Origin of the sequence: Streptacidiphilus carbonis (assembly GCF_000787775.1) — a bacterium.
Taxonomy (GTDB): domain Bacteria; phylum Actinomycetota; class Actinomycetes; order Streptomycetales; family Streptomycetaceae; genus Streptacidiphilus; species Streptacidiphilus carbonis.
In genome coordinates, this window is the sequence record NZ_BBPM01000030.1 from 46,952 (window position 1) to 92,254 (window position 45,303).

Annotated in this window: 21 protein-coding genes, 1 tRNA gene and 5 pseudogenes; 11 read left to right on the forward strand and 16 right to left on the reverse strand. The window is 70.8% G+C overall.

Features of this window, described 5'->3' with window-relative positions; all coding sequences use genetic code 11:
- Nucleotides 1-80: 80 nt before the first annotated feature.
- The 3 genes from TR46_RS22710 to TR46_RS22720 form a co-directional block, all read right to left on the reverse strand.
- On the reverse strand, nucleotides 81-1,286 hold the full coding sequence (locus TR46_RS22710) for a chitinase (protein ID WP_084718851.1): 1,206 nt from the start codon (nucleotides 1,284-1,286) through the stop codon (nucleotides 81-83).
- 192 nt (nucleotides 1,287-1,478) lie between these two features.
- Entirely contained in the window at nucleotides 1,479-2,348 is an 870-nt protein-coding gene (locus TR46_RS22715; RefSeq protein WP_042404310.1) for a 1-aminocyclopropane-1-carboxylate deaminase/D-cysteine desulfhydrase, read from the reverse strand.
- Nucleotides 2,345-3,406 carry an LLM class flavin-dependent oxidoreductase gene (locus TR46_RS22720; RefSeq protein ID WP_042404375.1) on the reverse strand — a complete coding sequence of 354 codons (1,062 nt, stop codon included), beginning with the start codon at nucleotides 3,404-3,406 and terminating at the stop codon, nucleotides 2,345-2,347. Before TR46_RS22720 ends, TR46_RS22715 begins: the two co-directional genes overlap by 4 nt.
- Before the next feature lie 217 nt (nucleotides 3,407-3,623).
- On the opposite strand from TR46_RS22720, the gene TR46_RS22725 reads away from it, so the two are divergent.
- From TR46_RS22725 to TR46_RS22735, 3 genes are all read left to right on the forward strand, one after another.
- Entirely contained in the window at nucleotides 3,624-4,346 is a 723-nt protein-coding gene (locus tag TR46_RS22725) for a GPP34 family phosphoprotein (protein ID WP_042404312.1), read from the forward strand.
- A gap of 61 nt (nucleotides 4,347-4,407) precedes the next feature.
- Nucleotides 4,408-5,052, forward strand: coding sequence for a GPP34 family phosphoprotein (locus tag TR46_RS22730; RefSeq protein WP_042404314.1), 645 nt, complete (start codon nucleotides 4,408-4,410; stop codon nucleotides 5,050-5,052).
- Nucleotides 5,053-5,149: 97 nt separating this feature from the next.
- Nucleotides 5,150-5,223, forward strand: a tRNA-Lys gene (locus TR46_RS22735).
- Nucleotides 5,224-5,356: 133 nt separating this feature from the next.
- On the opposite strand, the pseudogene TR46_RS45350 reads toward TR46_RS22735, so the two are convergent.
- Nucleotides 5,357-5,887 (reverse strand): annotated as a pseudogene (locus TR46_RS45350) (site-specific integrase); the annotation flags it as partial.
- 213 nt (nucleotides 5,888-6,100) lie between these two features.
- Entirely contained in the window at nucleotides 6,101-10,243 is a 4,143-nt protein-coding gene (locus TR46_RS22745) for a LamG domain-containing protein (protein ID WP_152626613.1), read from the reverse strand.
- Between the two features lie 362 nt (nucleotides 10,244-10,605).
- Here TR46_RS22745 and TR46_RS45250 point away from each other — a divergent pair, with 362 nt between their 5' ends.
- Nucleotides 10,606-17,691 carry a polymorphic toxin-type HINT domain-containing protein gene (locus TR46_RS45250; RefSeq protein ID WP_052433018.1) on the forward strand — a complete coding sequence of 2,362 codons (7,086 nt, stop codon included), beginning with the start codon at nucleotides 10,606-10,608 and terminating at the stop codon, nucleotides 17,689-17,691.
- A 588-nt stretch (nucleotides 17,692-18,279) separates the two neighbouring features.
- Here the strand turns inward: TR46_RS45250 and TR46_RS22755 are convergent.
- The 4 genes and pseudogenes from TR46_RS22755 to TR46_RS22765 all read right to left on the reverse strand — a co-directional run.
- Nucleotides 18,280-19,522 (reverse strand): annotated as a pseudogene (locus tag TR46_RS22755) (tyrosine-type recombinase/integrase); the annotation flags it as partial.
- Nucleotides 19,522-19,667, reverse strand: a pseudogene (locus tag TR46_RS39755) (helix-turn-helix domain-containing protein). The pseudogenes TR46_RS22755 and TR46_RS39755, both read right to left, overlap by 1 nt.
- A 540-nt stretch (nucleotides 19,668-20,207) precedes the next feature.
- A complete protein-coding gene (locus TR46_RS45355; protein WP_084718853.1) occupies nucleotides 20,208-20,666 on the reverse strand; it encodes a tyrosine-type recombinase/integrase in 459 nt (152 codons plus the stop codon).
- A gap of 64 nt (nucleotides 20,667-20,730) precedes the next feature.
- The gene (locus TR46_RS22765; protein WP_042404320.1) at nucleotides 20,731-23,511 is read right to left on the reverse strand and encodes a PKD domain-containing protein; all 2,781 of its coding nucleotides are present in this window, start codon (nucleotides 23,509-23,511) and stop codon (nucleotides 20,731-20,733) included.
- A gap of 349 nt (nucleotides 23,512-23,860) precedes the next feature.
- Here TR46_RS22765 and TR46_RS45580 point away from each other — a divergent pair.
- The 6 genes and pseudogenes from TR46_RS45580 to TR46_RS22800 form a co-directional block, all read left to right on the forward strand.
- Nucleotides 23,861-24,049, forward strand: a pseudogene (locus tag TR46_RS45580) (IS1634 family transposase); the annotation flags it as partial.
- A gap of 134 nt (nucleotides 24,050-24,183) precedes the next feature.
- Complete coding sequence (locus TR46_RS22775) at nucleotides 24,184-25,869, forward strand: TIGR02677 family protein (RefSeq protein ID WP_063770660.1); 1,686 nt, start codon at nucleotides 24,184-24,186, stop codon at nucleotides 25,867-25,869.
- Nucleotides 25,866-27,200 (forward strand): TIGR02678 family protein, encoded by a 1,335-nt coding sequence (locus TR46_RS22780; protein WP_063770661.1) that lies wholly within the window; start codon nucleotides 25,866-25,868, stop codon nucleotides 27,198-27,200. The genes TR46_RS22775 and TR46_RS22780 overlap by 4 nt, the downstream gene beginning before the upstream one ends.
- Nucleotides 27,197-31,399 carry a TIGR02680 family protein gene (locus TR46_RS22785; RefSeq protein ID WP_042404324.1) on the forward strand — a complete coding sequence of 1,401 codons (4,203 nt, stop codon included), beginning with the start codon at nucleotides 27,197-27,199 and terminating at the stop codon, nucleotides 31,397-31,399. The genes TR46_RS22780 and TR46_RS22785 overlap by 4 nt, the downstream gene beginning before the upstream one ends.
- Before the next feature lie 20 nt (nucleotides 31,400-31,419).
- A complete protein-coding gene (locus TR46_RS22790; RefSeq protein WP_236655442.1) occupies nucleotides 31,420-32,685 on the forward strand; it encodes a TIGR02679 family protein in 1,266 nt (421 codons plus the stop codon).
- Nucleotides 32,686-33,317: 632 nt separating this feature from the next.
- Complete coding sequence (locus TR46_RS22800; protein ID WP_042404329.1) at nucleotides 33,318-34,313, forward strand: hypothetical protein; 996 nt, start codon at nucleotides 33,318-33,320, stop codon at nucleotides 34,311-34,313.
- Between the two features lie 340 nt (nucleotides 34,314-34,653).
- Here the strand turns inward: TR46_RS22800 and TR46_RS22805 are convergent, their stop codons facing one another.
- The 7 genes from TR46_RS22805 to TR46_RS22835 all read right to left on the reverse strand — a co-directional run bounded on the left by TR46_RS22805 (nucleotide 34,654) and on the right by TR46_RS22835 (nucleotide 44,424).
- Entirely contained in the window at nucleotides 34,654-35,280 is a 627-nt protein-coding gene (locus tag TR46_RS22805; RefSeq protein WP_152626615.1) for a hypothetical protein, read from the reverse strand.
- A gap of 252 nt (nucleotides 35,281-35,532) precedes the next feature.
- Nucleotides 35,533-36,801, reverse strand: a complete 1,269-nt coding sequence (locus tag TR46_RS22810) for an MFS transporter (protein WP_042404331.1) — start codon at nucleotides 36,799-36,801, stop codon at nucleotides 35,533-35,535.
- 120 nt (nucleotides 36,802-36,921) lie between these two features.
- Nucleotides 36,922-39,705, reverse strand: coding sequence for an NHLP bacteriocin export ABC transporter permease/ATPase subunit (locus TR46_RS22815; RefSeq protein ID WP_042404384.1), 2,784 nt, complete (start codon nucleotides 39,703-39,705; stop codon nucleotides 36,922-36,924).
- Nucleotides 39,706-39,811: 106 nt separating this feature from the next.
- Nucleotides 39,812-41,920, reverse strand: a complete 2,109-nt coding sequence (locus TR46_RS22820; RefSeq protein ID WP_236655445.1) for an NHLP family bacteriocin export ABC transporter peptidase/permease/ATPase subunit — start codon at nucleotides 41,918-41,920, stop codon at nucleotides 39,812-39,814.
- Nucleotides 41,921-42,027: 107 nt separating this feature from the next.
- On the reverse strand, nucleotides 42,028-42,846 hold the full coding sequence (locus tag TR46_RS22825; protein WP_042404334.1) for an HlyD family efflux transporter periplasmic adaptor subunit: 819 nt from the start codon (nucleotides 42,844-42,846) through the stop codon (nucleotides 42,028-42,030).
- Between the two features lie 127 nt (nucleotides 42,847-42,973).
- Complete coding sequence (locus TR46_RS22830; protein WP_042404335.1) at nucleotides 42,974-43,192, reverse strand: hypothetical protein; 219 nt, start codon at nucleotides 43,190-43,192, stop codon at nucleotides 42,974-42,976.
- 365 nt (nucleotides 43,193-43,557) lie between these two features.
- Nucleotides 43,558-44,424 carry an ATP-grasp domain-containing protein gene (locus TR46_RS22835; RefSeq protein ID WP_042404338.1) on the reverse strand — a complete coding sequence of 289 codons (867 nt, stop codon included), beginning with the start codon at nucleotides 44,422-44,424 and terminating at the stop codon, nucleotides 43,558-43,560.
- 262 nt (nucleotides 44,425-44,686) lie between these two features.
- On the opposite strand from TR46_RS22835, the pseudogene TR46_RS22840 reads away from it, so the two are divergent.
- Nucleotides 44,687-45,303: pseudogene (locus TR46_RS22840) on the forward strand (hypothetical protein); the annotation flags it as partial.

Here is a 45,303-nt window from a genome sequence, read left to right on the forward strand (position 1 = left end):
GGCGGGACCCCTCGGGGTCCCGCCCACCGCCATTCTCTCGTCTGTCTCTCCCTTGTCTGGTCGTTCGTCAGTACCTGGTGTCAGCAGGCTCCGTTGTCGGTCCAGACACCGGCGGCGCCGCCCGGGACGTCACCGTAGGTCCACCACTTGGCGGTCCAGGAGTGGCCGTTGTAGCTGACCGTGTTGCCCTGGGTGTAGGTGCCGGTGGCGCTCCAGGCCGCCGCGGTGCAACTGCCGCCGGTCGGAGGGGCGGTGGTGGGCGGTGCCGTGGTCGGCGGAGCGGTCGTCGGCGGCGCCGTGGTGGGCGGGCTGGTGGGAGGAGTCGCGCCCGCGAACGTCACGCTGTACTTGGTGAAGTCCCATGCCCCCTGTGTCACGCTGCTGCAGACGCCGGACGTCTGGCCGTTGTTGTCGGCCGGGGTGCACTGGCGGTCGCGGTTCACCGACCAGTTGGTGTAGCGGGCCAGGCCGTGGCTGGTGGCGAAGTCCAGCACCGACTGGAAGTCGGCCTGGTAGAAGTACTCGCCGCTGTCGCTGCGGCCGTTCATCATCGAGATGCCCTCGTGGGCGTACGCGGTGGCGGAGCTCCAGCCGAAGGTGTTCATGAGCAGCGTGTTGAACGCCTGCAGCGCGGAGATCTGCGAGGCGGCGCCGTTGAAGCCGCCGTCGAACGGCATGATGGAGAAGTTGTTCGGGGTGAAGCCGTCCGTCTTGGCCTGGTCGAGCATCTGCGTCCCGAACCAGCCGGTGCCCGCCGCGGTACCGGGGGTGGTGATCGAGATGTACAGGCCCGGGTTGTTCTGCTGCAGGATCTGCGCGGCACCGACCTCGTTGGCGACGGCGGCCGTGTTCTCGTACTCCGGCTCCTCCAGGTCGAAGTCCATGGCGTGCAGCCCGTACTTGGTGATGACCTGCTGGTACGCGGCGGCGGTCGCGGCCGGGGTGCCGCAGGTCTGGCCGAGCTTGGTGCCGCCGTACCCGCCGATGGAGACGGAGACGTCGCCGCCGGCCGAGCGGATGCTGTTGATCGTCGAGGCGACCGCCGTGTCGGAGGAGACCGCGGCGGTTCCGCCCCAGGTCGGAGTGCAGCCGCCGCCGTTGGGGGCGAGGACGAAGGCGAGCTGGAAGGCCTTCAGGCCGGTCGCGTTCATCACGTCGACCGGGTTCGGCGGGTTGTTGTCCAGTGGCATGAGGTAGGGCGCGGCGGCATACCAGTTGCTACTGAGCGCGGTTGTGGTGGCGGCCGGGCTGACGCTCGCGTGGGCGCTGCCGTTCACGGCGACCATCGCCGTGGCGGCGAGCCCGGCGGCGGCGACCGCGCCGAGGACTCGGGAAGGGGAAGTGCGGAACACCTGGGCTCCTCGTGGGGGAGAGGAAGGGGAGGTCTGTACCAGTGCCCAGGGTGGAGGGGATGACCACCAGTCGTCAATAGGATGGCCTAGACCTAGGACTAGACCAATTCTTCCCTTGAGACCCCCTTAACCAGCGAGGACCACGACTACTGCTGAGCCCCTGCGGTACGCTCCGCCGTCGAGGCCCGCGAAGACCGCATGCAGCGCTTTCGCCTCGTAGCCGAGGTCCAGTGAGATCCCGTGCCTGGCCCGGAAGTCCTCGGCGAAGCCGCGCAGTTCCGGGGTGGTGCGGCCGTATCCGCCGAAGGTGTGCCCGGTGTCGATCCGCCAGTTGCGGGTGCGCCGACCGAAGGCCTCCACTTGCAGCGCCGCGGTCTCGTCCGCCAGCGGCGCATGGCCCAACGCCGCGTATCCGACCGCTCGCTGATGCGGCGCCAGTCCGGCCGCCAGTCCGGCGAGGGTGCCGCCGGTGCCGACGGAGACCACCACCAGTTCCGCGTCGGACTCCGCCAACTCCCGTCCCAGTGCCCGGCATCCGCGTACCCCGGCGGCATTGCTGCCGCCCTCGGGGACGACCAGCGCCGGACCGTGTTCGGCCAGCAGCTTCGCCAGCACCTCGGCCGACATCCGACGGCGCCAGGTGGCCCGGTCCATGAAGTCCAGCCGCATGCCCCAGGCCGCCGCCTGCGCCAGCGACGGGTTGAGCGGCCGGTCGGCCAGCTCGTCCCCGCGCACCACCCCGACCGTCCGCAGACCGGACTCCCGTCCGGCGGCCGCGGTCGCCCTCAGGTGGTTGGAGTAGGCGCCGCCGAAGGTCAGCACGGTGTCAAGGCCGCGTGCCCTCGCCTCGGCGACGTTGGGCAGCAGCTTGCGCCACTTGTTGCCGGGGACGGTGGGGTGCAGCAGGTCGTCGCGCTTCAGCAGCAGCCGCACCCCGGCCGCCGCCGCCCGCTCGTCCACCAGGAGCTGCAGCGGGGAAGCCGCATCCTGGCTCAACCCAGCAGCCCGTACGCCTGCGCGATCAGCTCGTAGGAGCGGTGCCGTGCCTCATGGCCGTGGATGTTGCTGGTGATCATCAGCTCGTCGGCGCCGGTGCGCTTGCGCAGCTCCAGCAGCCCGTCGCGGACCTGGTCGGGGGCGCCCAGCACCACGTTCGACAGCCAGGAGTCGAGGAACTCGCGCTCGGCCGGGGTGTAGGGGTGCGCCTCAGCCTCCTCGGGCGTCGGAACGAGCGCGGGCTGCCCGCGCCGCAGCCGCAGCATGGCCAGCGCCCCGGACCCGGCCAGCCGCCGGGCCAGCTCCTCGCTGTCGGCGGCCACCGCCCCCACGCCGATCAGCGTGTACGGCTCGGCCAGCACCTCCGAGGGCCGGAACGAGTCCCGGTACAGCTCCAGGGCGGGGACGGTGTTCCCGGCGCTGAAGTGGTGCGCGAAGGCGAACGGCAGCCCCAGCCGCCCGGCCAGTTGCGCGCTGAAGCCGGAGGAGCCCAGCAGCCAGATCGGCGGCCGGCCCCCGCCGGGAGCGCTCGCCTCCCCGGGCACCGCCCGCAGCCGCTGGTACGGGTGGCCGGCCGGGAAGTCCGCGTGCAGGAACCGGGTCAGCTCGCTGAGCTGCAGCGGGAACTCGTCGGCCGTCTCGTCCAGCACCCCTCGGCGCAGGGCCCTGGCGGTGGCCGGGTCGGTGCCGGGGGCCCGGCCGAGGCCGAGGTCGATCCGTCCGGGGTGCAGCGCGTGCAGGGTGCCGAACTGCTCGGCGATCACCAGCGGCGCGTGGTTGGGCAGCATCACCCCGCCCGAGCCCAGCCGGATGGTGCTGGTCGCGGCAGCCAGATGGGCCAGCAGCACGGCCGGCGCGGAGCTGGCCACCCCGGGCATACCGTGGTGCTCGGCGACCCAGAACCGGTGGAACCCCCAGCCCTCGGCCTTGCGGGCGAGCTCCGTGGTCGCTGCCAGCGCCTGCGTGGGGGTGTAGCCGGCGCCCACGGTGGCCAGGTCCAGGATCGACAGCGGCGTCTCCGCCCGTCCGCTCGGCACTCCGGGGATCTGGGCAGCCAGCGGTGCGACTGCCCGGTCCGGCTGTTCCGGCGCTTCCGGCTGTTCCGACGACGGCGTTGACTGCTGGCTCACTGCGGTGCTCCCACGGCTACGGACGACTACAGGCTCTCCCCAGGCCCAACCCGCGCCCCACCGGCTCTGTTCCCGTACTGCCCTGTTCCCGTACTGCTACGTTCCCGGATGTTCGGCACCCCGCCGACCGGGGGAGGCAGCCGCCATGGACCAGTCGCCGACATCGCCGACCGGCGTTGCCGAGGACCTGCTGCTGCTCTGTGCTGCGGCCGGGCCGGAGCTGCGTGTCGTCACACCCGCGTACTTCATGCCGGCCCTGGCCGCGGGTGTGGTCGCGGACCTGCTGCGCAGCGGGTACGCCGTCCTGGACGAGGACAGGTTGCGGCTGGTCAGTGCCGCGCCGAGTGGCAACCTGACCACCGATGCCGTCGTCCTGGGGCTCACCCAGGGGGTGGGGGGTCTGTATGCCGGACCGCTCATCGACTGCGTGGAGTGGTTGGCGGCGTGGATCGCCAGGCCGGTCCTGGACTCGATGGTGAACCGCGGGCTGCTGTACACCCAGGAACACCGGCGCAGCTTCGGCCGCGCCACCACCGGGTACCACCTCCGGGACCGGGCCGCGTTCGACCGCTGCAGCGCCGAACTGACCCGTGCCGCCGCGGACCTGAACGCCCCCGGGCGGACCCGGCTTCTCGGCGCCCTGGTCCACGCCGGACGGCTCACCTCGTGCTACTTCGACGCGCAGCAGCCCAAGTCCGGCGGGGAGGCGGCGAGACGGCTCGCCCACCTGATGGACATGGACCAGCTGGCCCGCGCCGCCAACGCGCTGGTCAACCGGCAGCTCGCCGGGGAGGCCGCCATGCACGTCGCCGCCGAGCAGTCGGCCGCGGCCCTGACCGTGCTCCATGCGATGGCAGCCGGGGCATAGCGCCGGTTGCCTCCCGTCCCCGCTCGTCCGGTCATTCGCATCATTCGAAGAGGAACACGCCATGGACCAGTCGTCGACCGGCCTTCCCGAGGACCTGCTTCTGCTCTGCGCCGACCCGGAGACCGGGCGGATCCGGCAGCCCGGCGAGTTCCGCTTCGCGTTGGCCGGTGCGACCGTTGCCGAGCTGGTGGCGGCGGGGGCGGCGGCGCTGGAGGGCGGGCGGCTGGTGCTGCTGCGCGGAGCACCGCTGGGGCACCCCGGCCTCGATGCGGCGGCTGCGGCCTTGGCGGGGCCGGCCGCGCCACCGCGCGGGGCGCGGTTGCGCAGATGTCTGCAGCGGGTGGGTCGGCGGCCGTCCAAGCCCTACCTTGACGTCATGGTCAAGACCGGCCTGGTCGACCGGCGCAGCCGGAGGCTGCTCGGCCTGGTCACGCTCAATGAGTACACGGTCCGCGACCTGAGCGTCATCGCCGCCCGCAGGGCACTGGTCGCGGACGCGGTGGACAACGGCAACGCCCCGGCCCGCTCGCTCCTGCTCGCCGCCCTCGCCCACGCCGGCGAGCTCACCGGCCGGCTCTACCCCGGCCCGATCGCCAACCGCACCGCCCGCCGCCGCCTCGCCGACCTCACCCGCTTCGACCCCATCGCCTCCGCCGCCCACGAAGCCACCCGCGCCGCCCGAAGCGCCCAGTCCTCCGGCGGCTGACCCGGCCCACCCGGGGGTGGTCATGAGCACCCCCGCAGGTCAGGTAGTATTTCCGTCGTGCCCAGGCAACAGCGCAAGCGAAAGCCGCAGGCACTAAGCGCCGCTAGCTCAGTTGGTTAGAGCAGCTGACTCTTAATCAGCGGGTCCGGGGTTCGAGTCCCTGGCGGCGCACCGTCAAAGTAGTACCTGACCTGCGGGTTCATGAGTGATCATGAGCCCGCAGGTCTTTTTTGATCTTGTGGTGGGAGCGTGGTGGGAGCACGGACGCGGACTGGGCGCGCGTGGGGTTTCCCGGCGGTGGGCGTTAGTTGCTGGATGTGCCCCAGGTGCGGGCTCCGGCCTGGTTGAAGGCTCCGGCCAAGGCGGCGGCGGCTTGGTGCTTGAGTTCGTCGACGACGGACTGGTAGGTGTCGCGGGTGAAGCTGGTGGAGGAGTGGCCGAGGGTCTCTTTGACGACGCGGGCGTCGACGCCGGCGGCCAGGGCGTGCGTGGCTGCGCCGTGGCGTAGGTCGTGAAGGCGGATCGGGGGCAGGTCGTGTTCCTCGATGAGTTCCTGGAACGCGGCGGTGACGTGGGCGGGGTGGAGCGGGCCGCCGTCGGCGTCGGTGAAGACCAGGCCGGTGTTCAGCCAGCCGGGGCCGTGGGCCAGGCGGGCCTTGTGCTGGTGGCGGCGGTGGGCGCCCAGGAGGGTGACGGTGTCGGGGTCCAGGGCGATGGCGCGCTCTCCGGCGTCGGATTTGGGGCGGCTGGTCTGGGTGGCCCAGCCGAGTTGGATGATCTGCTGGTTGACGCTGAGGGTGGAGGCGTCGAGGTCGAGATCGGACCAGCGCAGGCCGCAGGCTTCACTGGGCGGCCGGGTCGGCTTCTCTTGGCATGTGCTTGCGGGAGTTGTGTGCGGGCGTAACTGCCTTCTCCAAAGACCCGGTGGTTCATCTCGCGGCCGGGATGATCAGCCCTTCTCGGCAATGATTGTCGCCCCCGTCGCCGGGGTGGCGACGGGGGCGACTGAGCCTGGGGTTTCAGGCGGTGTTCGTGGCTCGGTTGGGTGTCATCCTGTGGGTTTGTTGTAGAGGGTGGTGATTTGCGGTTCGGTCAGGGCGCTGGGGTAGGTGCGTACGTCGGCGATGCTTCCGTTGAAGGAGCCGTTGCTTGCGTTGTTGGCGTTGTCGGTGCCGCCGATGAGGAAGGGGCCGGTTGCGGGCCAGGCGCTGGCGTTGGTGGTGGTGCTGGCGAATTTGCCGTTGACGTACAGGGTCATGGTTTTGCTGGTGGCGTTGAAGACGGCTACCAGGTGGGTCCACTTGCCTGGGGTGGCGGTGACGCCGGGCGCGGTTTTTGCGTAGGACGAGCCTGCGGGCATGGGGTAGGCGTCGACGGAGGGCGCTACCAGGGCCCAGCCGTTTTGGGTGGAGGAGTACTGCAGGTAGATGCCGCAGCGTTTGCCTGCCGTGTCGCGCTGGCACAGGACGGTGGAGTCGCCGCCGGTTGTGCTGGCCAGGTCGGCCCATGCGGACAGGGTGTAGTCCTTGCTGGTGTCGACGGCTGTGGTGCTGGAGGAGAGGTAGTTGGTGCCGTTGAGGGTGGCGGCGCGCTTGGCGCTGGCGGCGTTGTCGGTGACGGTTCCGTAGCCGGGGCCGGCGACGGCGGTGGTCGTGGCGAGGTTGGCGGCGTCCTGGGTGAGGGTGGCGCTGGGGTAGTTGGCGGCGGGCATCAGCCATTGGTTGGCGGCAGCGCTGGTTGTTCCCATGGGGGTGGAAGTGGTGGCCCAGGTGCTGACGGGTTGGTCGTTCTTGCCGTCGGAGGTGCCCGCGGTCCATTCGGCCAGGGCGCCGGTGCTGCTGACGGTCCACAGGTCGGGGATGCCGGTGCTGTCGGTCAGGTCGCCCTCGGAGCCGATGACCGGGTAGGTGGCGGCCGCGAGCGTCTCGTTGAGGGGCGTCGCGGTGCTGATGGCGGTGAGGGTGGCCACGGCCGGCAGCGGGCTTCCGAAGGTGTCGACGGGGGTGTAGCTGCCGAGGGTGAAGGTGTAGCCGCTGACGGCGCCGGTGGTGCGGTTGCGGGTCCACAGGCCGGGCCTGCCGCTGCCGTTCCAGTCTCCGGGGGAGATGAGGTCCAGGTTGGCCCAGTTGGTGGTGGTGTCCAGGAGGACGGGGGTGCCCAGGGTCTGGTCGCTGGCCATGGGGAAGAACCACAGGGCGGCGTTGCCGGTGGTGGTGGTCTCGGTGGTGAGCAGGCCGGTGCGGTTCTGGAAGGTTCCGCTGGTCTGGCTCAGCGCGCTGTGGGCGATGTCGCCCAGGGCCAGGACCTGGGTGGTCTTGGACCAGTCGGTGGCGTAGGTGGCGCAGTGGGTGTCGTTGGTGTTGGCGGGGTCGGTGATGCAGGCGGGCCGGTCCAGGGTGAGGTGGTTGTCGAACAGGCCGTCGATGTGTTCGTCGCCGGGGTTGGTGTAGGCGTAGAGCGTGGGGTCGCCGGGCTTGTGGGCGATGACGTCGTCCACGTTCATGCCGCCGCGCACGCTGCCGCGGTGGGTGATCTGGTAGCTGGACCAGCCCTTGCCGTCGGCGTTGGCGTCGGGGCTCTTGGCGGCGACGGCGGCCAGGCTGGTGGTGGGGGTGGTGGCGGAGGAGTTGGGCAGCGAGTGGGTGTACAGGTTGCCGTCGCTGCCGGGGGTCAGCACGTCGGGGATGGAGTCGCCGGTGGTGTCGCCGAACTTGGGTGCGGGCCCGTTGGCGTTCCAGGGGACGTAGAAGGCGTAGGGGAGGATCTGGCTGAAGTTCTCGGCGTAGTCGTCGGCTTGCAGGTACAGGATGTTGGTGCCCCAGTGCGGGGCGATGATCTGCAGGGTGCTGATGGCGCTGCCGCACACGGTGCTGGTGGTGGTGTCGGTCAGGGTCGGGTCCGGTCCGTATTTCAGGCATTGGACGCCGGAGGTCTGGGCTGCCAGGGTGTCGCCGTTGTAGCCGCTGGGGGCCGGGTCGCTGACCGACACGCCGATGGTGCCGTACTGGCCGGTGTACTTGGTGGGGGTGATCCCGCTGCCCGAGGGCGGGAAGTCACCCGTGTTGGTGATCTTGATGGTGGGGGCTGTGGCGTCCACGCGGAAGTGACAGACCAGGGAGTTCGGCGAGGACGGCACACCGGGCAGGGCGTCGGTGCCGGTGGCCAGCCATCCGTAGGCGTGCCCGTCCTTGATCACGGCACCCGTGCTGGCCTGGGCGCCCACCGGGAGGTGGTCGGAGTGGGCCGCGGTGGCGGTGTTCACCCAGGGCGAGTTGGCCGGGGTGTCGTAGGTGTCCCCGGCCGGTGTGCTGGACGAGTCGTCCCACAGACGGAAGTTGACCCGGTACTGCGACTGCGCCCCTTCCGGGGCGGCGTTCAGCGTGGCACCGCTGGCGTTGACCCAGGGCCAGTTGCTGTCTACACCGGCGGGGGCTGAGGTGCAGTAGTCGAAGGAGTCCCAGGCGGTGGACTTGTAGTAGCCGGCGTCCGTGGTGGACAGGTGGTTGGGCGCAAGCGGGGTGGTGTCGTACTGCACCATCAGCTGCGCGTTGTGATTGAACCGCTTGAAGCCGTACACGTTGGACGGGTCGTCCGCGTGCAGCTTGAACGTCATCTGGGTCTTGCCCTGCTGCTCTTCGGCGGTCTGCAGGGTGGAGGTGACGTTGAAGTTCAGGGCGACGTCGCCGTCGCAGCCGGTCTGGCGGGCGCCGCCGACCGAGTTGGAGGTGATCTGGCTGCTGCCGGGGTGGCTGTTCCAGGTGGTGGGGTTGGTCAGCGAGCCGGACCAGTCCAGGTCGATCGTGTACTTGGTGGTGCAGGACATGTCCGCAGAAGTGTGCTCGGCGGTGTCCAGGGTGGCCTGGTAGACGGTGGTGCCCACCAGCGCGGTGGTGTCGAACTGGTAGTACGTCTCCTCGGTGTCGTTGGGGCTGCAGCTGCCGCCGTTGGGGTAGGTGCCGCAGGTGCCCACGCCGGGGTAGTCGGTGTTGGAGACGTCGTAGTTGTTCTGGTTCGGGTAGGCGGACTGGGTCCAGGCGAAGTGCTCGCCCCAGGGGTTGTCCTGCTGCCAGTTGGGGTCGATGAACACCGGGTACTGGGTACCGGTACCGCTCAGGATGCTCTGACTGGGCGTCAGGCTGATGGTGCTGCCGGACACCGTCGCGGGGATGGTGGCGGTCTGGGCGCCGTCGCCGGGCCCGGTGGCGCTGCTCGTGCCACCGGTGCCGTCGGCCGACGTGGTGCTGGTGTCGGAGGGTGCGGCCTGGGCCAGAGACTTGACGAACAGTGCCTGGGTGGCGCCTGTGGCGGCCGCGGACGCGCTGGGGGTCGCGGTGCTGGGGGCGGCGCTGGCCGAGGGTGTCGCGCTGCTGCTGGCTGTGCTGGAGTCCCACATGAGCGGGGTGGGGGCGCTGAACTGGGTCTGGCCGCTGGTGTCGGTGGCGGCCAGGTTGCCGCCCTGGTCTGCGGTCACGGTCAGGTCGCTGCTGGTGGTGGTGAACTTCAGGTTCTTCACCAGCGGGTTGGCCGCGGCCGCGGCGGATTTGACGACCAGGACGGTCATGGCGCCGCCGGTGGGGTTGGCGGTCACGTCCAGGTCCACGTCGGGGGCCACGTTCGGGTAGACCGCGGTGGTACCCGACCAGGTGGGGGCGGGCAGGGTGAACGGCGCGTTGATCGACAGCTTCTTGCCGTCCGCGCCGGTCATGGTGGCCACCGGGCCGGTGCCGCCCGCAGACAGGATCAGGGCCCCGGACGCGGCCTTGGGCGACAGGGTGCCGTCGGCGTTGGCGGTCAAGGTGGCGTCCAGTGGCACCCAGGTCCCGTCCTTCTGGACCCGCTGGGCCTGCGGGGACTGGGTGAGGGTGAACGAGCCGTCCGGGTTGGCCACCGTGGTGGTGAACGCGTCCGTCAGGGCGTCCACCGGCACGGGCTTGCCGCTGGACTTGGCCTGTGCCTGGGCGGTGGCGCGGGCCTGCTGGTCGGCGCTGAGCGTCGGCGGCGTGCCCGCGGTTTGGGCGGGGGCGTCGGCGATGTGGGCGGCCTCGACGGCTGCCGGGTCCGGGGTGGCAGTGTCGGCCCAGGCGCTGGGAGCGGCCGAGAGCAGCCCTGCGGCCAGGGCGATGACGGCCCCGGCGGCGCTGAACCGCCGACGTCTGACACTGCCGGCGGCGCGTGGGAGAGAGGAGGGCAAGGGCGGCATGCGGGCACTCGTTCCTGCGACTGGGCGGTGGGTAGAGGACAAGCGCACTTTGCGACCGTGAAAACTCACAGGTCAACTGCCATGGTGCGAATGCGCAATGCTGAATCCTGATGTATACGGACATTCCTGGGTGGGTGAGAAGTGTCACCCTGCACAAGAGGGGCACGGGATTCCATAAAGTCTTGACGGGCTCATCACATGGAGGTCACAGTGCGTTCGATCCACGTGCGCTTTCAGGACGTGGGCTCGGTGCGTCTGAGGGGTCTTCAGTGGTCAAGCGGGGCAAGCGGAGTCGGGCCTGGTACTGGTTCCGGGGCGAACACCGCGTGTTGGGTGCCGTGTGCGCATTGGCGGTGGGGGCGACTCTGCTGGGCCCGATCTCCGCGCAGGCGGCCACGGTGGACCCGCACAAGATCTGGTCACCGCCGAACACCGCCCTGCCGCGGACGGCCTCCATCTCCGGCCATGACGTCGGCCTGCCGGCTGCGACCAAGTCCAAGTACCCGGTACCGGGACTGTGGCAGCCCGCGCCGGCGAGCACCACGGTGTCAGGCAGTGCGACGGCGACCCTTCCGGCGCCGACTGCCGCAACTGGCGGCAAGGGAACGGACAGTGCCGCATCGGTGCGTGCGGGCACGCTGCCGGTGTGGCTGGCCGGCCGGAGCGCGGCGGGCCGCTCGGCGGGCGCCGCGGGTGCGGTCACGGCGACGGTCGCCGACACTGCCCACACGCAGGCCGCCGGGGTGCACGGGCTAATCGTGTCGCTGTCGCCGGGCAGTGCGGCAGCGTCCAAGGCCCCCGTGCAGGTGGGCCTGGACCTCAGTTCGCTGGATGCCAGCTACGGCGCAGACGCGGCCGAGCGCTCGCGCCTGGTCGAGCTTCCCGCCTGCGCGCTGACGACCCCACAGGCCAAGGGCTGCCTGGCCGCCACCCCCATCGCCTCGCACTACGACCCGGCCACCAAGCGGCTGGTGGCCGACGTGACCCTGCCCGCTGCGGCCGCTGCCACGGGGCCCGCCTCGGCACTGCGGTCCCCGACGACCGGCGGCCAGGCCCAGCCGCCCGTGGTGCAGGCCTCGGCGATACAGAGCGGGACGGTTGCCGCGAGCGCCGCGCAGATGACCCCGATGGTCCTGGCTGTGCAGACGACATCGAGCGGCGGCGCCGGGACCTACTCCGCCACGAGCCTGCAGGGCAGTTCGGCCTGGGCCTCGGGCAACTCCAGCGGCTCCTTCACCTACAGCTACCCGATCGCGGTGCCGCCCGCGCTGGGGGGCACCGCGCCGCAGGTATCCCTGACCTACGACTCGTCCTCCATCGACGGGAAGACCTCGGCGACCAACGCCCAGGCATCGAACGTGGGCGACGGTTGGGATGTGTCGTCTGGCGGATTCATCGAGCGCTCGTTCAAGTCCTGCGACAAGGACGGCCTCACCGGCTCCGGTGACGAGTGCTGGGGCGGCAACGTCGCCACGTTGTCGCTGGGAAGCCACTCCGGGACCCTGGTGCGCGACGATACGACCGGGGCCTGGCACCTGCAGGGCGACGACGGCACGAAGGTCGAGTTCGTCGACTCTGCGCAGCCGGGCAACGGGGCTACCTTCGGGGAGTACGTCAAGGTCACCGACCCCTCCGGCACGGTGTACTACTTCGGCCTGAACCATCTGCCCGGCGGCGACGGCACCGACCCCTCCACCAACAGCAACTGGACCGTTCCCGTCTACTCGCCCAAGAGCGGCGACCCTTGCTACACCGCAGCCCAGGCCCAGGCGTCCTGGTGCAGCATGCCGTGGCGGATGAACCTGGCCTACGCGGTGGACCCGCACGGCAACCTGACCACCTACACCTACGCCCCCGCCGCTACCAACTATTACAGTCGTGGCGGCGGTCAGAACAACGGCACCGGCACGCTGACCGGCTACACCCCCGGCGGCTCATTGGCCAAGATCAACTACGGCCAGACCCTGGCCGGACAGGTCGCGGCCAAGGGCACGGCCGCTGTCGCGGCTACCGTCAAGTTCAACCTGGCAGCCGAGGGGCGCTGTGACACCAGCGGTGGTTTCACCTGCTCCGGTGCCACGCTGTCCTCCACGAACGCCACGCACTGGCCCGACGTGCCCTACGACCAGTACTGCCCCAGCGCGGGGGCGTGCACCAACTACGGGCCCAGTTTCTGGACCAACCAGCGGCTGGCATCGATCACCACCCAGATCCAGTCCGCCGGCGCCACCCAGCAGGTCGACTCCTACGCGCTGACCCAGTCCTACCGCACGCCCGGAGACGGCACCAAGCCCCCCCTGTGGCTGGACTCGATCCAGCGCACCGGCAAGGACGGCACCACGCCGATCACCCTGCCCGCGGTCAGCTTCACTCCGGTCATGCTGGCCAACCGCGTGGACGGCACCAACCTGGTGCCGGCACCCGCCCCCTACTACCGTCCGCGCATCCAGACCCTGACCACCGAGAGCGGCGAGCGCCTCAACGTCGACTACAACCTGCCGGCCTGCTCACGGGTGAACAACGTCATGCCCGCCTCCGCGGACAGCGACACCATGGCCTGCTTCAACGTGCTGTGGTACCCGCCGGGCTCCACCGCCGGCCAGCCTCCCGCGAGTGACTGGTTCAACCACTACACCGTCGCCTCGGTGACCGCCAACGACACCGTGGCCGGCGCCCCCTCCCGAGTCACGAGCTACAGCTACGGCGCCGCCGCCTGGCACCGCGACGACAGCGAGCTCACCGACCCCGCCACCCGCACCTGGGACCAGTTCCGCGGCTTCGCCTCGGTGGACACCGTGACCGGCACAGGTGGTGACGGACCGCAGGGGCAGACCGTCGCCTACTACATGCAGGGCATGAACGGCGACGTCATGGCCGACGGCAGCACTCGCAGCGCTCAGGCCGGCGCCGGAACGTGGAGCGGCGCGGTCACCGACGACGACTGGCTGTCCGGACAGGTCCTGGAGACCGACACCTACAACCACGCGTACGCCACCGGCAACCCTGGCAGCGTGGTCTCCTACACCTTCACCCGCGCCAGCGGACCGGTCACCACTGCCACCCACGCCCGCGGCGGCTCCCTGCCCGACCTGGTCGCCCGCTTCGCCACCACCAAGACGGTGTCCACCACCGAGTCCTTGAAAGCCGACGGAACCTGGCGCACCTCCACGAGCACCGCCACCTCGGACTCGGCCCACGGCAACCGCCCGCTGACCCAGGACACCACCGCCGACGGCCTGCCCGAGACCTGCGCGCGCACCAGCTACGCCACCAGCACCACGACGCAGATGACCGAGCTCGCCGACGAGACCCTCACCGTTTCCGGGGCCGGTGCCTGCACCGCTGTGGCCACCGCGTCCAACACGGTCTCCGACAGCCGCTCCCTGTACGACGGCCAGCCTTTCGGGCAGGCCCTGGGTGCCGGGGACGTGACCTCCAAGCAGGTCCTGAAGTCCTATGACGGCAGCGGCAACCCGGTGTACACCACCGTGACCGCGTCGACGTTCGACACCTACGGACGCGTCGCCTCCAGCACCGACCCCAACGCCACCGACAGCGCTCACACCGGCGGCGCCACCACCACCCTGACCTTCAAGTCCGCGGCCGCGGGCGAACTGCCCACCGAACTGGACACCGTCGCGCCGGTGCCGGGCAAGACCACCACCTGGCCCAGCAGCCAGAGCTTCGACCCCGCCCGTGGCCTGGTCCTCACTAGCACCGACATCAACGCCAAGGTCACCAAGACCACCTACGACGCCCTCGGGCGCACCACCGCGGTGTGGAAGCCGGGCAACACCACCACCAACGCCGACATCCTGTACACCTACGCCGTCAACGGCACCACCGCCCCCTCCTCTACCACCACCGCCACCTTCGGCCCCAAGGGCACCAACCGCCTGTACAGCATCCAGATCTTCAACGGCTTCGGCGAAGTGGCCCAGACCCAGTCCACACCGGGGATCTCCGCCTACACCGGCCGCATGATCACCGACAGCTACTACGACTCGCAGGGACGCGTCGTCAAGTCCCACGCCGCCTGGTACAACAGCGACACCGGTCCCACCACCACCCTGTACGCCACCAACAACGACACCCAGGCCCCCACCGAGACCACCACCGCCTACGACGGGTTGGGCCGCGCCACCTTGTCGACGTTCCTGTCGCTGGGACATGCCCAGTCCTCGACCAGCACCGTCTACCGCGGCGCGGACGAGACCGATGTGACCCCGCCCGCCGGGTCCACCCCCACCACCACGATCACCGACGCGGCCGGGCGCACCAGCCAGACCTGGCAGTACCGCACCACCACTGCCACCGGCCAGGCCTCGGACGCGGACGTCACCACCACCACCTACAACGCAGCCGGCCAGGTCGCCACTCACACCGACACCACCGGCAAGGACACCTGGACCTACAGCTACGACCTGCAGGGCCGTCAGATCAAGGCCGTGGACCCGGACACCGGCACCACCACCACGACCTACACCGCAGACGGGCAGGCCGCCACCACCACCGACGCCCGCAAGCAGACCCTCGCCTACACCTACGACCTGCTGGGCCGTAAGACCGGCGAGTACAACGGCACCGTCGCGGCGGCCAACGAGCTGGCCTCCTGGACCTACGACAGCGTCACCGGCGGCCTGGGCCAGCCCGCCACCGCGACCCGCTACACCGGCGGCGTCAGCGGCACCGCCTACAGCCAGGCCACGCTGGGCTACGACAACGCCTACCGCTCCACCGGCACCACCACCACGTTGCCCGGCTCCCTGGTCGGCCAGACCGCAGCCCTGACCTACACGACCCACGCCGCCTACGATCCCTACTCCGGCGCACTGACGGCCTCCCAGGACGGCGCAGCCGCAGACCAGCCCGCCGAGACCCTCAATTACGGCTACGACGTCAACGGCCCGCTGCTCACCTACGGCTCCGCGACCACCACCTACGACCTGTCCACCGACTGGGACCCGTGGGGCCGCGCGCTGCGCACCACACTCAACCCGTGGGGCACCGAGGTCGTCTCCACCTACAACTACGACCAGGGCACCGGGCACGTCCTGTCGGACTTCATCGATAAGCAGACCGCCCTGACCGGCTCGGTCGACCAGTACAACTACACCTACAACCAGGCCGGACAGGTCACCTCGGTCCAGGACATCCCGGACAACACCCCGGCCCAGAGCGACCTGCAGTGCTTCAGCTATGACTATCTCGGACGCCTGAGCACCGCCTGGACCGACACCGGAACCACGACCGTCGCCCCCTCCCCGTCCATCGGCGGCATCGGCGGCTGCACCAACACCAGCCCCACCTCCGGCGCCGCAGCGGGCAAGACCACCGTGGGCGGACCGGCGGCCTACTGGACCAGCTACACCTATGACCTGACCGGCAACCGCACAGGCCAGACCCAGCACAACACCGCTGGCACCACCAGCAAGGACGTCACCACCATCCAGACGTTCCCCGCCGTCGGCCAGAACAACACCCCCACGACCGCGCCCAACACCGGCGGCGGCACTGGCGGCCCCCACGCCCTGCTGTCCTCCACCACCACCGGGACCACCGGCAGCACCGCCTACCAGTACGACGCCGACGGCAACACGACCAATATCACCGCGACCGCCGGCACCACTAATTTGACCTGGGACGCTGAAGGTCACCTCGCCTCCGACACGGCCACCGGAGCCACGGGCCCCACTACTTACCTCTACGACGCCGCCGGCAACCTCTTGGTGCGGACCGCCCCGGACAAGACCAACACGATCTACCTCGGCGACGACGTCATTACCTACAAGGCGGGCAACACGCCCGCGGCCCAGGACACCCGCACCTACACCACGCCCAACGGCATCAGCATCATCAAGCACGGCACGAGCGAGAACTTCGAGATCAGCGACGCCCACGGCACCGCCGCCCTGGACATCAACGCCACCACCCTGGCCGAGACCCGCCGCTACCTCGACCCCTTCGGCAACGCGCGCGGTACCACCCCCGCGGCCTGGACCCTGGCCAATGGGTACGGCGACAAGGGCTTCGTCGGAGGCACCCAGGACCCGACCACAGGCCTGACCAACCTAGGCGCCCGCGAGTACCAGCCCGCCACGGGACGCTTCCTCAACGTCGACCCCCTGTTCAACAGCGCCGACCCGCAGTCCTGGAACGGCTACGCCTACAGCAACAACGCCCCCACCAACGGCAGCGACTCCACCGGCATGTACTGCGACGGCTGCCAGCAGGACGCCAGCGAAGGCGCGGCAGGCGCGGCCGCCGCAGCAGCGACAGACGACATCGGCTGCTCCGCAGATGCCAGCGGAAATTGCAGGTCACAGCAGACCGTGGACGCGGAATGGCACCGCGAGGGGTGGGCCCACAAGGCCGGGAACGACCTCCCCCCGATCACCATCGTCAAAAAGTTCCAGCCGAAATATCCCACGATCAACCAGATGGTCAACTTCGGGGAGTTCGACCCGAACCTCACCTTCGAACAAAACGTCGAAATATACTTCCGCGACCGCTGCAGTTTTGACATCACTCAAAACGGCTGCGTAGACCTGCAGCACTTCTACGACCACTGGAGCGCCGTCCAGAGCATCCCCACCAACCCCTGCAACTCCATCTCCCTCTGCAGGTCCGTTCCGGACATGCTGACGGTGCTGCTCTCGGACCCAGAATTCTATGCCAACCCCGAAGATGCGGCATTCGGTGGATGCTTCAATAGCTTTCCGGGCCAGACCCAGGTGCTACGAGCCGACACGCTGACCGAGCCGATCAGCGCCATCAAAATCGGCGACACCGTCCTGGCCACCAACCCGCTAACCGGCCAGACGCAAGCCGAAAAAGTCACCGACGTCATCAAAACGCTGACCGACACCGAATTCACCGACCTCGTCATCAACACCATCACTGGCCCCCAGAAACTCACCTCCACCCAGCACCACCCCTACTGGGACGTCACCGCCCAGCGCTGGACGAACGCCGCGGACCTCCACGCCGGGGATCGCCTCCGTGAACCCGACGGGCGCACCGTTACCATCGCCCGCGTCCGCAACTACGTCGGCCATGTGGTCACCTACAACCTCACCGTCGCCAACCTCCACACGTACTATGTACTGGCCGGTACTACGCCGATCTTGGTCCATAATACGGGGCCGGATTGTCGAATTCCGGTGGGTGGTAAGAATGGTGACGCACTCGGCGACGAGGACTTCCATGGGAGTGACTACTCGCTGGATGAAATCGTGGGGTTTGTAAACGGGCACACCGGCGATGCAAATCCGGCAATGGGACGGCCCACTGAAGCTCAAATTGAGACGACTCTTCGGCAGGCTGGTCCAGTTCAGCTTGCCGGGCAGAATTCATCGAGGTTTGACTACGAGGGCGTGAGGGTGATTGTGAACTGGAATACTCCTTGGAAGAGCACTGCATACTACCCAGGGAAGTAGAGATGACAGACAGTATTGATTCCCGATTGGCGCATTGCTTGAGTGCTGGCGAGCTCTCCATGCTTCGCGCGACTATGATTGAGATGGGCCCTGGTCGGCAGATTGACGTCCCATCTGTCTTGGAGGCGTGGCATAGGCACGTCGAAAAGATGGAGAGGGATCTCAGTCTCCCTGACTCGGATCGAACCGTCTGGGGAGCGCATGACCTCCTGGCGGCACTGTCGATCCGGAATTTCGTGCAGCGTGCCTTGGATTCGCTAGACGATGACTTGGCGGCGAGGGTTAATCCGCTGCTTTTGGCTATCGATGATAAGTTCATCTCATTCACGGAAGAGGATGCATCGGCAGTGATTGGGAAGGTCGACGAGCTTCCCGCTGATTCTGATCATTGGTGGTGGCGGAGAATCCCCACTTTTGGGCCTATTCGCAGAGAATTGGACCAAATCGCACAATCGACCTCATAGCGCTGGATGCGCCCAATCGGTATCACGGCAGAAGCCCCGCCAGATTCATTCTGATGGGGCTTCTGGGGTGTCTGACGGCAGTAGTTGACGGCAACGTCAGCGGACGGGTGCTACGCAAAGGTGGTTCGTCGCCGTCGCCGGGTCGGCTGCTGGTCTTCTTGGGGTCGTGGAGGGCGTTGCCGAGGAGGTCGATGGCGTCGCGTTGGAGGTGGAATCGGACGTGGGCGTACACCGTTGCGGTCACGCCGATGTGGGCGTGGCCCAACAACTCTTTGATGACGACGAGTTCGACGCCATGCCGGAGGTCGTGGAAGCGGATGCGGCGGAGGGTGGCCCGGCGGAGCAGGGTGTTGAAGTGCCGGATCAGGGTGGCTCCTTCGATCGGCTGGCCGTCGGGCCGGGTGAACACGTAGCCGCTGTCCGACCAGCCCTTGCCCGTTGCCTCCCGTTCCCGGCCCTGCTGTTCGCGGTGGTCCCGCACGGAGTGCAGGCACTCGGTGGGCAGGGCGATGCGCCGCTCGGAGCTCTGCGTCTTGGTCGGCAGGGCGGTCAGTCCGCTGCTGTTGGTGCGCTGGAGCGTGCGGCGGATGCTGGCGGTGCCGCCGGTCAGGTCGTTGTCTTCCCAGCGCAGGCAGAGGAGTTCGCCCTTGCGTAGGCCGGTGCGCAGGGCGAGTTCGAACAGCGCCTGGAGCCGGTGGCCGCTGACGACGGTGAGCAGATCGCGGGCCTCTTCCACGGTCAGCGGCTCGAAGCGACGTGCCCTGGGGGTGCCCATGCGGACGTTGCGGGCGACGTTGCGCGGGATCTCCTCCTCGCGCACCGCGGGCTCCAAGGCGGACTTGAGCACGGAGTGGACGTAGGCCAGCGTGAGCGGGGACAGGCGCTTGCGGCAGCAGGTGCTGGCCGCGCAGCACTGGAGCTGGGTGCGGGTGGTGTCAAGGCCGCGTGTGCAGCACTGCAGGTGGTGCGGAGTTGGTCGAGCCAGGTGCGGACGTCCTTGGCGGTGAGTTTGGTGACCTTCTTCTTGCCCAGGCCGGGGATGATGTAGAGCCGCGTGCAGGCGGTGCAGCGGGTGTCGATGTTCTCGCGCAGCCGGTGGACGGCGACGGTCTCCAGCCAGTAGGTCAGGAACGCGGCGACGCTGCCCTGCGCGGAGGGGGCGGGACGCCGCGGTTGCTGGCGGCGGTCTTCTCGGTGAGCTTGGCGAGCGCCTCCTTGCGCGTCGCGCCGTAGACGCGGACGCGTCTGCGGGTGTCGCCTGCGGCCAGGACGTATCCGGCGGCTTCCCAGCGGCCGTCCTTGCATTGGTAGACGCTGCCGTCACCATTCGCGCGGGTGCGGCGGGAGCTGGGGTTCGGGCTGGTCATCAGGTGGCCTCTTCAAGGTGGTGGTGGACAAGGGCGTTGAGGGCGTGAGCAGGGATGCGGCGGAGCGGCCGATGGTGATGGAGGCGAGCTGCCGGGTGCGGATGAGGTCGTAGACGGTGGAGCGGCCGACCTTGAGCCGGGCCATGGCCTTGGGCACGGTGAGGAGTTCGTCGTCAGCCACGCGCCACCCCCGATGCCCCCTGCTCGCCGGGCGGATTGTCGGCACGCACAGGCTGATGGTGGCTCGTGGACTCCAAGCCGAGGACGTACCAGTTGGCTCCGCCCGTCGGCCGGTGAAGCCGACGCCGACAGAGCGGCGACTTGTGCCAGCGGGTGCCGATCGAGGGCGGTGACCCGCGCTGGTGGGAGCGTGGTGGGAGCGGCGTCCCCGGTACGGGACGGCAGCGGTCGGCACCGCCCGGACGGGACAGGGTCGTTGACCCGCAGGAAACGGCACCCATCGCTACTACATGTACCTCCCCGGCACCGCACGCACCCGCGACGAGCGAGCTCTTAATCAGCGGGTCCGGGGTTCGAGTCCCTGGCGGCGCACCGTCAAAGTAGTATCTGACCTGCGGGTTCATGAGTGATCATGAACCCGCAGGTCTTTTTTGATCTTGTGGTGGGAGCGTGGTGGGAGCACGGACGCGGACTGGGCGCGCGTGGGGTTTCCCGGCGGTGGGCGTCAGTTGCTGGATGTGCCCCAGGTGCGGGCTCCGGCCTGGTTGAAGGCTCCGGCCAAGGCGGCGGCGGCTTGGTGTTTGAGTTCGTCGACGACGGACTGGTAGGTGTCGCGGGTGAAGCTGGTGGAGGAGTGGCCGAGGGTCTCTTTGACGACGCGGGCGTCGACGCCGGCGGCCAGGGCGTGGGTGGCCGCGCCGTGGCCTAGGTCGTGCAGGCGGATCGGGGGCAGGTCGTGTTCCTCGATGAGTTGCTGGAACGCCGCGGTGACGTGGGCCGGGTGGAGCGGGCCGCCGTCGGCGTCGGTGAATACCAGGCCGGTGTTCAGCCAGCCGGGGCCGTGGGCCAGGCGGACCTTGCGCTGGCGGCGGCGGTGGGCGCCCAGGAGGGTGACGGTGTCGGGGTCCAGGGCGATGGCGCGCTCTCCGGCGTCGGACTTGAGGCCCTGAATAGCTGGTCCCAGCCGACCCCAGGGCGCGCGCGGGTCGCGCGCGGGCCGCTCGGGGCGGGTTCGCTACGGAAGGCGGTCAGTTGGTCGAGTACGCCTCGATGTCAGCAATGACGTTGACCGACCCGAAGGGGTTGTAGAGAGCGGCGTATCCGTGGGCGATGGGCAGGTAGACCAGGGACGGAGTGATCTGGCCGTGCATGAAGTTGAGCGCCGAGCCACCCGGCTGGGATGTCAGGTCGCCCCAGGCGGTGAGGTAGCCGTTGGCGGTGGAGTCGATGGCGGTCAGGTTCACCAGCACCCCGGTGGCACCGGCCGGGATTCCGTCGACGCCGGCGACCTTGAAGCTCAGGTCGCTGGTGGGCCCCATCGGCGCCTTGTGGGCGCCGACGCCCGAGCGCGTGTCGAGGACCCGGACGGGGGTGACCGGGGTCATGGGCGCGTTGACGGGATCGGTCGTCGGGCCGAAGGGCAGGTAGAAACCCTCCACCGAGGCGAGGAGGTCCACCGAGCCGGACTGGTTGAACAGCGAGACCCGACCCTGTGCGTCCACCGGAGCCACGACCGTCGTCGAACGGGTCTCGCCTGCAACGAAGTTGAGGTCGGACGTGTTCGGCCGACTGGTGCCGGGCTCATAGGCGGTGACGTAACTGCTCGCCGTCGCATTGGTCTCGGTGATGTCCAGGAGCACTGCGGTCGCGCCGTACTCGTAACTGCCCAGGTTCTTGGTCTGCAGAGTCGAGAATGTGACTGACGCGCCCGGTCCGACTTTGCCGAGCTTGGGCAGTCCCTGGTTGCCACGGGTGTCAAGGACCGGTCGGAACTCACCCCAGGTTTTGGCGTCGTTCATCAGAATCGTGCCGTTCGACGAGGGTGTGACGGTGTTGTATCCCTCGACGTCGGCGATCACGTCGAGCGGTCCGGCGGAGTTGTAGAGGTCCACGATGCCGTTGGCCCCGACCGGTACGTCCACCAGGTTGGCGACGGTCTGTCCCGGACGGTAGTTGAGGCCGGAGGCCGTGGGACGTACTCCTCCGTCGGGGTAGGCGGTGACGAAACCGTTGCCTGTGGTGTCGGTGACGGTGAGGTTGAGCAGCACGGACGAGGCGTTGGCAACGCCCGCGGCACCGTTCACCTGCAGCCGGACTACGCCGCCCGCTCCGAGCCGAGCCTTGGGCGCGCCCAGTCCCGCGCGGGTGTCGAGAACGCGCGTGGGGCCGACGGGCACGAATGCGGGACCGACGGTGACCTTGGTGCTCGCGGTGGCGGTGCGTCCGCCGATGTCGGTCAGGGTGCTGCTGATGGTGTAGGTGCCGGGCTTGCTGTAGGTGTGCTCGCCCCCCTCGCAATTGCTGGCCTGGACGACGACTGGCGTCTCGTCACCGAAGTTGAGCTTGCAGGAGGCGAGGTTGAAGGGCGAGCTGGAGCCGTCAGCATGCACTGTCACGCCCAGCGGGGCGTCCGCGTTCTGCTCGTTGGCGCTGATGCGGTCGACGAGCGGGCCGGGCGGGTTGATGGTGACCCAGCGCGTGTAGCTCTGGCCGCCCTCGGCCTCGGTGATGGTGTAGATGGTGCTCTTGCTGTTGGTCAGGGTGGTGTAGGTGTGCTGTACGGAGGGGGCGGTCGTGGTGACGAGGGGGGTTCCGTCGCCGAAGTCGAAGGTGCGGGTGACGGCCGTGCCCCAGGGGTTGCGGTCACCCGAGGTGACGGTCACCGGATAGCCCACGACCGTATCCAGCGGCGTGACGGTGGGGGCGTAGTGCCACAGGGGGTCTTGGAACTCGACCGCCCCACGGTCGTAGTAGCCGCTGCCGGTACCCGTGTTGGGGACAAGCGGGTCGTCCACGCGCGGCCTGCCGTAGATGTCGGTGGCCAGCTCTCCCGGCGCGTCGGCGTCGGCCGAGTCAATGCCGGGGTAGCCCTCGCTGGGCCAAGGTGCGCCGATCCCCAGCCTGGCCACACCGGCGACGATGTCCTGCCTGCCCTGGCCGGTCGCGGTCTGGAATTGCGCCACGGTGGTGTAGCGGGTCCCTGCCCAGGTGTAGAGGTCGGCACCTGACAGCGGAGAGAAGAGGTTGTACCCGGTTGTCGACTGAGCAGCGGAGTCTGCGCTGACCTGGATGTCGCCGCCGTAGACCACGTTGTTCTCGACGCTGAGGCCGGTCGAACCACCGTCTGCGGTGAGCGCCTGTCGGACGAGCTCGAAGGTGTTACTGGTGACGTCGGTGTCGATCGCTCCGTCGAGGACGACACCTGTGCCGGAGTTGTTGCCCGAGCTGATCTCGTCGGTGCTGATGACCGTGTGCTGAACGCCCTGGTCCACCCTGATGGCGTCACCGGCGACCGGATTGAGGAAGCTGCGACTCACGGTGACGCCGCTGCTCTGGCCGGATACCTCGACGGCCGTGGTGTTCACCGGGACGTCGACGCGTAGGCCGTCCATGGTGACGTCACTGGAGTCTTTGACTTGCAGGCTGCCTGCGGACATCACCAGCTGCAGGTTGCGTAGCGCCACGTCGTGGACGCCCTGGAAGCTCAACTGCGGAAGGGATATGTAGTTCGTGCCGATGATGGTGATCGGGGCCCCAGGGGTGCCTGAGGTAGTGATCGTGGTCGCCGGGTAGGTGCCGCCGGCGGCTATCTGGACGGTGCCGCCGGGCTGGGCGGCGACCGTCGCCGCCTGGATGGTGCAGTAGGGATCCGCCGCGGTACCGGTGCCTGCGGCGGTGTCCGAGCAGGCGGGGTTGCGCACGTCGACGTACAGCGTCGTTGCGTCCGCTGACGCTGTGGCGGTCGGTAGTACCACCCCCGCAGCCAGTAGCGTCAGAGCGACGAGTCCGGCCGCATGAGATCTGGACACGGTGTTCCCCCTGGGTTCCGCTCTCGGCCGAGGCACCCGTCTCGGGGCAGCGCGGAGTGGACCGCAACATACCAGGCAGCGCGACCCGGCCAAGGCAGAGGTTCCGGGCGCTGGCACCAGACGCCGGGGCCGAAAAGGTACTTCCACACGGACGCATCGGCGTCGTCCAGCCGGTCGGCCACCAGTAGCGCGGCCGTCGCTCCACGGGTGCGTGCCCCGCAACCCCGGGCCACGGCGCATGCCGGGGCACAACGGCCGCACCGAAGACGTGAACACCCACACCAAACGAGTCATGCGCCAGATGCACGGCCGCGCCGGCTTCGACCCTCCTCCGCCACCGAATCCTCACCTGCGCACCACGCCGGGCGGACTGCTGCGGATCGACAAGAAGAAGATCAGCGACATCGCGCTGGGTTACAAGTCGCTTCTTGAGGTGGAACGCGGCTGGAGGGACATGAAGCAGATCTTGGACCTGCGGCCCGTCTACCACCGCCGCGAGGACCGCATCCGCGCCCACGTCCTGCTGTGCTGGCTGGCGTCGTTCGCAGGTCGGCCGGGGCGTGGTCGGGAGGTCTTGATCGGGCTGCGGCATGGTACGGGAACGGAGGAGTCGGGCCGGGCGGTCCGGGAAAGCGGACGGAGGCTGCTCGGCCGTGCGACACAATGAGGTGTGTGACCAGCGTCGACGACACCCTCGCGAATCGGACGGCCGACGACGTCGACAGGGACGGCGGGCCGGGGACGTACCAGCCGTTCGCCCATCTCACGGTAGAGCACAGTGCGCTCTACCGTCAGGTGATGGGGGTGTTCGTCCGTGCGAAGCAGGAGTTCTCGGTCCACTTGCGGCCGGAGGACGTGCACCTGGCGCTGGCGGCTGAGGGCCGGCCGCCGCTGGAAGTGGTGGCGCGGGCGTTGGAGGCCCTGGCCCGGTGGGGCAATCTGCGGGCGGATCCGGACACGGGCCGGGTTACGGCGCTGGAGGACTTCTACCGTTCCCGGTACATCTACCAGCTCTCCCGGGCGGGTGAGGCGGCCGAGGAGGCGCTGGCAGCGTACGACGAGGCGCTGGGCAGGCGTGGTGAACTGCAGGCCGTCGCGCTGGCGGACATCGCGGTGCAGTTGCGCGCGCTGCTGGCGCTGGCAGGGCGGGAGGATCCGGACCCAGCGGTGGTGCACCTGGCGCTTCTGGCGCTGGTGGACCGCTTCTCCGGGCTCGCGGAGAACGCGCGGGCGTTCATGAACTCGCTGCAGCGCACGGTCGATCTCCACGAAGCCGAGGTGGACGTGTTCCTGGCCTACAAGCAGCGGCTGATCGAGTACCTGGAGCGGTTCATCGAGGACCTGGTGACGCGGGGGGCCGAGATCGCCGGTCTGCTGGAGGAGTTGGGTGTCTGGCCGGACGGGCGGGTGGGGCCGTTGCTGTTGCTGGCCGCCGAGCGTGAGGCGTCCGATGCGGCGCCCGACGCCGCGGCCGAGGCGCTGGCTGCGGCCGAACGCCGTTGGCGGGGGCGCTGGGACGGGCTCCGCGCCTGGTTCCTCAGCGTTCCCGGGCGCAACTCCCAGGCCAAGCTGCTGCGTTCGGCCGCCCGCCAGGCCATCCCCCAACTGCTGGCCGTGGTGCAGGTGCTCAACGAGCGGCGGGCCGGGCGCTCGGACCGGTCCGCGGACTTCCGAGAGCTGGCCCGCTGGTTCGCGCAGGCACCGGACGACAACGCGCGGCACAGGTTGTGGCGGTCGGCTTTCGGGCTGTACTCGGCCCGCCATCTGACGATCGACCAGGAGGCGTTGGCTGAGCGCCTGGAGGATCCGGTGCCCGCGTCGGCGTCCTGGTACGACGCGCCCGGGGTGCGGATCAGCCCGCAGTTGCGGCGGACGGGCTCGTACGAGCGGCGTGGGCGGGCGCGTGCGGTGCAGGACCGGTCCGAGGCCAGGACCTACCTGGCGGAGCTCGCACGCAAGCAGGCGGAGCAGACGGCGGCGGCGCGGGCCCGGCTGGCCACGCGGGGCGAGATCCGTCTCAGCGATCTCGACGTTCTGGATCGCGACGCCTTCCGGCTCTTCCTCCAGTTGCTCGGCGATGCTCTTTCCGCCTGGCGGCCGGGGCTCATGGCGGTGTCGGCCACGACCAACGACGGGACGATGGAGATCAGACTGATCCGGTTGCCGGGCGAGGGCACGGCGGAGGTCCACACCCATGACGGCGTGCTGCGCGGGCCTGAGCACCTGGTGGAGATCGTCGACCTCACCGTGGGGGACGAAGCGGACGTGAGCGGGACATCGGGTGGTGAACCGGAGAACGACGTGCGAGTGGGTGCCGAGGCTGCGGGTGCCGAGACGGTGGGGAGTGGGCAGGGGTGAGCGGTGACAACCGTCTCGGGGACGCTCTCGCGGCGCAGCGGGAGCAGGAGGTCCGGCGGGCCGCGCGGGCGCTGCTGCGCAGGCCGCTGCTGCGGGCGGGCGGTGACGACTTCCGGCTGGTGCGGCAGCACGCGGCCGAGTTGCGGACGTGGTTCGAGCGGAACACGGGCTGGGCGCTGCTGGTGGACGCGCAGGTGGCGCGGCTGCGCCGCATTCCGGGTGTGGACACCGATCCCACGCATCCGGCGCGGGACGTGCGGACCGGCCTGCCGTTCTCCCGGCGCCGGTACGTGGTGTTCTGCCTGTCCCTTGCGGTGCTGGAGCGCGCCGAGCAGCAGATCGCGCTCGGACGGCTGGCGGAGCAGGTGGTGCTCGCGGCAGCGGATCCCGCGCTGGAGGAGGCTCAGGTCGCCTTCACCCTGGCCGACCGGGAGCAGCGCACGGACCTGGTGGCCGTGGTGCGGCTGCTGCTGGAGTGGGGCGTGCTGGCCAAGGTCGCGGGCGACGAGGACGCTTTCTTGAAGTCGGCCGGGGACGCCCTGTACGACGTGGACCGCCGCGTGCTCGCCGGGCTGCTGGTCGCCCGGCGCGGCCCGAGCACCGTCCGGGGCGACGGCTTCGAGGCTTGTCTGGGGGAGCTCAATGCCGAGGTGCTGCCGGACAGTGACGAGCTGCGCAACAGGGCCCTGCGCCATTCCCTGACCCGGCGGCTGCTCGACGACCCGGTGCTCTACCTGGACGGGCTGACCGAGGCGGAGAGCGCGTATCTCACCTCCCAGCGTGCCGCGCTGACCCGGCGGATCAGCGAACTCACCGGGCTGGTACCGGAGGTGCGGGCCGAGGGCGTCGCGATGGTGGACCCGGACGACGACCTGACGGATCTGCGCATGCCGGAGCAGGGCACGGACGGACACGTCGCGCTGCTGGCGGCGGAGTACCTGGCTGGGCGCGGCGGCACCGTCCCGCTCACGGAGCTGCAGCGCCAGGTGGCGGGCTGGGCCTTGGAGCACGCCGGCTTCTGGCGGCGCAGCGCGACCCTGCCGGGGGCCGAGGCCGAGCTGGCAGAGCAGGCTGTGGAGCGGCTGGTCGCCCTCGGGCTGCTGGAACGCACGGTGGACGACGACGGGGCCGCCGCCGTTCGGCCCCGCCCGGCGCTGGACCGCTACCGGGTCGGCGAGGCGGTTCTGCTGGAACCCGGGCAGAGTGCGCCCCGCAGATCCCGGAAGGGTGCGGCCGGCGCGAAGCCCGGGAGGGGCGGGGCCGGTGCGGGCACGCCCGCCAAGGGCACACAGACGACTTCGAAGACGACCAAGAGTGTGAGGACCCGATGACCGAGACCGCCTCCAAGGCCTCGCTGCTTCCGTCCCCGGGCCGCACTCGCTGGCAGCCGCTCCGCGTCGGCCTGGTCGACCTGTTCTACTACGACGTCGAGGAGTGGGGCTTCCGCGACGGTCGCCTGCTGTTCCGGGGCAACAACGGCACCGGGAAGTCCAAGGTGCTCGCCCTGACGCTGCCCTTCCTGCTGGACGGCGACCTGTCCCCGCACCGCGTGGAGCCGGACGCCGACCCGAAGAAGCGGATGGAGTGGAACCTGCTGCTGGGCGGCGAGCATCCGCACTCCGAGCGCCTCGGCTACACCTGGATCGAGTTCGGTCGCCGGGACGAGGACGGCATCGAACACTTCACTACCCTGGGCTGCGGCCTGAAGGCGGTGTCGGGGCGCGGCATCGCACGGCACTGGTACTTCGTCACCGACCAGCGGATCGGCCCCGAGCTGCGGTTGCTGGACGGAGCCGGCGCGGCGATCGGCCGGGACCGGCTCGCCGAGGCGCTGGCCGGGCGGGGCCTGGTCCACGATTCGGCCAGGGCCTACCGCAGGGCGGTGGACGAGGCGCTGTTCGGCCTGGGGGAGCAGCGCTACGCAGCCTTGGTCGATCTGCTGGTGCAGCTGCGACAACCGCAGCTGTCCAAGCGGCCCAGCGAGAAGGCGCTCTCGCAGGCGCTGACCGAGGCGCTGCCGCCGATGGACCAGGCGGTCGTCGCCGATGTCGCGGAGGCGTTCCGCTCGCTCGACGAGGAGAAGGAGCAGCTGGCGGTGATGACGGCCGCCGAGCGTGCCGCCGACGCCTTCCTGCAGCACTACCGCCGCTACGCCCAGGTCGCGTCCCGCCGCAAGGCCCGCGCGCCGCGCGCGCAGCACGCCCGCTACGAGGCGCTGCGCACCGAACTGAACACCGCCGACGCGGACTTCGAGGCGGCCGGCATGGCGCTGGCCGAGGCCGAGACCCGGCTGGAGGAGCTCGACCAGCGGCGCGCGGGGCTGCGCGCCCGGGACGAGGCGCTGCGCGCCGGACCGGAGATGCGCAGTGCCCGCGAACTGGAGCAGGCCGCCGAACTGGCCGGGCGCGCCGCCCGGGACGCCGCCCGCGCCGAGGCGGACACCGCACGTGCCGACCAGGAGTTGGCCCGGTCCGCCGCCCGGTGCGCCACCGCGCGCTCCCGGGCCGAGACCGCCGGGCGGGCCGTCGAGAGCGCCATGGGTCGCACCGAAGAGGCAGCCGCTGCTGCGGGGCTGGAGCGGGACCACGCCGAGCGGGTCGCCGGCCCGCCGGCCGAGGGCGGGGTCACCGAGACGGCGCAGCGGGCCGCCGCCGACCTCACCGATCGCAGGCTGCGCTCCGTCGCCCTGGTCGAGGAGCACGCGGCCGTCGCCGAGAACGCCGTGCGCGAACGGGACCGGAACCGGCTCCTGCTCCAGGAAGCGGACGCGGAGCTGAGCCGCCGCTCCGACCTGCGGGCCGAGGCCGAACAGGACGCGGAGCGCAGCGGCCGCGGCTACCTTTCGAGCGTCCGTGACCACTTCGCTGCCTGTACCTTGCTGCGTCCGGCCGATCCCACCGGCATGCTGGACGAACTCGCCCAGTGGGTCGGGACGTTGACCGGCCCCGATCCGTCCCGCACCGCCGCGCAGCAGGCGGCCTCCGCCGCAGGGGCCGAACTCGCGCGCCACCGCGCGGCACTCGAGTCCGAGCAGCGGGACGCCGACGTGCTGCGCGACCGGCTGCGCGCCGAGCTGGCCGACCTGCGGAGCGGGGGGCAGCGTGGCCCGCACGCCCCCTACACCCGCTCCCCGCACGCCCGCCAGGACCGCCTGGGAGCGCCGCTGTGGCGGCTGGTCGACTTCACCGCCGATGCTGCGACGGAGCAGCAGAAGGCCGGCCTGGAAGCCGCTCTGGAGGCATCCGGCCTGCTCGACGCCTGGGTCGGTCCGGACGGCGACGTGATCGCCGCCGGCACCGGGGACACCCTGGCGACCCCCGGTGCACCCGTTACCGGCCCGAGCCTGGCCGACGTGCTGCGCCCGGCGGTCGACCGCGCCGACCCGGCGGCGGCCGTTCTGCCGGACGAGCTCGTCGTCCGTCTGCTGGCCGGCATCGGCCTGCTCGGCGCCGGGGACGGCGAAAGCCCTGCGGGCGGCGCGCTTCCCGGCCCCGGCAGCTGGATCGCCTACGACGGCCGCTTCCGGCTCGGCACCCTGACCGGCACCTGGTCCAAGCCCGCCGCTCAGTACCTCGGCGAAGGCGCCCGCGAACAGGCCAGGCGCGCCCGGATCGCCGACGTCGAGACCGAACTCGCCGAGCTGACCGTGAGGTCGGACGACCTCAGCGCCCGGCTGGAGAGCGTCGACGGCGACCTGCGCACCCTGGCCGCCGAACAGGCGTCGTTGCCGACCGACGCCGCGTTGCGCGACGCACATGCCGCGGTCGCGTCCGCCCAACGCGAGCGCGCCCGCGCCGCCGAGCGCCGCGCGGCAGCAGACCACGCGGCGGCACGGGCCACCACCGCTGCCGAGCAGGCCACGGCCGAACTGGACACCCTCGCCGAGGAACTCGGCCTTCCGGCCACCGCCTCCGGTCTGCGCGCCGTCCGCGAAGCCCTCGCCGCTTACCGGGAGACCCTGGCCGCCTTGTGGCCTGCCGTGCGCGAGCACCGTGCCGCCCACGCCGCGCTGATCGGCGAGGAGACCGACCACGCGCGCGCCGCCGAGCACGCCGCCGAACTGGTCGAGCGTTCCCGCGCCGCGGCACGCGAGGCCGTCGCCGCCGGTGAGCGTCACGAGACGCTCGCCGCCACCGTCGGCGCCGCCGTGGCCGAGCTGCAACGACAACTCGCCGAGGTCGCCGGCGAACTGCGGTCCTGCGAGGACTCCGAGCGGACCACAAGGCGTGAGCAGAACGCCGCCACCGGCCGCCAGGCCGCGGCCGACGCCCTGCGCACCCGCGTCCGCACCGAGATCGAGGACACGACCCGCACCCGCGCCGAGGCCATCGAGGCGCTGCGGCGCTTCACCGCGACCGGACTGCTCGCCGTCGCCCTGCCCGAGCTCACCGCGCAGATCGGCACCGACTACGTCCGGGGCGGCTCCGAGAGCTGGGCCCCCGACCCCGCCGTCCGCCTCGCCCGCGCCGTGGAACGCGAGCTGGAAGCCGTGGACGACTCCGACCCCGCCTGGGAGCGCGTCCAGCGCAGGATCACCGAGGAGCTGAAGGATCTCTCCGACGCCCTCTCGCGCCACGGCCACACCGCCGCCGCCCGGATGCTGGAGGACGGCCTGGTCGTCGACATCGTCTTCCAGGGCCGGGAACACTCCGTCCCGGCCCTGGCCGCAGCCCTCGGCACCGAGGTGGAGCAGCGCCGCGAACTGCTGTCCGCCAGGGAGCAGGAGATCCTGGAGAACCACCTGATCACCGAGGTGGCCGGCACCCTCCAGGAGCTCGTGTCCGCAGCCGAGCACCAGGTGCTGCGGATGAACGAAGAGCTCAAGGACCGGCCCACCAGCACCGGCATGCTGCTGCGCCTGGCCTGGCGCCCTGCCCGCAACGCCCCCGGCGGCCTGGCCGCCGCCCGCGACCGGCTGCTGCGCCAGTCCGCCGACGCCTGGACCGCCGCCGACCGCTCGGCCCTGGGCGAGTTCCTCCAGGCGCAGATCGACCGCGCCCGCACGGACAACCCCGCCGGCACCTGGCTCGAACACCTCACCGCCGCGCTCGACTACCGCTCCTGGCACGAATTCGGCATCGAACGCCACCAGCACGGCCGGTGGCAGTCCGCCACAGGGCCCGCGTCGGGCGGGGAGCGGGTGCTGTCCGTCTCGCTTCCGCTGTTCGCCGCCGCGTCCTCGCACTACGCCTCGGCCGGCAACCCGGACGCCCCGCGACTGGTCACCCTCGACGAGGCCTTCGCCGGCGTGGACGACGACTCCCGCGCCAAGTCGCTGGGTCTGCTGGCCGCCTTCGACCTGGACGTGGTGATGACCTCGGAGCGCGAGTGGGGCTGCTACCCCCAGGTCCCCGGCCTGGCCATCGCCCAGCTCTCCCGGGTCGACGAGGTCGCCGCGGTCCTGGTCACCCGCTGGGAGTGGGACGGCCACCGGCGCACCCTGGTCCCCGACGCCCCGGTGCCCGGACAGCGCACGGAAGACCCGACCGAGGGCCCGAGCAACGACCCGAGAAGCAACCTGGCCGGCTGACCATGGACATCCCGCCGACCGTGGACCTCCCTCGCCTGCGCCGACTGCTCGGCACGCCCGAACTCGCGTGGCTGCTCGACCGCGTCCGCGACCGCATGGCCACCGAGAGACCTCTGGACACCCGCGCCACCCTGCGCGCCGCCACCCAGGGCCAGCGCCTCGCCGTCGAACGGCTCCTCGGCCGCCGCCTGCGGCCTGGCGCCTCGCTGACCGTGCCACTCGCTGAGGTCGACCGCGTGCTGCGGGAGTCGATGGCCTGCCCGGACGGTCTCGCGGCGGCGACGGTCGTACTGACCGGCCCGGTGACCGACCGGCGCGCCGAGGAAGCAGCCCGCGAAGCCGCCTGGCAGCGGGCACACGCTGAACTCGACCACCCCGCCATCGCCGGCCGACCCGAACTCGCCGCCTGGGTCGCCACGGTGGAGGCGACCGGACTGCTCAAGCGGCTCTCCGGAAGCGACCCCCGGAATGCCGGGCGGCTGGCGGCCGACGCAGCACGGGTACTGTCCGCCCTACCGGCTGACGGCCTCACGCTCCCCGTCCTCGCGGCCCGTACCCTCGGCGACGCCCACGCCCTGGACGACGGGCGGCCCCTGGCCGCGCTAACCCTGTCCGCCGTCCGCGCGCTCACCCTCCTGGCGCCGGAGGCAACGGCCACGGTCGACGGCCGCCGTGCAGCGTGGGCCGCGGTCGGCGTGGCGCTCGACGAACTCTCCTCCCGCGTGCTCGTCCTCGGCCTGCCCGGCGGAGCGGGAAGCACCACCGGACGCATGCTCGCGGCCGCTCGCCAAGGCGGAGAGCCCTGCGTTCTGACGCTGCGGCAACTTCTGCGTGAACCCGACTGCCTCGCAGCTGACAGTCTCCATGTCCGGGTCTGTGAGAATCCGGCGGTCCTCGCGGCCGCCGCCGACGCGCTCGGCTCCGACTGTCCGCCGCTCGTCTGCGTCGAAGGCAACCCCTCAGCCGCTGCGCGCACGCTGCTCGCCCGGCTCTCCGCGCAGGGCAGCCCGCTCCTCTACCACGGCGACTTCGACTGGGGCGGCATCCGCATCGCCACCTCGGTCCTGCGCCTGCCCGGAGCCTGCTCCTGGCGCTACGACACCCCGGCCTACCTCGCGGCCGTCGAACGAGGACTCGGGACCCCGCTCACAGGCGTCACGACGGCCGTCGTCCCCACGCCCTGGGATCCCGACCTCGGGCCCGCCCTCGCACACCACGGCATCCGGGTCGAAGAAGAGCACCTGATCGATCGGCTGCTTACCGACCTTGGGAGGGACGCCGTGTAACCCGATGGCCGATGAGGACACTCGCTGCCGACCTGTATACCGTGTCCGCCGGGCCGTCTCGATGTGGCGCGGCCCCGGCCCGGGTGGCGGTATGTCGGGTCAGCGCCCTGTGGTGGGAGCGGCGGCGTTGGATGCGGTCGGTGCTCGTTGGTACTGTCTGGAGTGTGGCTCGGTGTCTTCCTGGATAGATTGGGTGTAGAACATCGAGACTGGCAACCTTCGTGCCTGGCTGGACAGTTGACCCGCCGACTCTTAATCAGCGGGTCCGGGGTTCGAGTCCCTGGCGGCGCACATCGCACGGATTGCCCAAGTGGCAAGCATGACAAGGCAGTTGACCCTTCGTGGGTAGGCCGCCTTTTGCTTCTCTGATTCGTGACGGGTACGAAGCGGGGCCTTGGCGGGGCGACCGGAGCTGTCGCCCGCGCGGCTGTGATCTGCTGGTTCAGGGCCACTCACGAGCCTTCCTGGTGCGCTGACAGGCCCTACGACTTGGGGGCGCCCGGACGACGCGGGTCTCGCCCGGCCCTGCCTGGTCATGGCCGGGCAACCGAAATCCGGTTGTGAAGGGCTCTCCGGCCGGGCATGATCGGCCGCATGACGAACCTGTTGCAGGGCAGTGCCCATTCCCGCTGGTGAGCCCCGACGGAACGGCCTTCGAGCCGGGTCACATTGTGGACGCCTGGTTGACTGCTGCAGTCGCCGACCCCCGGGGGAGCGGCTTCGGTGACGCCCGCAGTGCCTTGTTCGCCGCTGTGCGGGAAGACCGCAACGGCCCGGTGGCCCGTCTGCTGTTCAGCTACTGCGAGCACCCTGATGCTGAGGCCCGCCGCCGGATCCTGGGACTTCTGACCGACATGAGCTGGGGCGCGCAGCCCTGGCGCGCGGCTGCGGAGTGCGCCGCATTGTGCCTCGGTGATCCGGATGCCGCGGTCCGCCGCGGTGCGGCATGGCTCCTCGGGACCGCCGATCCGGAGCACGCCCTCGGCCTGGTCCGGGAGTCGGACTGGCGCCTTGATCCGGTGGCTCGCCTGTCTCTCGTGGAGGCAGTGTTCGGTTTGCACTGGGACTGCAACGGCGACGCGGCATCCACGCTCGCCGACAGCCTGCGGACGGACCCGGACGAGGCGGTCCGACTCCGCACGGCCCTCGCGTCGCTCCGCGTCGCTCCACAGGAGCAGTGGCCGGCGTGGGAGGACCTCGCCCTGTCCTGTCTCGCGTCGGCTGGAGAGCGCCTGGGTGGGCCGGGGTCCCGGCTGGCCTTTCGCCCCGGCTGGTGGTGGTCGCTCGCCCTGGTCCGGCAGGACCGCGAGGAGGCGGCCTACGCATGGGCGTCGCGGCTCCTCGCTCACCCGTCCCCGGTGGCTCGCCTGGCCGGGGTCGATCTCGCCCGCGGGGCGCTGCGCCGTTGGCGTGCCGCGCCTGACCGGCTCCGCCTGCCTCTGAGCCGGGCTCTCGGTGATACCGACCCCGAGGTGCGCGCCGAGGCGTTGAGCAGCGTCTGCGCGAGTCTGGAAGCCTCTCGGCTGTGCGCCGATGCCCTGGCGGTGGCGCTGGAGGACCCTGAGCTTCAGGCCGAGGCAGCCATGGGTCCACGGACGAGACCGCCGAGCGCGGCAGCAGCGCGCTGATCCCCCACCCGCCCGAGCCAAGGCGCCGGCGCAGGTCGTGATCGACCGAGCCCGAAACCGCTCACTTCGACGTTACTGCTTCGAGCTCTCGGTCAGACCGAGCCTCCGCTGGATGACGAGCTCGGAGCGGATGAACTCGAGGAGCCGCCCCATCCAGTTGCGACCGCGGTGGTCGGGGACGTCCCGTCAGAACGGGGAGTCCGACAGCCCGGTGTAGGTGATCCTGCTGTCACCGGTGTCGAGAAGTATCTGCGCGAGGGCAGGGTACTGCGCGATCCCCGTCCGCTGGACTGTGCCTCTGCACGCCCCGCTGCCCGGCTTGGGCGGTCGAATCCTGCGGCTACCGGACCTGCTCGCCCTGGCCGAACGCCTCGACGGCCTTCGGCAAGGGCCTCGCTGTGAATGACATCGATCGGGTTCCCAGCCCATTGACGCCACCCCTAGCGCCCTCGGATGGTTCAGGCCCTTCCTGAAGGGAGCCGGTTGGGTCGATCCGGTCTTTCTCGCCGACCGCGACGATCAGCTCGAACGGCAACTCCTTGTCACCCTGACCAATGGTCAGCGCGAGCCATCGGCCGGTGTCCGGGCGCAGCCAGACGCGCATGCTGCCGGTCAGCTGACAGAGAGAGACGATCGGTTCGGGTACTGCCGCGCCTTCGAGACCGGCGCGCAGATAGGGCCAAAGGTCGATCTCCCTGGGGTCTCCCCAGCGGGCGACGAGCTTCGCCTCCAGGGCATCGAGCCGTGTCTGGAGATCCGCCTCGGCCTCCTGTACGACCGTCTCATCAGGGCAGTCCCAGAAGTCACGGCTGGCCTGCAGAACGAGCAGATGGAAGCCGGGACCGGCGGAGCCGGAGGCATCCCGGCCTTCCCGCTCGGGAAAGGGGCGGTCGAGCAGTTCGTCGGCGGCGAAGAGGTCCTCGTCCGCGGTGCTGCTCATCGGTCCTCCGGAGCCATCGTTGGTCATGGCTGGAGAGTACGGGCCGGCACCGACAGCGGAACGGCGGCTCCTCGCGACGCTGCGGGCCCACGCACGGACGGCTTCTACGCCGATCCGCGCGCCTGCCTGTGCCGCGTCGGCCGGCCGGCCGACGGGGCCGGCGCGGCCTGGAAGCTCGCCGGCTGTGGTTGCTTCGGGGGCTTGGGCGGTGTGGTGGGCGTCGTCGCGATCTGAACCGTTTCGCGGCCGGAGGCGCGGGAGCGCCGGGTCATGTGTCGATCAGCGTGCCTCGGCGCAGGCTGTCGGGGCCGGGGACGTCGCGGTGCCGTCCTCGGTCGGGGGGCGCTTTCGGGCGGCTCGGTTGTCGGCGGCGAAGCCGGCGGCGGTGAGGGCGCAGCCGATGGTGGCCAGGCCGGCGCCGAGCCAGCTCGGGGCCAGGTAGCCCAGTCCGCCGGCGATGGCCAGGCCGCCGATGGCGGCGCCGAGGCTGTTGGCGGTGTTCATGGCCGACTGGTTCACCGCGGCGCCCATCAGCTGGGCGCGCGGGGCGGCGGCGATCAGTCGCGCCTGCATGGCCGGTCCCACGAACAGGCCGGTGGCGCCGACCAGGAAGGCGCCCGCGAACAGTCCCGCGGTGGTGTGCGCGATCAGGGCGAAGACGACCAGGGCGGCGATGATGCCGAGGAAGCCGGCCAGCAGGCTGCGCCGCAGCTGCCGGTCGGCGCACCAGCCGCCGGCCGCGTTGCCCACGGTCATGCCCAGGCCCACGGCGACCAGCACCCAGGGCACCGCGGCCGAGGACAGTCCGGTGACCTGGGTGGTGATCGGCGCGATATAGCTGTCGACGGCGAAGAAGCCGGAGAAGCCGATGGCGGCCACGGCGGCCGCCAGCCACACCCGCGGCGCGCGCAGCGCGGCCAGCTCGGAGCGGGGTGAGCCGCCGGGGTGCGCGGACGCCTCCGGCACGACCGCCCGGACGGCCAGCAGCGTCAGCAGGAACACCGCGGCGATCGCCAGATAGGCGCTGCGCCAGCCGGCGCTCTGGCCCAGCCCGGTGATCAGCGGGACGCCGAACACGTTGGCGGTGGTCAGCCCGCTGAGCACCACCGCGAAGCCCTTGGCCTGGCTGCCCGGGCCCAGCAGGTTCGCCGCCAGCATGCCGGCGGCCCCGAAGTACGCGCCGTGCGGCAGTCCGGCGACGAAGCGTGCCAGCAGCAGCAGCGCGAAGTTCGGGGCCACCGCGCTGGCCAGGGTGCCGACGACGAACAGCACCAGCAGCCCCAGGACCAGCCGCTTGCGGGCGACGCGGGCGCTGAGTGCGGCGATCGTCGGCGCGCCGGCGACGACACCGAGGGCGTACACGCTGACCACCCAGCCGGCATCGCTGTTGGCGCGCGCCGAGGAGTGGGCGTAGGTGCCGGGCAGCAGACCGCGGGCGATGTCGGGGAGCAGACCCATCGGGACGAACTCGGTCAGCCCTACGGCGAAACCGCCCATGGCCAGGGCTAGGAGTGCGGCCCGGCGGCGCGCTGCGGTGAGTGGCGGCATAAGAGCCGATTATAGGCAACGCTGTTGCCTAAGCCGACGGCGCGGTCTGCCGGTGACCTGGACCGCGCCGAGGCGGGGCTGCTCGGGGTCGATCGGCACCAGGCCGACCGCCGGGGGACCTCAGGTGATCTGACGGCGGACCAGCTCGTGGAAGAGGCCGCCGGTGTCGGCCAGGAGCTCGGCGGGGGTGCCCTGCTGGGCGATGCGGCCGGCGGACATGACGATCACGCGGTCGGCGTCCAGCACCGTTGAGAGCCGGTGGGCGATGACGACGCGGGTGGCCTGCAGGGTGCGGGTGCTCTCGATGACGATGCGCTGGGTCTCGTTGTCCAGGGCGCTGGTGGCCTCGTCGAGGAGGATGATGCGCGGGCGGCGGACCAGGGCCTGGGCGATCATCAGCCGCTGGCGCTGGCCGCCGGAGACGGTGCCGCCGCCGTCGGACAGGACGGTGTGCATGCCCATCGGCATGCGCCGGATGTCCTCGGCGAGGCCCGCCATCCCGGCGGCCTCCCAGGCCTCTTCGAGGGTGCACGGTTCGGGGCCGCTGATGCAGTCCAGGATCGATCCGGTGAACGGCTGTGCGTTCTGCAGGACGACGCCGCACTGGCGGCGCACCGCGGCCTGGTCCAGTGAGGCCAGGTTCTGGCCGTCGTAGAGCACGTCGCCGGAGGTGGGCCGGTCGAAGCCGATGAGCATCCGCAGCAGGGTCGACTTGCCGCAGCCGCTGGCCCCGACGACCGCGACGAACTCGCCCGGGGCGATCCGGAAGGACACGTCGTCGAGGACCAGGGGGCCGTCCCCGGAGTAGCGGAAGGACAGCTGCCGTGCCTCGATCTCGCCGGTCAGCGTGCCGGGAACGGTGCTGCCGCCGCGCACCTCGGGGACCTCGCCGAGGACCGGCTCGATCTGCTCGAACAGTGGCAGCGCCGAGGCTGCCGACAGCAGTGCTCCGGTCAGCTGGGTGACCGAGCTCAGCACCATGGTGACCGAGGTGTTGAAGGTGAGGAAGCTGCTCGCCGACATGCTGCCGCGGGCCGGCCCTGCTAGCAGCATGAACATGATGAGGGTGCAGCACGGCAGGTAGACCGTGCTGAAGACGGTGGTCAGGTTCTTGATCCGCCCGACCCGCCGCTGCAGTTCGCGGCTGCGGGCGAACTCGCCCGCCCAGGCCGCGTAGGCGAAGTTCTCCGCCGCGGCGACGCGCAGCTTGGGCAGGCCGCGCAGGGTCTGGAAGGCCTGGTTGTTGAGCTTGTTGTTGAGCACGGTCAGCCGCCGCTGCCAGCGCAGCTGCCACAGGCCCAGGCCGAGGAAGACCGTACCGATCAGCACCAGCATGCCGATCGCCGCCAAGGCGAGCGGGACGCTGTACCAGAGCAGCAGCCCGAGGTTGACCGCGCCCACGGTGCCGGCCTGGACGGCCACCGAGCTGATGCCGGACAGGACCCGGCGGATGGCGCTGATGCCCATCGCCGCCGTGGCCAGCTCCCCGGTGGAGCGTCCGGCGAAGAACCTGGTCGGCAGGCGCAGCAGCCGGTCCCAGACCGCCGGCTGCAGGGTGGCTTCGACGCGCCCCTCCAGGCGCAGGATCGAGATGCTCTCCAGCAGCATGAAGACGGCGGCGACCAGCGTGCTCGCGACGAGCGCCAGCGAGGTCTGGACGATCAGGCTGTTCTCGGCCTTCGGGACGTAGACGCCGAGGATCTGCCCGGTCGCGATCGGTACCAGTGTGCCGAGCAGGACCGCGGCCAGGCCGCCGAGCACCAGGTTGCGCAGGTCGCCCCGGGTGCCGCGGAGGCCGAAGCGGAGCAGCTGCCGACGGGAGAGCGGCTGTTCCGGCAGCGGGCGGTAGAACATGACGGCCTGCGGCTCGAACTGGGCCGCGTCGGACTCGCGGATCCGGGTGCGCCGGCCGCGGGCCGGGTCCACCGCCTCGTAGCCGCCGCGACGCCAGAGCAGCGCGACGGGGGCTCCGGAGCCGGCGCGGTGGCCCAGCAGCGGTCCGGCGTCCTCCCGCCACCAGCGTCCGTCGAGCCGTACGGTGCGGGTGCGGAACCGCGAGTCCAGTGCGATGCGTTCGACCGGGGACAACCGGTCGTTCGCCGCCGCGCCGCCGGTGGGTGGGACGACCGTGATCCCGGCGGCCCCGGCCACGGCGCGGCAGGCGGCGAGGGTGGCGTCGTCGGTCGCTCCGGACGACGGGGACGCGCTGCGCACCGGGCGGTTGATGGAGGTCAGCAGGGTCTGGTCGGCCTGGGCCCGGACCGCCTCGCCGGCCTTGGCGCCGGCCGCCGAGCGCTCCTCGTGGGCGCGTTCGAGCTGCTCGATCCAGCGGTCCAGCGCGAACAGCAGCCGGGACTGCTGGTCGATCAGCCGCTGCCACATGGCGGGCTCGACGAACAGGTCCTGGGCGGTCTCCTGGCTGTAGGCGGCGCCGTACTGGAGGCTGCCGGGGGTGACCGACATCCACAGGATGCCGTCGTCCCCGTCGTCCCCGTCGCCCGTGTCCGTCCGGCCGGCCCCGTCGCCCGCACGTGCTTCGAAGAGGAGGCGGAGGCTGCGGCCGACGCCCTGTGCGAAGGCGTCCTCCAGCGGCGTCAGCATCCCGTTCGCGCCGTAGTAGGCCCACTCGGGACCGTACTGTGGCTGGAAGAACAGCTCCCGCAGCTGGATCCGGCGCAGCACACAGCCCTGCAAAGGCCTGCCGACCAGGCTGTGCCGGGGGCCCTCGGCCGCGCCGAGCAGCAGGCTGCCCGCCTCCAGGCGGCCGAGGAAGTGCCAGCGGCCCTGCATGACGGCGTCGACGGCGAACAGGTCCATCGCCCCGTCGGCCACCAGCCACACCGCGTCGGGACCCTGCAGCGACAGACTGCGGATCCAGTCGACCGGGGTGCCGACACCGCCCAGGGCGGCCGGTCCGGACGGTGCGTCAGGCGGATACGCCGACGGCTGGGCCTGGGGTTGGGGTTGGGGCTGGGGTTGGGGCTGGGCCTGGGGGTACGGGAACGTCACGTCAGCGCTCCCCGACCAGTGCGGCGTACGGGCCCCCGGCGGCGAGCAGGTCCTCGTGGCGGCCGCGTTCCACCACGGTGCCGTGGTCCAGGACGACGATCTCGTCGCTGTCCCGCACCGTGCTGAGGCGGTGCGCGATCAGCACGCAGGCGCAGCCGCGGCGCCGCAGGTTGTCGATGATGACCTGCTCGGTCGCCGCGTCCAGGGCGCTGGTCACCTCGTCCAGGACCAGCACGCTCGGTCCGCGGACCAGGGCCCGGGCGATCTCCAGCCGCTGCCGCTGGCCGCCGGAGAAGTTGCGGCCGTCCTGCTCCACCCGGCTGTGGATGCCGCCGGGCCGCCGGGAGACCGTGTCCAGGACGGCCGCGTCCCGCAGTGCGGCGGTGACGGCCTCGTCCGGTACGGAGGGGTCCCACAGCGCCACGTTGTCGCGGACCGTGCCCTCGAAGAGGAACACGTCCTGGTCGACGAAGGAGACCGAGGCGGCGAGCGAGCTGCGCGGGATCTCCTCCAGCCGCCGGCCGTCGATGCTGATCCCGCCGCTCCAGGGCTGGTACAGGCCGGATATCAGCCGGGAGACGGTCGACTTGCCACTGCCGGAGCCGCCCACCAGGGCCACCTGCCGACCGGGGCCGACGGCCAGGGTGAAACCGGTGAGCAGCGGCTTGTCGAGCGCGCTGTAGCCGAAGGTGACGTCCTCCAGCAGCACATGGCCGCTGAGCCGCCTGGTGCCCGCGTCCGGCCGGTCCCGTGCGTAGCGGGGGTCGGCCGGGAAGCTCTCGACGTCCTTGAGCCGGGCCAGGTCGGCGGCGAAGTCCTGGACCCGTCCGGCCACCCCGTTGAGCCGGGTGACGGGCGCGGTGAAGCTGGTCACCAGGGCCTGGAAGGCGACCAGCAGGCCGATCGAGATCCGGCCCTCCACTGCCCGCTGGCCGCCGATCAGCAGGATCAGCGAACTGTTGAGCGCGGCCAGGGTGGGGGCGACGACGGTCAGCGCCGCGCTCGGCACGCCGAGGCGCTGCTCCCCGGCCAGCGTGATCGCGTGCTGTCCGGCCCAGCGGCGGAAGTAACCGTCCTCGCCGCCGGTGGCCTTCATCGTCTCGATCAGCTGGAGCCCGCTGTAGGAGGTGTTGGTCAGCCGGGCGCTGTCCGCGCGCAGCTTCTGCACCCCGGTGCCCCGGACGCGTACGACCAGTCGCAGCGCCACCACGTTGAGGAGCGCGACGCCGATGCCGATCACGGTCAACTGCGGGTCGTAGGTCCACAGCAGGACCGCGTAGAGGACCACCACCACGGCGTCGACGCCCGCCGAGGCGAGGTCCCTGACCAGGGTCTCGGCCACCGCGTCGTTGGACTGCAGGCGTTGGACCAGGTCTGCCGGGTTGCGTTGGGAGAAGAAGGTGACGGGCAGTCTGAGCAGATGGCGCAGGAAGCGGGCGCTGCTCAGCGTGGACGAGATCATCCGGCCGCGCAGGAGGTTGGCCTGCTGCAGTCCGGTGAGCACGGCCGTGAGCAGCAGCATGACCGCCATCGACGCGAACAGCACCGGCAGCAGCGAGGACTGACCACCGATCAGGAAGGAGTCGATGTAGGTGCGGCTCAGCGCCGGGACCGCCGCGCCGACGCAGACCAGCAGGAAGCTGGCGATCAGCACCGCCAGTGTGGTGCCCCGGGTGCCGCGCAGCCGCGCCGGCAGCGCGCTCATCGGGCCCGGTCGCCTGCCCCCGGTCCGGAACCGCTCGCCGGGTTCGAAGGTGAGCACGACGCCGGTGAAACTGGAGTCGAAGTCCTCGAAGCCGACGAACCGGCGCCCCCGGGCGGGGTCGTTCAGGTGCACTCCGCGGCGGCCCATCCCCTCGTAGACGACGAAGTGGTTGAACTCCCAGAAGAGGACGGCGGGTGCCTGCACCTCGGTCGCCAGTGCGGCGGGCTCCATCTGCATGCCCTTGGCTGTGAGGCCGTAACTGCGGGCCGCCTTCAGCACATTGCTCGCCCGGGACCCGTCCCGGGAGACCCCGCAGGCGATCCGCAGCTCTTCGAGCGGCACATGCCTGCCGTGGTGGCCGAGCACCATGGCGAGGGCCGCGGCGCCGCACTCCACGGCCTCCATCTGGAGCACGGTGGGGGTGCGGACGGTCTTCCGGCGCTTGCGTCCGCGCGGGGGGAGGCGGGGAGCAGCCCCGGCTCCCGGGTTCGGGCCGCCGCCGTGCCGCGCGCTCACGGCAGCAGCCAGTCGATCGGGTGCTGCGTGCCCAGGTGGACGGCGGAGCCGACCAGCGTGGTCGACTCGACGGGGTACGGCGGCCCCTGGGTCGAGGACCAGGCGTATCCGGACCTGGTGCTGCCCGACCGCTCCAACTGCACGACCACGGCCACCGGTTCGCCCTGAGCACTGAACGCCTGGGCCAACGGGCCGCTGCCGAGGTAGTCGCTGATCTGCTGCTGCGTCTCCGGAACCCGTCCGACCGCCAGCACGTGGCCGCGCAGCACCCCGTACTGCTGCGCGGGCACCGACTGGACGGTGAGGTCCACCGCGGCGCCGGCCGGGATCGTCGCCGCGCTGCCGGCGGACACGTACAACACCGCCACCAGCGGCTCGGAGGGGCTGGTGACGCGTTCCACGGTGGCGAGTTCGGAGCCGGCCTGGACGACGGTGCCGAGCTTGGCCACCAGGGTGGTCAGCCGGCCGGCGGCCACGGTCCGCACGGTCTGCACCTTCTGGCCCGACCCCGTACCGGTGCTCACGCTGAGCAAGGGGGCGCCCCCGGCCAGCGTGTCCCCCACGTTGGCGGAGACGGCGACGACCTGTCCCGCGACCGGGCTCTGCAGGGTGTAGCTGCCTTCGGCGTGGATCAGGATCCCGGCGGCGCTCAGTTTCGAGGAGACCGTCCCGGTCACTGCCCAGAAGCAGGCGGCTGCCACCACGGCCGCGGTGGCCAGCAGGACGAGACGTCCCTGCGGCCGGGCCAGGCGCACCGGTATGTCGAGCTCCTCGGATGACTGCTGCTTGGCCAGCGCCTTTTTCCGGAACTGCACGGGGATATTCCTTAGGCTGCATACGGAGAAAATGCGCCGGAATTCGGATCGGGCGCGCCGATCAGGCCCCGGAACATAGTTCCGAGGCCTAATTCCAGGCTGTTCTGCCCGGCGGTGTACCTGTCGATCACATACCGGGGACGAGACCGGTCACACCCGAGACACCGGTGAGGCCGGTGAGGCCGGTGACGGTGCCGATGACCCCGTCGACCGGGACGACGGAGGTGACGGTGCCCACGAGGTTGTCCACCGAGATACCCGCCACACCGAGGCCGCCGGCCACGCCGTCCAGGTCGGCGTCGTCGATCTCGCGGGTCTCGACCTGGGAGGTGAAGTCGTTGCGCATGGCGCTTTTCCTCTCAATACCCTTGGTATTTCCGGAACGGGGGCCGGACATTGCCGCTCCCGTTATTGACATGATCCAACCACGGGTGCCGGATGTTCGTCCATTCAGCGCATTTGGATGTTATGTGAACGTTCCGGTCGGCTCGCGAGCCTATGGACGGCAGGTCGGATGAAGGCGTGCGGAACCGGTGAAAAGCCGTGCGGTACATGCGGCCGAGACGTGTGGAAACAGCGGAAAACGAGGGTGGAAAGGCCCACTCGTGTGCCATCCGAGGAGATTGCGGAGAGTGCGTGCGAACTCGGCGAGCGAACGGGGAACGCCCGTACGGGGAACAGTCGTGCGGCCGGGTCGGTCGCGCCGCGGGTTCAGGCGGCGAGCAGGGGGCCGAGCAGGGTGGTGGGGTCGGTGGTTGCGGGCAGGCCGCTGACCTGGGCGTCGCCTACTTCGATGACGCGCCAGCGGCCGTCGGTGTGCCGGGCCAGGTCGGTGGTGACGAAGCGGCAGCCCAGGCGGGCGACCAGCGGTTCGACGGCGGTGAGGTCGGGGGCCGGACGGAGGTCCGGGGTGTCGGGGTGGGCGGTGGTCAGCAGCGGCCTGCCGTCGAGCCACCAGACCCGTGCCTCCCCGTCCTGGCGGCGCAGTTGATCGAAGGCGCGCAGGACGATGCCGCCGGTGAGCGAGTCGTCCTGGAGCGCGACGAAGCGGGACACGACCGCGTGCACGGCGTCGGCGTCGGCGAGGTCGGGCAGGAAGCAGGCCTCGGCCCATTCGTGCTTGCGGGACTTCACGTAGTCCTTCACCACCCCCGCACCCGGCGGGAGCACCGACGCGAGTCGGGACAGTTCGCCGGGGTCCGGTGTGTGCCGGGGCTCGCAGGGCAGCCAGTTGCTGGCGGGCGTGACGGACCGGAAGAGGTCGTACCAGCCGGGGAGTTCATGCGCCGCCCGGTACTGGCGGGCCGTGGTCAGCAGGTGCGCCTCCCGCTCCGCGAGGGCGGCTTCCAGGTCCGCGTAGATCCCGGCCGGGATCATCCAGCCGCGGTACCACAGCGGTCCGGCGCCGCGGGGCACGCGCCGTACCGCCTCCTGGATGTGGCCGGCCACCAGGGCGTCGTGGTCCAGCAGCGCCACCGCTGCCCCGTGCGCACGGGCGGCGGCGCCCTCCGCGGCGAACTGCGGGTCGGGGCGGGACGGGTGGAGGGGGTCGCTGCACAGGAGCAGAGTGGTGGTCACCGGCCCACGATAGGGCGGCGGCGCGGAACCGCGCGGCCGGTTATCGCCGGGGGAGCGGCCGTGCCGCGGAAGGGCCGCGGCCGCGGCGGCGACCGGTCCTCGGCGCCCGCCGTTGACCAGGGGTTTCCCCGGCGGCCGGCGGTGATCGAAAAAGGGTTCCTACTCTGACCCGGTTCTCAGCTGGTTCTCATGCTCCGCATCAACTGTTGTGACGTGGACAGCCGGGGGGAACCGGGGGAAACGGACAGCTGGGAGCGCGGCAGTGACAGGGCCTCAGGGCACGACGGAGGAGGGGCGTTCGCAGCGCGAACTGCTCGGGACCGCGAGCTGGTTCGGACGGATGGCGTTGCGGGGGCGGCTGGCGCTGCTGATGACCGTCGCGGTGTCCCTGGCCGTGGTGCTGTGCGCGACGGTCAGCTGGTTCGTCGCGCGGAGCGAGATGACCAAGCAGGTCGACCAGACGCTGCGGCAGTCGGTCGGGCCGATCAGCAGGGGTCTCATGGAGAACTTCAGCCTGTGCGGTGACAACGTGCACGGGGAGATGGCGGCGGGCAACGGCACCATCGTCTTCGGGGACGGGAGCACTTGTCCGCTGAGCGACACGGATCCGGTGGTGGTGACCTCCGGTGATGTGCGGCTTGCGGCCGGCAGCAAGCCCGGGGCCGACCCCAGCCATGCCTGGCGTGACGGCAGGACCAGCAGCGGCCAGGCCGTGCGCGTGTACACGGTCGGCCTGGGGACCGCCACGACCACGGACGGCACCGTCGTTCCGATGGCCCTGGACGTCTACCAGCCGCTCGGGCCGGTGCAGCGGGCGCTGAGCGGGCTCGCCGTCATCCTGGCCCTGGTCGCGGCAGCGGTCATCGCGGCCTCCGTCCT

Excerpts from the sequence above, each read along its gene's own strand:
- TR46_RS22710 (WP_084718851.1), bottom strand. The coding sequence starts at position 1,286 with ATGGTCGCCGTGAACGGCAGCGCCCACGCGAGCGTCAGCCCGGCCGCC.
- TR46_RS22725 (WP_042404312.1), top strand. The coding sequence starts at position 3,624 with ATGGACCAGTCGCCGACATCGCCGACCGGCGTTGCCGAGGACCTGCTG.
- TR46_RS22730 (WP_042404314.1), top strand. The coding sequence starts at position 4,408 with ATGGACCAGTCGTCGACCGGCCTTCCCGAGGACCTGCTTCTGCTCTGC.
- TR46_RS22785 (WP_042404324.1), top strand. The coding sequence starts at position 27,197 with ATGACCGAGACCGCCTCCAAGGCCTCGCTGCTTCCGTCCCCGGGCCGC.
- TR46_RS22805 (WP_152626615.1), bottom strand. The coding sequence starts at position 35,280 with ATGACCAACGATGGCTCCGGAGGACCGATGAGCAGCACCGCGGACGAG.
- TR46_RS22810 (WP_042404331.1), bottom strand. The coding sequence starts at position 36,801 with ATGCCGCCACTCACCGCAGCGCGCCGCCGGGCCGCACTCCTAGCCCTG.
- TR46_RS22820 (WP_236655445.1), bottom strand. The coding sequence starts at position 41,920 with ATGGAGGCCGTGGAGTGCGGCGCCGCGGCCCTCGCCATGGTGCTCGGC.
- TR46_RS22830 (WP_042404335.1), bottom strand. The coding sequence starts at position 43,192 with ATGCGCAACGACTTCACCTCCCAGGTCGAGACCCGCGAGATCGACGAC.